Here is a 57671-nt window from a genome sequence, read left to right on the forward strand (position 1 = left end):
TGCTGATCCTGCCGCGCGGCCGCAGCCAGGAAGTCAAGAAGCTGATTGAGGCAATGAAGGCGTAGCAACGCCTTTGCCGCGTCGGCAACAGCGCGTCACAGCCAGTGATCAAATTGCCTTCATTATCGGCGGCTTGCATATTACATATCAGGTTATATAACGCATTATGTAAATCGATGGAGGAAGCATGGCAGGCGACATCATCGTTGAACGGGAACATCTGTTTCTCGGCAGCCGGCTGAAGCGGCTGGCAGAACGGATGCAGGGCGACGTAGCGCGCGTCGTGGCGGCAAGCGGGTTGCCGATCCAGCCGGGCCAATATCCGCTGCTCGCGACGCTCGATCTCCACGGCCCGCTGACGGTGAGCGAGATGGTCGAGGCGCTCGGCGTGAGCCAGCCCGGCGTTACCCGCAACCTTTCGCGGCTCGTCGCTCTCGGCCTGGTCGAAACGACCCGCGCGCACCGCGATCAACGACAGAAGACGATGTCGCTCACCGAAGCGGGCAAGGCGGCAATAGCGCGCTCGAAGCGCGAGGTTTGGCCGCAGGTCGAGAATGCCGTGATCGATCTGTGTACCGGGCTCTCGGGAAGCCTGTTCGATCAGATCGCAGCGATCGAGCGAGCGCTCGAGCAGGCGCCGCTCGACCGGCGAACTATAGCCCGGCAGATGGGCGGGCTATCAATCCGCGAATTCTCCGACGATCTGGCCGGCGCTTTCCACGACATCAACGCCGAATGGATCGAGGCGATGTACCGGATGGAAGAGGCCGATCGCGACGTGCTGTGCAACCCGCGGGCACGCATCGTCGATGCAGGCGGCACCATCCTGTTCGTCGAGGCGGCCGATCTCGGATTGATCGGCACCTGCGCCTTGCGGAAGACCGGTGAAGCGCAGTTCGAGCTGACCAAGATGGGAGTCCGCGAAAGCGCACGCGGGCGCAAGGCCGGCGAATTCCTGCTCGCGGCGATCATCGAACGCGCCCGGGCGATGGGGGCGGAGAAGCTCTATCTGCTGTCCAACGCGAAGAGCGCGGCCGCCATCCATCTCTACGAAAAGCTCGGCTTCGTGCATGACGAGGGCGTGATGCGCGACCATGGCGCGCGCTACCAACGCTGCGATATCGCGATGCTGTACCGGCCGGATCTCGCCGGCCGGTCGCACGCGCTGGCTCAGCCCATCAGCGCCTCGGCCTGATCGAGCGTATCCTTGAAGGTCGCGACGATCGCCTGGTAGGGCGCGGGCCCCGCCATATCGAGCCCTGCGCGCTTCAGGATTTCGACTGGATAATCCGATCCGCCAGACTTCAGCACGGTCAGATAATTGTCTCGTTCCTTCGCGCCGCCCTTCAGGATCGAGCGCGCGAAATAGGACGCTGCCGAGATGCAGGTGGCGTATTGATAGACATAGAAGCTCGAATAGAAATGCGGGATATAGGCCCATTCAGCCGCATAGGCCGGGTCGATCGCGACCTTCGGGCCGTGATAGCGCGTGAGCAGGTCGAGATAGACCGCCGTCAGCTTCTCGCCCGACAAGCCCTCGCCCGCTTCGGCCTTGTCGTGCACGGCGAGCTCGAACTCGGCGAACATCGCCTGGCGATAGAAGGTGCCGCGGATCGCTTCGAGCTGCTGGCCGAGATAGAAGAGCTTCTCCTCCTTGGATTTTGCCTGCCTGACCATATAGGCGGCGAGGAGCTGCTCGTTGCAGGTCGAGGCGATCTCGGCGAGGAAGATCGGATAATCGGACTTGTCGTAGAGCTGGTTCTTGTTGGCGAGCAAGGTGTGCATCGCATGGCCCCATTCGTGCGCGAAGGTGGTCATGCCCTCATAATTCTCGCCGAGATTGAGCAGCAGATAGGGGTGGACGTCATAGGACGCCCCCGGGTTCATATAGGCGCCCGATTTCTTGCCGGGGCGCGGCAGCGGGTCCATCCATTTGCCCGCGGTCGCCTTGGCGAACATCGCGCCATATTCCGGGCCGAGCGGCTTCAGCGCCTCGATCACGATCGGGCGCATCTCGGGAACCGTCACTTTCTTGTCCAGCTGAACCAGCGGCGGATAGATGTCGTAATAGGCCATGTCGGGCAGCTTGAGCAGGCGCCGGCGAAGCTCGAAATAGCGATGCAACTCGGGCAGGCCCTGGTTGGTCTCGCTCACCAGCGTGCGATAGACCGCCTCGGGGACATTGTTTCCCGACAGGTACATGGCGAGCGAGGTCGGGTACTTCCGCGCCTTCTTGCGAAAGATGTCGGCCTTCACATGGCTGAGATAGGCGGCGCCGAGCGAGCTCTTGAACGCGCCATATTCAGCCCAGAACGTGTCGAACACGAGCTTGCGGTCGGCGCGGTTCGGGGCGTCGCGGTTGAGCGTATAGGCCTGATCGTCGAGCCGGACCTTCTTGCCGGTCGACAAGGTCACGGTCGGCCAGGGAATGTCGGACGCAACCAGTTGCTCGCGAATGTCGCGCGCGCCGGCAAAGGGCGCCGACGTGCCGGCCAGCAGGATCTCGCCCTCGGGCGACAGGGTATGTTCCGCCTGGCGGACGATATCGGCGAGATAGAAGTCGAACCGCGACTTGAGCACCTGGTTCGAGGCGACAAAAGCATCGATCTTGGCTGCGCCGAGCGCCAGCAGTTCCGGAGCGATCCACGATGTCGCCTCGCTGAGCGCCGTGTACATGTCGGTCGCCTGGGCCTGCTTCTCCTGGTTCGCGGCGACGCGAAGATCGGCATCGGCCTTCAGGCTGATATAGGTGAAGATGCGGCTGGCGGTGCGGCCGAGATCGGACTGAGCGACCAAAGCAGCCGCAAGCGTATCCGCGCTGCTGCCGAGCGTGCCCTTGTATTTCAGCAGGCCCGGGATGTCGGCCAGCATCTTCTTGCGGGCGGCATCCCAGGCCGCGTCGTCGGGATAGATGTCGCTCAGGTCCCATGCCGCTCCAGTGGTGGTTGCCGCGTCCTGCGCCCAGGCGGGCATGGCGGCGGCAAGCGTGGCGACAGTGGTGGCGGCAAGCGCCTCGCGGCGGGTGAGGCTGGTCATAGGAGTTCCCCCAATGGCGTGATGCGCGCATCTTGTCGCGCTTCGCCATCGAGCGAAAGGGGGTGTGTGACTATTCTAATGCACCGCCGTCTTCTGCGGTGGGGCTGCCGGGAGGATGATCCATGTCCCGTCGAGCATGATCACCCGTCCTCTCGCTGTGGGCGGCGCGGCGGCGCCGGGCAGCAGGACGTAGAGCCGTCGGGGATCCAGGTCGCCGGCCAGGAAACGGGCATGCTCTCCGGCAAGGCGCGCTGCCGTCCGCGTGTCGATGCGCGAGGTGGTGGAGACCCGCAAGGGCTTGCCGATCGAGACAGCGCGCCACGCGACTTCCTCGAACAGCTGCCGATCAAGCATCGGGTCGGCCGGCTCGAACGTGATGTCGTGCGCTGCCGCAATCGCCGGCTGCCACCGTGGATCGAGCGTGCGAACATAGAGACGGTGGCGATCCGCCTCCGCCGTCTGCGCGCGCACCACGCCAGCCATCGGCGCGATGTCGATCGCCTGGACGAGAAGCAGGATCGCAAGAACCGTGGCCGCTCGCTTCTTGCCCAGCCGGTACACGGCGAGGATGGCGATCAGCACCAGCGTGTAGGCGATCGGCCAGAACAGGCGGCCCGAAGCCCGCACCAGATCGAGGAGCGGGGCGAGGGCGCCCGGCAAAGGCAGGCGCGGCAGGCGGTGCCCGGCGATGTCGGGGAAGTTGCTGATCGCGAGCAGCAGCAGCACGGCGTAGGCCGGAAGCAGCCAGCGGAGTCGGCGCAGCACGTCGCCTTCGGATGGCGCAGGCGGGAACCGGCGCGCGATGACGAACGCCGCGCCGAGCAGCAGCAGGATGCCGACGCCGAGATATTGGAAACCTTCATAACCGCGCCCCTCGCGCTGGGGGATGGCCGGCAGGATTGTATGATATCCCGGGTTTGCCGGGTTCCACAGCGCGTCGAGCGGCATGGCGAAGGCGCCGTAGCTGTCTGTCACGACGAACGACCCGCCGCCACCGTGAAGCACGCCGAGCAAGGCCACCATGACCAGGACGACCACCGCGCCGCCGGCGATCCGGAGTCGCTCACGCCTGGCGGCCGCGCCGCGCACCGCGGCGAAGCCCTGGAACAGCGCGCTCGCCCAGATCGCGGCTACCATCAGCAGGAGATAGACATGGACCAGCGCCGCGATCGCGATCAGCGGCACCCACCAGCGAAGGCGCGTGGCGCGTTTCGGATCAGCGAAGATCCACAGGGCGCACAGGATCATCCAATGCGCGAACAGGTTCGGGTGGACATAGCGGTGGAACCAGGTCGGCAGCACGCACAACAAGGCAACGCCGCACCAGAGCGCGGCGAATCCGGGGGCATGGCGGCGCAGCAGCGCCCAGGCGAACAGCGCCTGGAGAAAGCAGCATGTCAGCAACCACGCGCCCAGGAGCTGCGTGTCGGCCGGCAACAGCGGCGCGAAGGGTTTGGCCAGCAGCCCCAATAGCGGATTGCTGTCCGTGAAGAGCAGGCTCGTCCCCTCGGGCGTGTTCAACAGGCTGGTGCGCGGCGACCAGCCGGCGGCCTGGTCGTGCAGCCAGGCGTGCATGCCAAGCGCGTTCTCGCCGAGATCGGCGCCGCGGAGCACCCAGCCGGCATTGCCGATATCGAGAATCGCCGGATGGAAGAGCGCAAGGAAGATTGCCGCCGGAATGAGGGCGAGAAGCAGGCAGTGGATTGCGCGGCGCATGAGGATCCGCTTCGCACGGCGGTGGCAAGGATATGGTTAACGTGCGCCGGGCGCGATGACTGATACGCCGTCGAGCCTGGTCACCCGGTTCGCAAGCGCCGGCGGCACCTCGCCGTCGAGCAGGACATAGAGCCGGCGCGAATCGACCTGCCCCATGGTGAAGGCGGCTGCGTCGTTTGCCAGGCGCCGCTTGACCGCGACCGGCTCGCGCGACGCGTAGAAATAGCGGACCGGCTTGCCGGCCACGATCGCCCGCCAGGTGACTTCCTCGAGAAGCGCGAGATCGCGATAGGGCTCGGGCGGCTCGAACTCGATCATGTCGGCGCGGGCGATCAGCGCATCCCAGCGCGGGTCGAGCGTGCGGCGATAGGGCCGCGTCGCGGCCGCGGCGCCGCCGCTTGCACGTGCCGAGGCGAACAGGGGCGCGAGGTCGACGATCTGGAGCAGCAGCGCGCCGCCAAGCACCAGCGTCCCGAACCGGATCCGCCCGACGGTGGCGATCGCCGCAAAGACGATGACATAATCGACCGGCCAGAACATGCGGCCTGCCGCCCGGATCGGATCGAGCAACCGCGGCATCGCCTCGGGCATCGGCAGCGTCGCCAGGATCTGCCCGCGCCAGATGAGATGCGGCATCAGCGCGATCAATGTCAGCACCGCAAAGGCCGGCACCAGCCAGACCAGCCGCCCGAGCGCCGCATCGTCCCCGCGCGCGGGGCGGTAGCGAAACCGGCAGACCAGCGCAGTGGCGGCGAGCGCGAGCAGCCCCGCGCCGAGATAGTTCATCCCCTCGAGCCTTTGCGAGCCATTGAGTGCAGTGGCCGGCAGCAGCGCCGAGTAATGGGGATCGTTCGGGTTCCAGAGGGCATCGAGCGCCATCGAAAAGCCGCCATAGCCCCCGGTCGCCATGACCGGCGACCCCGCCAGCCCGAGCAGAAGCGGCAGGACCAGAAGTGGCGCCACGACCAGCGCGACATCGCTGATCATCCGGACGCGCGCGCGCATGTCCGGCGCCAGCACGAACGCCCGCATCATTGCGCTCGCCCAGATCGCCGAGACCATCACCAGCAGATAGGGATGGATCAGCGTGGCGGTGACGATCACTGCCACCCACCAGCCGGCCTGGCGCGACCGTTTCGCGTCGATGAAGACCCACAGCGCCCACAGGATCAGCCATTGGGCGCAGAGATTCACATGGCCGAAGCGCGCCAGCAATACCGGCATCAGCGTCATCAGCGCTGCGCCGATCCAGGTGGCGAGCGGGTTTGGCGTGAAGCGGCGCAGCAGGGCAGCGGCAAAGCCGGTGTGAAGCAGGATGCATGCGAACAGCCACAGGCCGAATAGCTGGATGCCGACCGGCAACACTGCTGCAAAGGGGCGGAGCAGCAGTCCGAGCAGCGGGTTGCTGTCGGTCAGCGCGAGCGGCAGGCCTTCGGGCGCCATCAGCATCGGCGAATGGAGCGACGGCCAGGGTGGGGCCGCGCGCAGATAGGCGGCGAGGCCGATCGCGTTCTGGCCATGATCGTTTCCGTCGAGCAGCCACGCCACCCGGGTCGGATCGAGCACCGCCAGATTCATCCAGCTCGCGAAGATGGCGATGCTGATCGCGAGCCAGGGCAGAACCCAGAGCAGCAGGGCGCGCCTCGTCCTCGGGCCGAGAACGAGCGTCTTCGGCCCTTCGGGCGTCGCTATCGCCATTGGCTATCGGGTCAATCAGCGGCCGCGCGGATCAGATCAGGCCTTCATGCTTCATCGCCGTCTGCACCGCCGGGCGCGCCATCATCCGGGCCAGAAAGGCGGGCAGGGGCTCGGGGATCGTCACGCCATTCTTGCGCGCCCATAGCAGCATCACGAACAGATAGGCGTCGGCGACGCTCATGTCGGCGCCGAACAGATAGTCGCCCTGCAAGGTACCGGCGAGCCAGGTAAGGCGCTTGGTGATCATCTCGCCCGCCTTTGCCTTGTCCTCGTCGCTGGCGCCGGCAAAATAGGGTTTGTAATTCTTGTGGAGCTCAGACGAGATGAAGGCGAGCGCCTCGAGCAGGCGCGTGCGGCCCATCGCGCCGCCGGGTGCGAGTTGCGGCGCCTGCTCGGCGATCCAGCTCAGCATCGCGATGTTCTCGGTCACCATTTCGCCGTCGTCGAGACGGAGTGCCGGCACATAGCCCTTGGGATTGATCGCCCAGAAATCCTCGCCGGTCTCGGTCTTCTTGGCCTTCAGGTCGACCTTCTCGCAATCGAAGGAAAGGCCGGCTTCGTGCAGGGCGATATGGTCGGCGAGGCTGCAGGCGCCGGGGGAATAATAGAGCTTCATCGGCTGTCTCCTTGTCTCGCATTCCCTAGGTCAGCGCGCGGGGAAAACAAAGGGCCGGGGGATCGCTCCCCCGGCCCTTCGATGTTCCAGCCAGTCGGCTGGGCAGTTCCGGAATTCCGGCACGGGCAAAGCCCGCGCTTTCGTCGGACGGGTTCGGCGGCTTGCCGCCGACCCGCCGTCCGTCCTCGGGCGAGTCCTGATCCAGCTTGCGCTGGCTCAGGCCGCCCTCCGGATCAGAAGTCCATGCCGCCCATGCCGCCCATGCCGCCGCCGCCGCCCATGGGCATGGCAGGCTTGTCTTCCGGCAGCTCGGACACGGCCGCTTCGGTCGTGATGAGCAGGCCCGAGACCGAGGCCGCGTCCTGGAGGGCAGTGCGGACGACCTTGGTCGGGTCGATCACGCCGCTCTCGACGAGGTTCTCATACTGGTCGGTCTGCGCATTGAAGCCGAGCGTCGGGTCGTTGCCGTCGAGCAGCTTGCCCGAGATCACCGCACCGTCATGGCCCGCATTCGCCGCAATCTGGCGAACCGGCGCGTAGAGCGCCTTGCGGACGATATCGATGCCGCGGGTCTGGTCGTCGTTCGCGCCCTTCATGCCCTCGAGCGCCTTGGTGGCATAGAGGAGAGCCGTGCCGCCGCCGGGGACGATGCCCTCTTCGACAGCCGCGCGGGTCGCGTGGAGAGCGTCGTCGACGCGGTCCTTGCGCTCCTTGACCTCGACTTCGGTCGAACCGCCGACCTTGATCACGGCAACGCCGCCGGCGAGCTTGGCAAGACGCTCCTGGAGCTTCTCCTTGTCGTAATCGCTGGTGGTGTTCTCGATCTGCTGGCGGATCGCGTCGGTGCGGCCCTTGATCGCGTCATGGTCGCCAGCACCATCGACGATGGTGGTGTTGTCCTTGTCGATCGTGACGCGCTTGGCGGTGCCGAGCATGCCGATCGTGACGCTCTCGAGCTTGATGCCGAGATCCTCGGAGATCATCTCGCCCTTGGTCAGGATCGCGATGTCCTCGAGCATCGCCTTGCGGCGATCGCCGAAGCCAGGCGCCTTGACGGCTGCGACCTTGAGGCCGCCGCGCAGCTTGTTGACGACGAGCGTGGCGAGAGCCTCGCCCTCGATGTCCTCGGCGATGATCAGGAGCGGACGGCCCGACTGAACTACGGCTTCCAGGATCGGGAGCATCGCCTGCAGGTTCGAGAGCTTCTTCTCGTGGATCAGGATGTACGGATCGTTGAGTTCGACCGACATCTTCTCCGGGTTGGTGATGAAGTAGGGCGAGAGATAGCCGCGGTCGAACTGCATGCCTTCGACGACGTCGAGCTCGAACTCGAGGCCCTTGGCTTCCTCGACGGTGATCACGCCTTCCTTGCCGACGCGCTCCATCGCTTCAGCGATCTTCTCGCCGACGACGGTGTCGCCGTTTGCCGAGATGATGCCGACCTGGGCGATTTCCTTGGTGCCCGAGACGGGCTTGGAACGTGCCTTGAGGTCCTTGACGACTTCGATGACCGCGAGGTCGATGCCGCGCTTCAGGTCCATCGGGTTCATGCCGGCGGCCACCGACTTCATGCCCTCGCGCACGATCGCCTGGGCGAGAACGGTCGCGGTGGTGGTGCCGTCACCGGCGACGTCGTTGGTCTTCGAGGCCACTTCGCGCAGCATCTGCGCACCCATGTTCTCGAACTTGTCCTTGAGCTCGATCTCCTTGGCGACGGTAACGCCGTCCTTGGTGATGCGCGGCGCGCCGTAGGACTTGTCGATCACGACGTTGCGGCCCTTGGGGCCGAGCGTGACCTTCACTGCGTCGGCGAGAATGTCCACGCCACGCAGAATGCGCTCACGCGCGTCACGCGAAAACTTGACGTCTTTCGCTGCCATTTTGATGTTCCTCTATCTGTAAAAACGGAAAAGAAAGTTAGCCGACGATCCCAAGGATATCGGACTCTTTCATGATCAGCAGGTCTTCACCGTCGATCTTCACCTCGGTGCCGGACCATTTGCCGAACAGGATCTTGTCGCCGGCCTTGACGTCCAGCGGCGTGATCGTGCCGTCCTCGGCGCGAGCGCCCGAACCGGCAGCGACGACTTCGCCTTCCTGCGGCTTTTCCTTGGCGGTTTCCGGGATGATGATCCCGCCTGCAGTCTTCTCTTCCGCCTCTACCCGGCGAACGAGGACGCGGTCGTGCAACGGACGAAAGTTCATGCGCGCTTGTCCCTTCTGATGGTGTTCATGAAATCGTTGTTAGCACTCACGGGGAGTGAGTGCCAGCGCTGTGCATATGAGTTCGCGGTGGTGGTTCGTCAACCGGCAGCGCTGCGTATTTCGGGAAAAACGCCCGGGATGCGACGCCGGTACGGAAGTTTACTCGTGCAACCGCATGCTCTAGCGTCGCTCTCGTAACCGCATGAGCAGGGGACGTTTAAGTGAAGCTGGTTCGCGGCGCCTGGAAGATTCTCGTCGGCATCAAGGACGCGCTCGTCCTCATTGCCATGCTGCTGTTCTTCGGCCTGTTGTTCGGCGCCCTCTCGGCCAAGCCGAGCCCCGCCTCGATCCATGACGGGGCGTTGCTGCTCAGGCTCGACGGCCAGATCGTCGAGCAGCCCGAGGAGGCCGATCCCTTCGCGGCGCTCGGCGGCGGTGCCTCGGTCCACCAGTTTCGCCTGCGCGACCTGGTTCGCTCGCTCGAAAAGGCGAAGGGCGATTCCCGCGTGAAGGCGGTCGTGCTCGATCTCGACTCCTTCGGCGGCGGCTATCCGGCGGCGGTCGACGAGGTCGCCAACGCAATCCGCGCCGTGCGGGATAGCGGCAAGCCGGTGCTTGCCTATGCTACCTCCTATACCGATTCAGGCTATCGCCTCGCCGCCAATGCCAGCGAAGTGTGGATGAGCCCGATGGGCGGCACCCTGTTCATGGGCCCGGGCGGATCGCAGCTTTACTACAAGGGCCTGATCGACAAGCTCGGCGTCAACGCCCATGTCTACCGGGTCGGCAAGTACAAGTCCTATGTCGAGCCCTATACCCGCACCGAGGCTTCGCCCGAGGCGAAGGAAGAGGTCGTCAAGCTCTACAGCGTGATCTTCTCGCAGTGGCAGGAGGCGATCCACAGGGCGCGGCCCAAGGCCAGATTCGCCGATTTCCTGAGCAAGCCCGATCAGGTGATCGCCGCCGCACGGGGCGATATCGCCAAGGCCAATCTCGATGCGGGGCTGGTCGACAAGCTCGGCACGCGGCTCGATTTCGGCAAGCGCGTGGCGGAGATCGCCGGCTCCGACAGCAACAAGCCCGCGGGCACCTTCAGCTCGATCAAATATGAGACCTATGTCGACGCCAATCCGCTGCCGACCGACGGCGACGCGATCGGCGTGCTGACCATCGCCGGCGATATCGTCGACGGCAAGTCGAAGGGCGGCAATGTCGGCGCCGACACGGTCGACAAGGCATTGCTCCAGGGCCTCGCGAAGAAGAAGCTGAAGGCGCTGGTGGTGCGGATCGACTCGCCCGGCGGCTCGGCGCTCGCCTCGGAGGATATGCGCCGCGCGATCATGGAGGCGAAGGCGCAGAAGCTGCCGGTCGTCATCTCGATGGGCAGCCTGGCCGCCTCGGGCGGCTATTGGGTGTCGACCGCGGGCGATGTGATCTTCGCCCAGCCGACCACGATCACCGGGTCGATCGGCATTTTCGGCATCATCCCGACCTTCGAGAACACGCTGAAGAAGATCGGCATCACTACGGACGGGGTGAAGACAACGCCGCTCTCCGGCCAGCCCGATGTGGTGGGCGGTACCAACGCCCAGACCGACGCGATCTTCCAGGCGGGCATCGAGAACGGCTATCGCGAGTTCGTCACCCGGGTGTCGCAGGCGCGCAAGCTCAGCCCGGCGCGGGTCGACGAGATCGGCCAGGGTCGCGTCTGGGACGGCGGTACTGCCCACCAGATCGGGCTGATCGACCGGTTCGGCGGCCTGAAGGACGCGATCGACGAAGCGGCGCGCCGCGCAGGCCTCAAGCCCGAAAACGTTCATGCCGAATATCTCGAGAAGAAGCCCGGCTGGTTCGCCAAGCTGGTCGAGCGGCTCGGCCGGTCCGACGATGACGACGATTCAGTCGATCAGGGCAGCGACGCCTTCACCCGGATCGCGCTCGAGCGCCGTGCCATGTTCGCCCGCGCGCTGGGTGACGTGAAGCGGATCGGCACTGGCGCGGCGATCCAGGCGCGCTGCCTCGAATGCGATGCGCTGGGCGGCGGCATGGCCTCAAGGTCGGACGTCAAGTTGATGGACTTCATCCTGGCGCGCGCGGCCCAATGATCGCTATCCGTGCGGCCCGGCCCGAAGACGCGGCGGCGATCGCCGCCATCTATGCGCCCTATGTCGAAACCGGCACCGTCTCGTTCGAACTCGAGCCGCCCGATGCCCGGGCGATGCGGGCGCGGATGGCGGCATCCGAAGGGCTCTACCCCTGGCTGGTGGTGACCAATGGCGACGAGGCGGGCGGCGTGCTCGGCTATGCCTATGCGACCAAGTTCCGCGACCGGCCGGCCTATCGCTACATCGTCGAGACCTCGGTCTATCTCGCCAGCGGGACTCAGGGACAGGGCAATGGCCGCCAGCTCTACAAGGCGCTGGTTGACACGCTTCGCGCGCAGGGCTTCACCCATGCGATCGGCGCGATCGCGCTGCCCAACGACCATTCGATCCGGCTCCACGAATCGGTCGGCTTCCGTCGCACCGGCGTGTTGCGCGAGGTCGGCTACAAGCAGGGCCGCTGGATCGATGTCGGCTTCTGGCAATGCGTCCTCAACCCGGCGACCATCCCGCCGATGGAGCCGAGGCCGTTCAACGAGGTCGGCCTGATCCGCGATTAGGGCGCCTGGAGGCTGATCGAAGGCGAGTCGGGTCCAACAAAGACAAGGTTGCGCCGCTGTTCCTTGCTGTTGTCGCGAAAATCTTTTTTCGCGCGCTGTTATGTTGGAGTTTTGGCCGAAATTTATGGCCTGGTTTCAGATGGTTACGATCAATCCCGCTGTTATCGAATAACAGCGGGATATCAGCGGAATAACAGCGAGATTATCAGCGGGCGCGCCCGCTGTTCCGCCGCGGAACAGCAAGCGGTGATTTCCAACAGATCCACGCTGGGAAAGAGCCGGACAGGCGCCTGAGATAGCGTCCCGTCCGATCCCACCCTGCCATGCCCAGTGATCGTCTTGAATCGATGGGACACGTCACGCCCGGTGGGCGCGGACCATTTCCCTGCGATTCTGGCTGCGCTCGAGCGCATAGGTCATATCCAGCTGTTGTCGCATCCGCTGCACGCGCAGGCGGACCCGGTGCCATTTGTGCATATCGCTCCAACGGCCGTCATGTTCGGCTTCAGTGATATTGCGATCGATCGCTTCCCCGCATCCCTCGCCGATGATCATCTTCTCCCGCGCGAGGATCGCGATTTCGTCTTCCTCCCTGTCCATCTCGATCATCATCTGGCAATTCCAACGCACTTGTACATGTCAGGAAGACGAGTGCGGCGGCCCGATGTTCCGGCCATTCGTTCCTAACGCGATCCTAATGACGGGAAGCGTGCCGCAACCCGCCTGGATCGGCCTTGCCGGTTTCCGGCTTCATTCTTGGGCAAACCTGCTCTAATCCCCGCCCACTCATGACTGACGCCCCAGATACCGCCCGCGACTATCGCGATACCGTCTTCCTGCCGAAGACCGACTTTCCGATGAAGGCCGGCCTCGCCGCGAAGGAACCGGCGATTCTCGCGCATTGGGAAAAGCTCGGCCTGTACGATCGCCTGCGCGAGCAGCGCGCCGGGCGCGAGCGCTTCATCCTGCATGACGGGCCGCCCTACGCCAATGGCGACATCCATATGGGCCATGCGATGAACAAGGTGCTGAAGGACATCATCGTCCGCAGCCAGTCGCTGCTCGGCAAGGACGCGCCGTACGTACCCGGCTGGGATTGCCACGGCCTGCCGATCGAATGGCAGGTCGAGAAGCAGTATAAGGAAAAGAAGCTCGACAAGGATCAGGTGCCGGTCGACCAGTTCCGCGCCGAATGCCGCGCTTACGCCGAGAAATGGGTGGCGGTGCAGCGCGAGCAGTTCAAGCGGCTCGGCGTGATGGGCGATTGGGATGATCCCTATCTCACCATGAAGTTCGACGCCGAGGCGGCGATCGTCGGCGAGCTGCTGAAATTCGCCGAGAGCGGCCAGCTCTATCGCGGTGCCAAGCCGGTGATGTGGTCGCCGGTCGAGAAGACCGCCTTGGCCGAGGCCGAGGTCGAATATGAGGATGTGGTGTCGACCCAGATCGACGTCGCGTTCGAGATTACCGAGGCGCCCAATGCGCCTGAGCTGGTCGGCGCCTATGCGGTGATCTGGACAACCACGCCGTGGACGATCCCGGTGAACCAGGCGCTGAGCTATGGACCGGAGATCACCTATGTTCTCGGCGAACGGGAGGGTAAGACTTATCTGATCGCCGATGAGCTGATCGAGCAGTTCTACAAGCGCGTCGGTCCGTTGCGTCTTACTGGCTTCGGATTGCCTGGTTCCCGGCTTGCTGGCGCAGTCGCCCGCCACCCGATGCACCATCTCGGCGGCTTCTTCGCCAAGCCGCGCCCGTTCCTGCCCGGCGATTTCGTCACCACGGACGCGGGTACCGGCCTCGTCCATATGGCGCCGGACCATGGCGAGGACGATTTCCTGCTGTGTAAGGCTTATGGCATCGATCCGGTCTTCGCGGTCGATGGCGCCGGCATGTACCGGCCCGACTGGCTCTGGCTGGGCGGGCAGGGGAGCGTCATCAACAAGAAGTTCGTCGCCTCGGACGGGCCGATCTGCACTGATCTGCGCGATGTGGGGGCGCTGCTCGCGGCGAGCGACGACTTCGCGCATAGCTATCCGCATAGCTGGCGCTCAAAGGCCAAGGTGATCTTCCGGGCGACGCCGCAATGGTTCATCCCGATGGACCAGACCAAGCCGAACCATGCGGTTGCCGAGCCGATCGAGCTCGGCGTCGATGTCGGCTTCGCGCCGGTGCTCGGGCACGGCATCGGCAACGCGCCGACCCTGCGCGAAGTGGCGCTCGACGCGATCGAGCGGACGCGCTGGATCCCCGCGCGCAGCCAGAACCGAATCCGCGCGATGGTCGAGCAGCGTCCCGACTGGGTGATCTCGCGCCAGCGCGCCTGGGGCGTGCCGATCGCGCTTTACGTCGATCGCGCGACCGGCGAGTATCTCAACGATCCGGCGGTCAATGCGCGCATCGTCGATGCGTTCAAGGCAGGCGGGGCGGATGCCTGGTTCGCTGCCGACCATCAGGCTTTGCTCGGCGAGAAATACCGCGCCGAGGATTATGAGGTGATCACGGACATCCTCGATGTCTGGTTCGACAGCGGCTCGACTCACGCCTTCGTGATCGAGGCGCGCTATGGCGAGGGCACGCGGGCCAATCTCTATCTCGAAGGCTCGGACCAGCATCGCGGCTGGTTCCAGTCGTCGTTGCTGGAAAGCGCCGGCACCCGCGGCCGCGCGCCCTATGACGCTGTCCTGACCCATGGCTTCGCGCTCGACGGCCAGGGCCGGAAAATGTCGAAGAGCCTCGGCAATGTCGTCGATCCCTTGAAGATCATCCAGGAATCGGGCGCCGATATCCTGCGCATGTGGGTCGCGCAGACCGATTATTTCGAGGATGTGCGGATCGGCAAGGAGGTGCTGAACACCACCTCCGACGCCTATCGCAAGCTGCGCAACACCTTCCGTTATCTGCTCGGCGCGCTCGACGGGTTCGATGAAAGCGAGAAGGTCGATACGCGGCACATGCCCGAGCTCGAGCTTTATGTGCTTCATCTGCTCGGGCGGCTCGACGTCGAGCTGAAGGCGGCGACGGAGAATTACGAGTTCAACCGCTATCTCAGGCTGCTCACCGATTTCGCGGCCGAGGACCTGTCGTCCTTCTTCTTCGATATCCGCAAGGACAGCCTTTATTGCGATGCGCCGACCGACCCGAAGCGCCGCGCGTACCGCACGGTGCTTGACGTGCTGTTCCACGCTTTGGTCCGCTACGCGGCGCCGATCCTGTGCTTCACCGCCGAGGAAGTGTGGCAGGCGCGATTCCCGAGCGAGGACGGCTCGGTCCATTTCCTCGAATGGCCGGTATTGCCGCCGCTTCCGGGCGACGACGCCGTCGCGACGAGCTGGGCCGATATCCGCAGCCTGCGCGAGCAGGTGACCGAGGCGATCGAGCCGCTGCGCCGCGAGAAGATCGTGCGCTCGAGCCTCGAGGCCGAGGTGACCGTCCCGAAATCGGCCTTGCCCCCCGCGGCGCTGGCCGAGATTTTCATTGTCGCCAAGGTGACGACGGGCGATGCCGTCTCCGTCACGCGCACCGATTTCCACAAATGCGGCCGCTGCTGGCGCCTTCTGCCCGAAGTCGTGCAGGACGGTGGCCTGTGCGATCGCTGCACCGAGGTAGTTTCCTGATGAGAAGGCTTCCAATTGTCGGGTTCGTCACCGGCGCGCTGCTGTTCGCGGCTGATCAAGCGGCGAAATATGGCGTCACGCACGGCCTTGGCCTGAACGAGATGAGCGAGGGCCGGGTGGTCAACTCGATCTTCACGCTGCGTTTCGTCGCCAATCGCGGTGTGTCGCTCGGCTTGCTGCACGCCGATACGGTGGCGATGCGCTGGAGCCTTGTCGCGCTGACCGCGGCGATCGCTGCCGGCGTGCTCGTGTGGATGTTCCGCGAGCCGAACCGGCAGGACCAGATCGGGCTCGGCCTCGTGCTCGGCGGCGCGATCGGCAATATCCTCGATCGGGTGCGCTTCGGCTATGTCGTCGACTTCGCCGATCTGCACTTTGGCGAGTGGCGGCCCTTTTTGGTCTTCAATGTCGCTGACGCGGCGATTACGATAGGCGTGCTCATCCTGCTTGTGCGAGCGCTGCTAGTGCGCGACAAGCCCCGGGCAGGGCGTGCTTCAGTGGAGAATATGAATGCGTAAGTTGGTGTCGATCGCAACCGGGCTTGGCGTTGCCGCCCTGCTCTCGGGCTGCGCCCATGGTGGGGGCGCCAACCATGTGCGCCCGGACGAGTTCGCGGTCGGGCGGCAGGCGCCTTTGGTGATCCCGCCCGATTTCGCGCTGACCCCGCCCCAGCCCGGCGCGGCGCGCGCCAATGACGTGAGCCCGAACGCCCAGGCACTCGATGCCCTGTTCGGCGGCCCGGCCCAGCGCAGCGCGGGCGAGAGCGCGGTCGTGAGCGCCGCCGGCACCGACGTCGCTGATCCCGGCATCCGGTCCGATGCCGGTGATCCCGGCACCAATGTCGTCGACAAGGGATCGACCACCCGCGACATCGTCGCCGCCCCCGAAGGCGACGGCCAGGACGCCAAAACCACGGCACGGTGAGGGCGCAAGGCGGGCGGTAAGGCGTCCGCCTGCGCGCGCCGCCTCGCTTCGGGATTGCCGGGAGCAGTCCCTCACGGCAATTCTTCAATTGCGCTGCGGGCAAGCTCGGTGCCGGCTTCGCCGATCGCCCCGGCTACTGTCAGTCGCTGACGTGAAAAGGGGGCGGCAAAGCCGCCCCCTTCGCGTCGGGATTCGTCCGAGCGATCTCGCCGCCCGGTCCGGAAAGCCGCTTAGAAGCTGACCCCGATCGTGCCGACGACGCCGGCGTTGCTGATCTTGCCGTTGGTATAGGCATCACGGAAGTCGGCATCGGTATCGACATAGCTCACGCCGAAGGTGAGCGACTTCCATGTATAGGTCGCGCCGAGGCCCCAGTCGGTATATTCCGTGCTGCCGGTGGCATCAGTCGCAAGCCAGCTCGGCCCCCAGGTGTGGCCGATATGCGCCGTCAGGCCGACCGGCGTGTGCGGGATCGCTGCCGAGAAATCGCCCGCGAGATAGACATTGTCTTCCTTCGCGGAGCTGCCGGAGAAGAAACCCTGGTCCAGGGCGAGCGCCTTCTGCTTTGGCGCATAGTTGACGGTCGCCTTCGCAGTGACCGGGCCAAAGGTGTGCGAAATATCGAAATACGGCTCGAAGAAGTTCGAGCTCGACATGTCGCCGGGCAGGAATTTGGTCTTCGGATAGACATAATAGAGGACGCCGACATCGAATGTCGTGCCGTTCCAGGTCTTCTTGTACCCACCGATGATATCGACTTCCTGGTGGCCGGCCTGCGATGCGGTCACATAGCTGTCGACCGACGAGCCCCAGACCGAGACGTAGAGGCCGGACTCGTGGGTGAGCGTGATCGAACCCTGAATGGCGACATTCTTGTCGGTCTGCGACACGCCGCGGAACCGGTAGTCGGAAACCACCGTTGCGCTACCGTTGATGGTGATCGCCGGCGGCGGCGCCGTCGGGGCATCGTCGGCGAAAGCCGGCGTGGCAGCGGAGGCAAGCATCAGCGCGCTGAGGCTGATCATGGAAAAGCGCATGGGTGTCCCTTTCAAAATGAAAAATCGGGTCCCCACCTGCAGCCGGCGGACTGGACATCTGTTGGAAACGATGAGCTTCCCGTGTCGCTTATCCGTTCGGTAAACTAAGATTGCCGAAACGCGCTGCGCTGCACAACAAAATATTGCGGCGCGGATGACGGTTTGCCCAGCATGTTGCACCTGCGCAACAGTCCAGGTTAGCTACGGCCGGGGATCGGGTGAGGGCACGTCGCGGCGGATATGCACTTCGCGCTGCGGAAACGGGATCTCGATCCCATGTTCCTTGAACAGCCACCAGACCCGGTTGAGCACGTCCGAGCGGACGCTGCCCACCCCGCCTTCGGGGTCGCTGATCCAGGCGAGGATCTCGTGCTCGACGCCGCTCCCACCGAACGCCGTCAGCCAGACATTGGGCTTGGGGCTGTCAAGAACCCGCGGGCTGTCAGTGGCGGCGCGCAGCATCAGTTCCTGCGCGAGCTTCAGATCGCTGTCATAGCCGACCGCGAGCGGAATGCGCACGCGCACGTTGCGATCGGTATAGGACCAGTTCTCGACTTCGTTGGTCATCAGATTCTCGTTCGGAATCAGATGCTCCTTGCCGTCGCGCGTGAGCACCGAGACGGCGCGGACGCCGATCCGGTTGACCCAGCCGAAGCTCTCGCCGACGACGATCACATCGCCCGGCTTGATCGACCGGTCCATCAGCAGGATGATCCCCGCGATCAGATTGCCCACGGTTTTCTGCAGGCCGAAGCCGACCGCGAGCCCGAACGCCCCCGAGAACACGGCAAAAGCGGTGAGATCGATGTTGAGCAGGTCGATGCCGAAGAAGAAGGCAACCACGACGACGAGGATCGCAGCGAGCTTTTGCGCCAGCAATTTCTGCGTCGCATCAAGGCCGCGCGAGGCCGCTATCCAGTGCGCCGTCAGCCGGTTGATCAGCCTGACGCCGGCATAAAGCGCGATCGCCGTCACCACGATGGTGATCAGTGAGAGCAGCGAGAAACGGCGCTTGCCGATATCGAAGCCGATCCGCTCCAGCGTCTCCGAAATCGGTGCGAGCCCGCCGACAGCATGGCTGAACAGGGCGACGAACAGGATCGAGGCGACCGTCCATGCCATCCAGCGCGGAATGGCGAGGCCGCGCAGGATCGCGACGCTGGTCATCGCGGTCGCCGCGCCCAGCGCCAGCCCGATCGGGAAGCCGGCGAGGGGCGGCCACCGGGTTGCGTTGAGCAGGATCGCGAGCAGCAACGCGGCGGTGCCGTGGCGGATGATGCGATGCAGCCGCCCGCCGATCCCCTCGGCCTGGGTGCCGAGGCGGCGCTTCCATTCGGCTTCGGCGCGCGGCCCGAGGGTCCGGCCCGCGATCACGCCGATCAGCAGGATCGCGATCACCAGCCCGCCGGCGACGGCGATCTGGATCAGCATTGATCGGGGGATGGTCGTCAGCCCCTGCGCGTTCAGCCAGGCGACGACCGGGCTCACGCCACCGCGGCTCGGAAGCGACCGAGCCCGGCGGCAAGGTCGGCGATCAGGTCGTCCGGGTCCTCGATTCCGATCTGCAGGCGGACGATCAGGCCGATGTCGTGGCGTTTGGTGACGGTGCGATAGCGCGCCGGATCGACCGGCAGCGCGAGGCTCTCGAAGCCGCCCCAGCTATAACCGATGCCGAAATGCTCGAGCCCGTCGATCAGCGCCGCGCGTGCCGCTTCGGTGGCGCCGACAAGGGCGAAGGAGAAGAGACCGGTCGATCCCCTGAAGTCGCGCGCGAAGATGTCATGGCCGGGGCAATCGGGCAGCGCGGGGTGCAGCACCGCCGACACTTCGGGCTGCTCCTTCAGCCAGCGCGCGATCTTCAGCGCGCTCGACTGATGCTGGGCGAGGCGGATCGCGAGCGTCCTGAGGCCGCGCGCGCCGAGCCAGCAATCGTCCGGGCTGGCGATCTGGCCGAGCTGGAAACTCGTGTCGCGCAGCTTCGCGAAACGGCCCGGCGCTGCGGTCACCGAGCCGAGCATCACATCCGAATGGCCGACGATATATTTGGTGCAGGCGAGGATCGTCAGATCGACGCCGCGCCCGATCGCGGGGAAGAACAGGGGGGTCGCCCAGGTATTGTCGAGCAGGGTGACGACCCCGCGGGCCTTTGCCGCGGCGACGATCGCGGGGATATCCTGTACCTCGAAGGTCAGGCTACCCGGACTTTCCATGAAGATCGCAGCGGTGTTGTCGGCGATCATGTCCGCGATGCCGGCGCCGATCAGCGGATCGTAGAAGCGGGTGGCGATCCCCATGCGCTTGAGCAGCCCGGTCGCCATCGAGCGGGTCGGGTCATAGGCGCTGTCGGGAAGCAGCAGCTCGTCGCCCGGCGAGAGGACCGAGAGCAGGGCGGCGGCGATCGCCGCGACGCCCGAAGGGTAGAGGAAGGTCGCCTCGGCGCCCGGCTCCAGCTCGGTCAGGGCATCGGCGAGCGACCATTGAGTCGGCGTGCCGCGCCTGCCGTAGAACAGCCGGTGATGGGTGTCGCGCGCGCCGGCTGCGCGCAGCTCGGCGACTGACTCATAGAGAATCGTCGAGGCCCGCCAGACCGGCGGGTTGACGATCCCCTGAGTCCATTCCGCACGGCGGCCGGCCGAGACGACGCGGGTCGCATCGCCTTTCGGCTGGTCTCCGCTGCCGCTCACGCTGGGCCCATCGCCTTGGGCGTCGATCGATCGGCGCCCCATTCGGACCAGCTGCCGTCATAGAGCGCCGCCTCGTTGCCGAGCAGATGCGCGCCAAAGGCAAGGACCGCGGCGGTGATGCCCGAGCCGCAGGTGGTGACCAGAGGCTTGGCGAGATCGATCCCGGCGCCCTCGAACGCCGCCTTCAGCGCGTCGCCCCGCTTCCAGGTGCCGTCGGCGTTGAACAGCTCGCCATAAGGCAGGTTCTTCGATCCGGGGATATGGCCGGCGTGAGTCGCCGGCCGGGGATCGGGTTCCTCGCCGGTGAAGCGCGCGGCCGAGCGGGCGTCGAGCACCTGCTCGGCCCCGCTCTCCACATTCGCCTTCATCTGCTCGAGATTGCGCACGCCTTTGTCGTCAGCCCAGACGGTGAAGTGGCGGTGGCGGAGCGTCTCCTTGCCGCTTGCCGTCTCGCGGCCCTCGGCCAGCCATTTGGCGAGCCCGCCATCGAGGATCGCGACATCATGCGCGCCAAAGGTCCTGAGCATCCACCAGGCGCGCGCGGCGGTGTGAAAAGGCGAGCTGTCGTAAAGAACGACCCGGCTGCCGTCGCCGAGCCCGAGCGATTGCATCCGGCTCGCGAATTTTTCGGGGGAGGGCAGCATCGACGGTAGGTTGGTGCTGGTGTCGGCGAGTTCAGCCAGGTCCATGAATACGGCGCCGGGGATATGGGCGGCTTCATATTCGGCCGCTGGATCGCGCGGGTCGCCGGGAAGCAAATAGGTGGCGTCGACGATGCGCAGATCGTTCGCGCCCAGTTCGCCTGCGAGCCATTCAGTCGTTACCAGCGAGTCCATCTTGTGCTCCTTGATCAATACTCCCGTTCGCCCCGGTCTTTCGAAGCCCCGTCCTTCTCTCGAGAGGGAAGGCGGCCCGTCAATCTCCCGGGCGAACGGAGGGGAGTGTCCATTGTTCCCCTAGCCATAGCCAGGGCTGGCGTCGAGACGGTGTCGGAACCATTGCCCGCGCGTTTCAATTTCCCGCCGCACACCCTAGATAGTCGGTCATGACCCCCATGCATCTCGGCCAGGCAAGCGTGCTGCCCTCTTCACCCGACGAGGCGGTGCTCGACTATGTCCCCAATCCGCGCCCAGGCCGGCTCTATCTGGTCCGCTTCGCCGTGCCCGAATTCACCTCGCTCTGCCCGGTGACCGCGCAGCCCGATTTCGCGCATCTCGTCATCGATTATGCGCCAGGCGAGACAATCGTCGAATCGAAGTCGCTGAAGCTCTTCCTCGGCAGTTTCCGCAATCACCAGGCCTTTCACGAGGATTGCACGGTCGGGATCGGCGAACGCCTGTTGGGCGAGATGAAACCGGTCTGGCTCCGAATCGGCGGCTATTGGTATCCGCGCGGGGGCATCCCGATCGACGTCTTCTGGCAATCAGGGCCGCCGCCGGAGGGATTGTGGCTGCCGCCGCAGGACGTGCCGGGCTATCGCGGCCGGGGCTGAGTTTCTCCGCTCGACGCAAAGTTGATCGAGATCAGCGCGATTCTCTTGTTGCATTGCAGCATTGTTGCAACCATATTCAAACTTGGCCGTTCGTGGGAGGCAATTTCGGGGCTCCCAGCCCTGTTTCACATGAGGTTATGAGCGATGGTTCTTTCGGCAGAGGCTGTGACCCCGATCGATCATCTGGCGTTGATCGGCAATTTTTTGCCAAGAAAATGCGGCCTTGCAACATTTACTACTGACACCTTCACCGCGCTGAAGGGCCGGTTCCCGGATCTGAAGATCGACGTCTATGCGATGGACGATCGTCCCGGGCGCTATGATTATCCGCCCGAGGTGACGCTCAGCATCCCCGAGCAGGACCGACTCGCCTATACCAGCGCCGCGCGCGCAATCGAGGGCAGCGGGGCGCAGGCGATCTGGCTCCAGCATGAATATGGCATTTTCGGCGGCCCGGCGGGCGAGCATATTCTCGCGCTTCTCGACCGTGTCTCGATCCCGGTGATCGTCACGCTCCACACCGTCCTCGAAAAGCCGAGCGCCGATGAGCGCCGGGTGATGGAGGGCCTGCTTCGCCGTGCCGCCAAGGTCATCGTCATGGCCGAGCGCGGCCGCGAGATTCTCGAACGCGTCTATGGCGCGAGTTCGCGGATGATCGTGATGATCCCGCACGGCGTGCCCGATCGCGATTTCGTCGATCCAAACACCCTGAAGGCGCAGTTCGGCTGGGAAGGCCGCGAGACGCTGCTCACCTTCGGCTTGCTCGCCCCGAACAAGGGCATCGAGACGATGATCGAGGCCATGCCCGAGATCGTCGCTGCCCACCCGAACGTGCTGTATGCAGTGCTCGGCGCGACTCACCCCAATCTCGTCGCGCATGAAGGCGAGGCCTATCGCGAGCGGCTGAAGGCGCTCGCCGCCGAGCGCGGCGTGGCCGATCATGTCGAGTTCATCGACGCCTTTCTCGAACATAACGAGCTGATCGACTATCTCCAGGCGGCGGACATCTATGTCACGCCCTACACCAACCCAGCGCAGATCACCTCGGGGACGTTGTCCTACGCGGTCGGCGTCGGCAAGGCGGTGGTCTCAACCCCTTATGTCCATGCGACCGAGATCCTCGGCGACGGGCACGGCGTGCTGGTGGATTTCGGCGACAGCGCTGCCTTCGCGCGCGAAATCAACGCGCTGCTCGGCAGCGACCGCAACCGGATCAAGCTGTCCGAGCGTGCCTATGCGCGCGGCCGCACGATGATCTGGCCGCGCCTCGCCGAGCTCGCGATGCGCGAGATCGTCGAGATGGTCAGCGCCAAGCCGCGCCGCCTGATCGGCAGCAGCCTCTCCTTCGCGCCGCTGACCCCCGATTTCGCCGCCGTCGAGCGGATGAGCGATTCGACGGGCATGCTCCAGCATTCGATCTATTCGGTGCCCGATCGCCGCCATGGCTATTGCATCGACGACAATGCCCGCGCGCTGATGCTGGTCAGCCGGATGAAGGATCTGGGCGAAGAGGCGCGCGACAAATGGATGACGATCTACGCATCGTTCATCCAATATGCCTGGAATCCCGAGGCACGCCGCTTCCGCAACTTCATGAATTTCGACCGGACCTGGTGCGAGGAAACCGGCTCGGAGGATTCGAACGGCCGCACGCTCTGGGCGCTCGGCGTCACCGCGCGGGACACGCATTTGCGCAAGCATCGCGACTGGGCCGTGTCGATGTTCGATCTCACTGCCTCGCTCGCGTTCGATCTCGGCAGCCCGCGCGCCCAGGCGTTCGCGATGCTCGGCTCGGGGGCGATCCTCGAGGCCTATCCCGGCCATAACCTCGCGCGCACGATCCTGACTCGATTCTCGGAAGAGCTGGTCGTCCTCCTCGCCGAGGCGCGTCGTCCCGAATGGGAATGGTTCGAGATCGTCCTCGCTTATGACAATGCCCGCCTGCCCGAGGCGCTGATCCGCGCCGGTATGGCGCTGAAGCGGGATGACCTCGTCAAATGCGGCATCGCGACGCTCGACTGGATCGTCGCTCGCCAGACCTCGCCCGAGGGTCGCTTCCGCGCGGTCGGTACCGAGAGCTTCGGCCGTGCCTATGCCGAGCCCTTGCCCTTCGATCAGCAGCCGCTCGAGGCGCAGGCAACGATCGATGCCTGTGTGACTGCCTTCGAAGCGACCGGCGACAGTCGCTGGGTGGATGAGGCGACGCGCGCCTATCGCTGGTATCTCGGCCAGAATGATCTCGATCTGCCGCTCGCCACCGCGCAGGACGGCGGTTGTTTCGACGGGCTGATGCCGACGGGGCTCAATCGCAATCAGGGCGCCGAGTCGATTCTGGCGCTCCAATTGGCGTCTTGCGCCATTTCGGGGCTTTCAATCCGGGCCGAAAGCATGGCAGGACCGGACCGCGCCGTCGCGTAGCCTCGCTCGCGACGCCGCAAGGCGAATCCCCCGGGGGCGAGGCGAGCAAGCTTGATCGAACTGTTTCAACACGCGCTACGGCTGCATGCCGATCCCTCGCGGGTCGTTGTGCGTCCGTTCCATCTGGCATGGGCCGGCAACGGCGGCAGCCGCACCGAGCGGCTGGTTCGCGAGGTGATGGAGCTCGACTCCGCCGAAACCCGCCGCGAGCTGGAGGTCGTCCTCAAGGATTTCGAGGCGCGCCACTGGCAGACCCGGCGCGTGTTCATGACCCGCTATGACGAGATCGAGGACATGCTCGGGCTCGACGGCAGCGAAATCGGTGACGAAAAGCGGCAGCTGATCGGCGCCTATTTCTGCCACGAATACAGCTATGCCGCCGCCGCGCTGATGAACCCGAGCGCTACCCCGCATTTCGACCAATCGGGCATGCCGCCGGGCTCGCAGCGCATCCTGATGTCGCTCCGCGCCGTCGGCGAGGGACATATTTCGTCGGTCGCCTTCCGAGAAGGCATCATCACCGACAAGAACGAACTGAAACTCGCGCCCGAGCCGCCCTTCGCCACCGCGACCGACGCAGTCGGCCTTGACGAGGAGGAGCTGCCGGAGGGCCCGATCACCGTCTATCGCCACCGCGATTCGACGCTCTCGGGCACCGTCATCTTCCCGATCACCGCCGCGCAATCAAAGGGCCTCGAGGATCTCCGCCTCGTCCAGTTCACCCATGATGACGGCAGCATCGAATGGCTCGGCACCTATACCGCCTATAATGGCTCGACGATTCAGTCCGAGCTGCTGCGCACCCGTGATTTCCGCGCCTTCGACCTGGTGCCGATGTCGGGCCCCGCGTCGCGCAACAAGGGCATGGCGCTGTTTCCGCGCAAGGTCGGCGGCCAATATATGATGATGGGCCGGCAGGACGGCGAGAATCTGTTCCTGCTCAAGTCCGACAGCCTCACCCATTGGGAAGAGGGCGAGAAGCTGCTGCGGCCGATGTATCCCTGGGAGCTGGTCCAGATCGGCAATTGCGGGCCGCCGATCGAGATCGATGAGGGCTGGCTGATGCTGACTCACGGCGTCGGCGCGATGCGCAAATATGCGATCGGCGCCGTGCTGCTCGACAAGGAGGATCCCTCGCGCGTGCTCGGCCGCACCCATGAGCCGATCCTCGCCGCTGTCGATCAGGACCGCGAAGGCTATGTGCCCAATGTCGTCTATTCCTGCGGCGCGATCCGCCACGGCGACAAATTGTTCGTGCCGTACGGCGTGGCGGACAGTTCGGTCGCCTTCGCGTTCATCGAGATCAAGGCGCTGCTCGCGGCGATGTGAGTGCGTCTTGCCAATGGCAGGGTATCAGTCGAGCGCGGCGCGCAGCTCGCGCAAGGTGGCCATCAGCGTCATCGGTTCATGCGGTGCCGGCCTCAGCCCCAAGGTTTGATAGAATGTCTTCGCCTCGTCGGAGATGGCGTGGACGATCATGCCCCGGATCCCAAGGATGTCCGCGGCGTGGACGAGGCGCAGCGCCGCGTCTCGAAAGAGCGCCCGGCCGATACCGCGACCATGATGGCGCGCGTCGACCGCAAGCCTTCCGAGAATGGCCACCGGAATTGGATCGGGCATGTTGCGTCGAAACCGGCCATGCACATCGGCGGCGGCAATGCCGCCCGACGCGATGGCGTAATAGCCAATGACCTCCGCATTGTCGCACAACACATAAGTGCGCGATGCGCCTTCGGCCTGGTTGGCGCGAGCACGGCGCTTCAGCCAATCATCCAGGGAGGCGACTCCGCACGCAAAGGATTCGACCGCGTGGAGATCCGCGAGCGGTGTCGGCGCTTGCAGTGTCACCTCATTCCCAGGGCGCCGGCGTCTGCATGGTTCGACGCAGTGCTGCGCTCGGCTGTGGCGGCGCATCGAGCAGCGCTACGAACTCGGCATAGCTTTCCGCACTGACGCGAAGGAGGGTGCGGTCGAGCAGGGCCTCTTCCGCCGCGCGCCGCGCTGCGTCGAGCACGAAATCAGTACGGCTTTTGCCAAGCAGCTCAGCGGCGCGATCGATCATGCCACGCATCTCCGGCTTGATGCGCAGGTTAAGCGTGTCCCGCTTTGCGGTGCTGGTACTGGATATCGTCATGCTGGTCTCCGGCGACCTCCCTAGCATGACGTAACGTCACTGTCATTACAATTGAGTCGGGACAATTATCACCGCACCATGGCCTTGGTGCGGCTGTAGAGCAGCCAGATGAGCCCGGCGAAGACGATCGGCGCTGCAATCAGCCCGATCGTCGCGAACTTCTCGCCGACGACCGCCAGCGGCGCATCGATCGGCGGAATCGGCGAGCCGCGATTATACCAGGCGACGATCGCCGCGAAGGCGACTCCGAACAGGCTTTCGCCGACGATCAGCCCGGTTGCCGTCAGCACGCCCATCCGCTCGGCGAAACCGGGGTTCGGCGTGCGCGCGGCCCATTTGTCGTAGAAATGGCCGATCAGCGCGCCGACCGGGATCAGAAAAGTGAGCGACATCGGCAGGTAGATGCCCATGCCGACGCCGAGCGGCGGCAGCCGCATCTTGCCGGTGCGGCCGAGCAGCTCGTCGATCACGATCATCACGACGCCGATCCCCGCGCCGAAGCCGAGCAATGTCCAGTCGAGATCGCCGCCCAGCACGCCCTTGGCCAGCGTGGAGATCAGTGCCGCCTGCGGCGCCGACAAGGCGTTCGGCCCGGCATTCGGCATACCGACAAAGCCGAGGCTGTCCTTCAGCACGTTGAGCACCACCGGGATCACCAGCGAGCCGAAGATCACCCCGAGCACCAGCGCGAACTGCTGCTTCCACGGCGTCGCGCCCACCAGCTGCCCGGTCTTCAGGTCCTGGAGGTTGTCGTTCGAGATGGTCGCGACCGAAAAGACGATCGCGGTGGTGAACAGCGCATAGGCAATCAGCGCATTGGTGCGCGCAACGTCAGTGCTGTGACCGTAGATCGCGACGAGCAGCAGCGACGCACCCAGCACGGCAAGGATGCCGACGCCCGACACCGGACTGTTCGACGCGCCGATAAGCCCGGCCATATAGCCGCATACCGCGGCGATCACGATGCCGATGATGAGGATATAGAGGATGGTGCCCGCGATCACCGTAAAGCCATGGTCGTGGATCGGCCCGCCCGCGGAGAAGCTCCACAGCAGCCAGGCCATGGGCGGCAAGGTCGCGAGGATCGACAGGCCGACAATGCCGATCGGGAGATCGCGCTCGGTCAGTTCGAGGATCGATCCGCCCTGGCGCGCGCGCGAGGCTGCCATTGCCGACCGGATTCCGCCGAAGATCGGGCCGAGGATCTTGAGCAATGTCCACACCGCCGCCACGCCGATGGTGCCGGCGCCGACAAGGCGCACCTTGAGGCGGAAGGTCGAAGAGACGATCGCGCTGACATCATCGCCCGCCAGGCCGTGCGTGAACCACGGCATCAGCCCGGTCCAGGCGATGAGCAGCCCGACGAACATCGCTGCGCCGACAGAAAGGCCGACGAGATGGCCGACGCCGATCAGCGCCATCGAAAAGCTGGTCGACATGCCGCTCGCGCTGCTGCCGATCCGGAAATTCTTCGCTGCCTCGCCGGCGACCAGCTTCATGGCGGCGAGCAGCGCGAACCCGGCCGAGATCAGCGATCCGAACACGATCACCCGCAGCCCCTTGGCATTCTCCACATCGCCGTCAGCGCCGGCGCCGACCTTGAGCACTTCGGCGGCGGCCACGCCCTCGGGATAAGGCAGGTCCGATCCGGTCACGAGCGCCCGGCGCAGCGGCACCGAGAACATCACGCCGAGTACGCCGCCAACGGCGCAGACCGCTGCGGTCGTCCAATAGGGAAAGCCGGTCCACCAGCCGACCAGGATGAGGCCGGGCAGCACGAAGATGATCGCCGCCAGCGTGCCCGCCGCCGAAGCAATGGTCTGGACGATATTGTTTTCGAGGATATTGGCATTCTTGAAGAAGCGCAGGATCGCCATCGAGATCACCGCGGCGGGGATCGAGGTCGCGAAGGTCAGCCCGACCTTCAATCCCAGATAGACGTTCGCCGCGGTGAACAGGATGGTGATGAGCCCGCCGAGGATGATGCCCCGGATGGTGAGCTCGGCGAGAGGGCGGGCGGGGGCGGTGGCCGTTGAGGAAGCTTGCATCCCCTATCGTGGCATATCCGATAGCTGCGGGAAAGGCTGCCCGCCCGGACCGACCGATGCCGATCCGGGCAGCCACCCTCAGCCCGCAGCCGCGATTGCCGCCGCGATCTCCGCGCTCTTGGCGGCGCGCAGGTCACCGCAATGGCGGATCGATTCGATGGTGCGCTCGAAAGTGAGCACGCCGGCGCCCGCCGCGCGGACCTTGGGGCCGAGCAGGCTGTTGATCCGGTCGGCCCGATCTGCGCCGCACTGGAAGGCGAGTGCCTGGGGCAGGCGGCTGGTGATGAAGATGCCGTTCCCGCCGGCGAGCAGCGTGTCGTAATTGGCGAGGATCCATTCGCCGGTGAAGTCGGCAGTGCCCTCGGAGGTGGCGAGGCCGAAGATCAGCCCGATCTTGTCGAAGGGGCGAAGCCGCTTGTCGTTCAGGCCGAGCAGATATTGCGCGACGTCGGTCCGACCGCTCCCGGCCGCAGCGCCGAGTGCCGACTGGCGCAGGGTCGGATCCTCGCTCGCCAGCCCGATTTCGACCAGCTTCTTGGCCGCGGGCAGCCCGCCTTTCGTCACCACGACTCCAAGCCCGACGCCGAGATAGGCCTGGTCGAGCGCCTGCTTGTCACCGGCGAGATATTTCTCCGCCGCCGCTTCGAGGGTCGCGCTGACCGCTGCGTCATGCCCTTCCCCGACGACGAAGCCGACAAGGTTCTGGCGTAACTTCTGCTTGTCGGGCGCGTCGCCTAGATGCGCGCCAGCAGCGGGATTGAAGCCGATAGCGGCCAGGCGCGGCGCATAGATCGAGTCCATCAGCCCGCGATAGGCGGCATCCGATTCAGGGCCGATCAGGCCGCGCAGCTTGAGGCCCGCCAGCCGGGACCCGCCATCGACGGCGGCGTCGGAATCAGGATTGGCGGCAAGGGTCCTGGCTGCGGTGACGAGCCAGCGCGCTGGCGCGTTGCCCGCCCGGAAGGCGGCCCACAGGCTGTCGTCGGCGGCAAGCGCCTCGCCTGGCGACAGGGTGGCAAAGGTGCCGATCAGCTTCTGCCAGTCGGCAGCTTCGAGGTTGAAGCGATAATAGCCGGTGCCGCCAACATTGGGCATGATCACGCCCCCTCCGGTCGCGCTGAGCGTGGTGACCGGCTTGTCGAGCAACGTGCAGCTCTTCGCCGCATCGACGCGCAGGCAGAACGGGATCGTCCACTGCTCGGGCGCCGGGTGGCTGCCGAGAAAGGCGTAGCGTGACTGGGTCGCGACGAGCTTGCCGCCCTGGCGGGCGATGTTGACGACCGGCACGCCCTGCTGATCGACGAAGCTCTTCATCGCGGTCAGCACGCGCGGGTCGCCAGCGCCGTCGGCCAGCGACTGGAAGAACTGCTCCGAGGTCGCGTTACCATAAGCATGGCGCTTCAGGTGAAGGCGCACGCCCGCCTTGAACTTCTCGTCGCCGAGATAGGCGGCGATCATCGCGATGACATGCCCGCCCTTGCCATAAGTGATATTGTCGAAGGCGCTGTCGATCTGGCTGTTCTCGGTGATCGGCTGGTGGATCGGCCGCCCCACCTCGAGCGCGTCGGTGTTCATCGCGCGGAAGCCCTCGTCGAGCGCGCCGACGCCGATATTGAGCTCGGGCCGCCATTCATTGCCGATCCGGTAGCCCATCCAGTTCGCGAAGCTTTCGTTGAGCCAGATATCGTCCCACCAGGCCGGGGAGACGAGATCGCCGAACCACTGGTGCGAGAGTTCGTGCGCCACGACCATCCCGAATTCCTGGCGCTGGCCGGTCGGCGCGCCGTTGTCGAGCAGGATGATGCCGTCACCATAGGTATCCGCCCCGGCATTCTCCATCGCGCCCGGCATGACCGGCGAGGCGATCTGGTCGAGCTTGGGGAAGGGGAAGGGCTCGCCGAAATATTTCTCGAGCAGGCTGACGATCCGTGGTGTCTCGGCCATTACATAATCGAGTTTGCCCGCCTGGGCCTGGGTCGCGAACACGCCGAGCGGGAGAGGAGAAGCGCGCTCGGGCGTCGGCGGCACCGCGCCGGTCTGATTGAGGAATGGGCCGGTGATGAGCGCGACGAGATAGGTCGGCAGCGGCCTGGTCGCGGCGAACTGGTGCTTTTCGAGCGCGCCGGCCTTGGTGACACCCGCCTCGGGCGCGTTGCTGGCCGCCTTGTAGCCTGGGATCGTGGTGATCGAGATGGTGAAGGGCGTCTTGAAACCGGGTTCGTCGAAGCCGGGATAAGCGGCGCGCGCGTCGATCGATTCGAACTGCGTCCAGCTATACCAGATGTCGCCGACCTTGATGTGGTAGAGGCCCGAGGCATCATCGCCGAACGCGCCGTCATAATCGAAGACGAGGGTGGCAGCGCCGCCGGGGAGCGGCGTGGCGAAATCGAGCCGCACGACGCCGGTCTTGTCGACCTGGGTCCAGGTCGCGGCGATCGTCTTGCCGCCGACCAGCGCCACTGCCTTGCTGACATTCAGGTTGCGGCCATGGAGGTAGAGGCTTTTCGTCGCTGCCTTCACATTGATGTCGATCTCGTCATGCCCCGAGAAACGCGGCTGATCGGGCAGGATGGTGAAATCGAGCCGATAGGCGACCGGCGTGGCCGCATCGGAAAGCTTGCCTTTGGGTGCCGCCGGATCGGCCATCGTCGCGGCGGCGGCAGGCGGTGGCGCTGCCTGGGCGAAAGCGGTGGTGGACAGGAGCGACAGGCAGGTCGCGGCAAAGGCAGCGCGCATCGATTTTCCCCTCAAGGTGTATTATCTGGCTAACACGACTATTCTGGTCAGGCAAGCGAGCGCCGGGGTGGGAGCGCGACCCGCCTGCAAGCGCGCATTTGAAGATCAATGGGGCACCGGCAACGCACCAGCCGGCTGAGTGAGGTCGGCCCAGGCCGGCCCGAGCGCCCTCAATTCAGCTTCGGCCTGGTGCCGTCAGGGAAGCGCACGACCATGGCCCGTCCGTCATAGGCAATTGTCCGAACGGCGGGAGCGGCTGAGCCCATACCGGCCGGGTTGACGACACTGATGTCGAGCGTCCGCCGCTTGACCATGGCGGGAAAGGACCCGCGCCGCGGCCCCACCGTCAGCGTTCGCGTCGCATCGTTCCAGCTGAGATCGTAGCGCGCCGACTGACCCCGCTCATAGGCATAGGTCTCGTTATCGTCCTCATAGAGGGTGAACTTGCCGTCAGCGCCCGGATAGATGCGGATCTCATAGGGCGCAGCCGGCTGCTCGGTCGCATATTGAACGACCGGCCCCATCGGGACGATCGCCCCGGCGCGGACATAGAGCGGCACTATATCGAGCGGCGTCTCCCGCGCGACGGTGTCGCCGCCGCGATAGCGCTGGTTCGTCCAGAAATCATACCAGTCGGTCCCGGCGGGCAAATAGGTGCGCATCGTCAGGTCGCGCGGCGCGTTCATCACGGCTGCATCGCGCTTCAGCTCGGCCGGGGTGCGCCAGACGAACCGGAACACCCGGCCGCCCTCGGGATGATAGAATTCGAGCCGAACCGGCAGGTGCTGACCCTTCTTCAGCGTGCGCCGCACCGATCGATAGCGGGTCGCTGCGCGGTTCCATTCGTCGATCACCTTCTCGCCGCCGAGATAGAGGCGCATCCCGTCATTACAGGTCAGCCCGATCTCATAGTCGCCGTCCTCGGGCGCGATCAGATCGCCCTCCCAGCGCGCTGAAAAATGGCTGAGCGAGGTCAGCCCGGGCGGAAGCTCGGCGAGCGGCGGATCGGGCCAGGTGTGATCGATCTTCTCGTCGAGCGCTGTGCCGCCCGGCGTCTCGAAATTCTCGCCGGCGAAATAGTGCACCGTCAGCCCCGGCGTACCGTCGGCGGTGCGCAGCTGCTCGGTCGGCACCGTCGTCGGGGCTGAGGGGAGGATATTGTACATCGCATGCGTCACCGGGTGAACGAGCAGCGACGATCCGAACATGAAGCTGTCATTGATATCATGGGTTGCCGGGTCGTCAGGAAAATCCATCGGCAGCGCCCGCATCAGCGTATAGCGGTCGGACGTCACTTTCGCGCTCAGGCTGTAGATATAGGGCAGCAGGCGGTAGCGCAGATGCACGCTGTCCAGCAGCGATTGATAGACCTGCGGATCGAGCGTCTTGAACAGATAAGGCTCGCGCTCGACGCTGGTGCCGTGAACCCGCATGATCGGGTTGAACGCGGCATATTGGAACCAGCGCGCGAACAGCTCGCGCCATGCCGGGTTCTTCTCGCCGCCCGGAAAATCGGTGACGAAGAAGCCGCCCGTGTCCTGGGTCCAATAAGGATTGCCGGTGATGGTGACGTCGAGGCCGCCCGGTATCTGCTGCGCGAAGGTTTTCCAGCTCGCATAGATGTCGCCCGACCATGAGGCGGCGGCGGTACGCTGCGCCCCGGCCCAGGCCGAACGGGTGAGCGTGAAGACGCGCTTGTCGCTGGTCGCGCGCTGCCCCTTATAGGTTCCTTCGGTGGTCAGCAGCGAATAGGGATTCAGATAGCGGGTGAAGTCCCCCATCGCGTTGCTGCCCAGCGCCTTGGTGTCGCGTATATTGTCGACCGGGTTCCACATTGCCGAACTGACCTCGACTTCGGTCCCGTCCATCCAGAGCGCGTCGACGCCTTTGTCGAGCAGGCCCGATTTGATGTATTTGAAATAGATCTCGCGCCCCTTGGGGCTGTAGGCGTCGTACACGCGCGCATGCTTCGAGATCCAGTGGAGCGGCGCGAAGCGGAGATTATAGCGATCGAGTTCGTGCGCCAGCGCCGTGTCGTTGCCGATCGATGGCCAGATCGAGACCATCAGCTTCATATTCAGGTCGTGGATCGTCCGGCTCATGCCGGCAGGATCGGGAAAGCGCGTCGGATCCCAGGTCATGCCCGACCAGCTTCCGTCCTTGTCGCTGCCCCAATATTGCCAGTCCTGGACGATGTAATCGAGCGGGAAGCCCTCCTTGCGGAAGGTCCGCGCGACGTCGAGGATGCGCTGCTGGGTGGGATAGCGCTCCTTGCTCATGAACAGGCCGAACGCCTGTTTGGGATACATCGGTGCGTCGCCGGTCAGCCAGCGATAGGCGCCGACCACCTTGTCCATCGTGTCGCCGGCCATGAAATAATAATCGACCCCGCCCGGCGCGCTCTCCGCCCAGAGTCGCGCGCCCTCGGCATCGTCCTTGAAGCGCATCTGTGAATAGGTGTCCCACAACACGCCATAGCGCTCGGTCGAGACCATTACCGGGATGATGATGCCGACATTGGTCTGGACGAGCAGCACTTCCTTGTTGCGCCGATTGACCTCGTCGTCGCCGGTGAAGCCGAAGCCGTAAATGCCTTCGCCCGGCTTCAGCGTGAAGCGGTTCTCGACCTCATAGGTCGGCGCATTCGAAATCACGCGCTTGTCGATCGATTGCGGCGCATCGGCCTTTTCGCGCGTCAGCAGCCGCCCGGACGAGTCATAATAGGCCAGCGCGCCGCTGCGCGTGTCTATCGCGATGCGCAGCTTCCGGCCGACCAGCTCGAGCGTGCCGGGCGCCTCGCGCAGGGTGAACGGCACCGCTTCGGGTGCGCGGATCACGACAAGGCTGCGCGCGGTCCAGTAGGAAGCACCGAGATTGGCGTTCACACGCACGACGGTTGGTGCGTAGAAGATCACTGACTTGGTCACGCCGTTCAGCCTGAACTGAACGCCGCTGCGCAGCCGCCTGAAGTGAAACGCCGCATCGCTCGCCGGCACCAGCGCGCGCAGCTGGCCGATCGGGTCGAGGCCGGTAGGCGGGGCCGTGGGCTGGGCCAGCGATGGGACCGCTACCATGACGGCCGCAGCCGTCACCATCCACCATGCCTTCATGCCATCCCCCATTTTGTCGCCGCGGGTTTAGCGCTCGAAACGCCGATAGTCACCGGGGCCGGGTACGCCATTGGCGACCAGGATCCGCTCTTATAGGCGACGATCCCCGAAAGCGGCTATTTTCGGTGAACACCATAAATCGCGAGAAACGCCTCGAGAGAGGCGTCGGCATGCTGTACGAGTTCGGCCTCCGAGCGCCGGATACCGCCAGTAAACATGGCTTCATTCATCGGAATCCACAGAAGCATCCCGAAAAAATGACTGGCTGCAATTTGCGGGTCGGGCGTCTTCATCAAGCCTCGGCTTGTAAGCTCCTGGAAGCAGGTTGCCATCGAGACGAGCATGCGTTCAAAGCCGTTTCTGTACCAGCTGCGGCCAAGCTGCGGCATTCGATCGGCGTTGGAAATGATCAAGCGCCGCAGCCTCAACAATTCCTCATCCATGAACATCTTCATGAGAAGTCGGGAGAGCTGGCGTAAGCCGCCCTTAATAAATTCCGCTTCGGAGAGTAATGTCGTGACGGACTCAACGATGTCGTTGGCGTAAACTGCCGTTGACTTTACTACCTCCCCAAAGAGATTCTCCTTGTCTGTGAAATGCTTGTAGATCGTCTGCTTGGAAACCCCCGCCCTCGTGGCAATTTCTTCCATGCTGGTTCCATCATATCCCTTGCCGACGAACGCTGCGGTGGCCGCGCGCAGAATCTCGCGCTCCACGCGGGCCGATCGGGTCTCACCGTCAATTTTCATATCGCCTCCCGGGTTCGGTACTAGACGGTTCCGTTCTTCAGTGATAGTCATACTGGACGGTACTAGACCGACTAGTACCCACTCAAAAGAAGCGAGCCGTGACCGATGTCCAAGATGATCTTCGTGAACCTCCCCGTGCGCGATCTGCAGTCGGCGACCAAATTCTACCTCGCGATCGGCGGCACGCTGAATCCGCAGTTTTCGAATGACGAGGCCAGCTCAATCATGTTCTCCGACTCGATCGGGGTCATGTTGCTTACCCATGCGCATTACGCCCGGTTTACGGCCCGGCCGATCGGGGATCCCAGGCGCGAGAGCAACATGCTGGTCGCGCTCACCGTCGACAGCAAGGATGCGGTCAATGCGGTGATCGACAAGGGTGTGGCGGCAGGTGGCCGGGCTGATCCCAATCCCGCGCAGGATCTCGGTTTCATGTTCAATCGCCACATCGAAGACCCGGACGGCAACGTGTGGGAGTTCCTGTGGATGGACCCCTCCGCGATGCAATAGCGCAGTGGCGTAACCCCGCAGTCACGACGCTCGAATCAGTGATCGCGCTGACGCCCGCCAGCATGTTCACGCGCAATCCTCGGGGACGGCTGCTTCTCCCCGATGGCCCATTCCCTCCAACGACCCAGTCGCCGGTCTTGTCGAAACGCAGGTGCGACGATCCTCTTTTCCCCGGGTGGTCGTGGGCATGCGTCGGGAGGGGCACGCTTTCGCGTGCCCTTTCCGAGCTATGCGCTCCGAGGCTTCACATCGCGAAACCGCACCAGAAGGCGGCGCTGCTCGTCCCATAGCGCCAGCCGCCAGCACCCGAAGCTCTCGCGCAGCGTGATCCGTCTGGCGATGCCATGCAATTCCGGAGCGGTATCGACACAGGCCTGCAGGCGGTAGTTCGGAATGCGGCTGCACAAGTGATGAACATGGTGCAGGCCGATATTCCCGCTGAACCATTGCAGGACAGGCGGGAGCTTGAAATAGGAGCTGCCGCGGAGCGCGGCCGTGTGGAAATTCCACGCGTTATCCTGCTCCCAATAGGTCCCTTCGAACTGATGCTGGACGTAGAACAGCCAGCTTCCGAACCAGGACGCGATGATGATCACCGGCAAATAGGTCGCGAGCACCGGGGCGATGCCGAACAACGCCATGGGAAGACCGAAGGCGATGACCAGGGTAACGTCAAGCGACAGGATGCTGCGACGGGCGTCGCGGTCCCGAAACGCCGGCCCTGTCGGCAATCGCTGAAGCAGGATGAAATAGATCGGCGCGCCCAGCAGGACCATGACGACGGGATTGCGATAGAGGCGATAGCCGAGCTTTTTCAACGGGGACAGGGCCGCATATTCGGCGATCGTCAATGTATCGACATCGCCCCGGCCGCGTCGCTCGAGATTGCCGGTGGACGCATGATGCACCGCATGGGCCTGCTTCCAGCTGCCATAGGGGGTGAGGGTAAGGACACCAAGGGCACGGCCGAGGAAATCATTGGCGGCGCGTGACTTGAAGAAGGAACCGTGACCGCAGTCGTGCTGGATGATGAAGAGCCGGACGAGTAGCCCGGCTGTCGGGACCGCGAGCAGGAGCGTGAGCCAATATGTGCTATGCGATGCCATCGCCATGATCACCAGCGATGCGAAGAACGGCGCGGCGGTCGTGATCAGCTGAAACAGGCTTCGCTTCGCATCGGCGCCATAGGTCTTGAACCGACGCGACAGGACTTGACCCAGCGCCTGGGCGTCGGAGGCCGCGTGGTTTTGGCGGCTGTCCGTGCCGCAATGCCCGGTTTCCTGTTCGGGGGCGCAAGAGCCTTGGTCGGCGGCTGGCTCCTGCGGGGTTTCGGTGGGTATCAACGTCAATCAATGCCTGCTTTCGGTGTCCTGCGTCGGCCCCTGCCACAGCGTATATCGCTCGGGCAGGCCGAACCCAAATGAGGCATTTTTTCTCGTTCTGGTGGAAAAAGAAGAATTGCGGCACCCGTGGTGCCCGCCTCCACCATCTCGGGTGGAGCCGGGATGGAATGACTGAAATGGCCGCACGGGAGGACAATTACAAGGGCGCCGGCAATGTCGCGGGATGGGGATGTCCAGCCTCGGTCGGGCGCGGCGCCGGGCGATACAGGCCGCCGCCTCGATCAAGCTATTGTGAATGGCCGCTTTGGAACGCTGGCTCTCGATTGCGACAGGCGGTTTTGGCCGGGTCCGCGCTGCCGCTCGTCGTTCGCGGAATTGGTGCGTTGAGCACCGTTGAACGGAGAGAGGGCGGGAGTTTCCGGAACCCGACCCCCTCTCTCCTTCATTGTCGATACGCCGCTCAGAACGCGTAGCTGACGGATACCTTGTAGGACCGCCCGAAAATCGGACGCAGGTCGGGAAGCGCAGCGCCCGGCCCGGCAAGGAAGCGCGGGTTTCCTTCCGTCAGACCATGCGAGTCGGTGAGATTATCGCCGGAGATCTGCAGAGTGTAGCCCTTTACCTTCGCGCGCAGGCCGGCGCTCAGCGTGGCGTAAGCGGGCAGCAGCTGCGTGTTGGCGAGATCGCTGTACCGCTTCCCGATCGCTTCATAGGTTCCGTACAGGGTCATGTCGGTATCGTCCGAGAAGCGGGCGGTATAGGTGGGGGTGACTCGAACCTGGTAGGATGGAATGCGTTGCGCCTTCTTGCCGTCGAAGTCAGCAATGCCCGGTGTATCGGTCTTCGCATCTTCGAGCACGGCATTGCCGGTCAGCCCGAAACCGCTCGAGTGCCGGTACGAGGCGTCGAACTCGATCCCCTTGGTCTTCGAGCCCGCGATCTGCGGCGGCACGCCGACATCATTATACACCGCGCCCACGACCTTGTCGTAGAAGCCGGTCACTGACGCCTCGAAGCCACCGCCGCGATATTTCACGCCGCCTTCATAGGACCGCACGCTCCAGTTCAGGTCAAGCCGCGGGCCGGTATTGCCGAGCTGCGACCGCACATCGTCGAAGGACGGCGAGTGATAGCCCTGCGAAATGCGCGCATAGATGTCGAAATTGTGCATCGCGCGATAGTTGATGCCGACCGTCCACGGTGTCGCTTCACGGCTGATCTTGGCGTGGTTCGGCGTGCCGTTGCCGGTAATATCGAAGGTGATGTTGGTCCATTGATGCCGAATGCCGGCGTCGATGCGCAGCGCGTCGGTAATATCGAACGAATCCGACAGATAGATCGCGTTCACGGTCGCGCTGCCGCGATCGGAAATGTCGAAAGCGGAGAGCGTGCCGTTGTTCAGATCGACCAGGTCGCCGGAACCGCCCACCCGCATCCAGCGAGTGTTCCCGAGGCTCCAGACGTCATCCGAGGTGAAGTGCGAAAAATAATAGCCCAGGTTCAGCGTGTTGGGGCCGCTCTTGAAGTTGAGTACCGCTTCGTTCGAGACATTCTGAAGCTTCTTCTCGACCACCCAGGAACCGAACTGCTGGACATAATCGGTCGACGCCAGCGTTTCGCCGGTATTGATCGTGTGAACGAGCGTCTGGCCTGGGTTGCCGGATGTCGCGAGCGCGGTGGCGACGGTCACTGCGCCGGCACCGGCGGGCACGAGGCCGGTGGTCTGCAGCGTGCCGCTGGTGAAGCCGAACCGGTCGGTGAAGGATAACCCGCCGCCAAAGTCGTAGTCGAGGCTGGCGCCCGTAACCACGCCCTTCCAGCCGCGGCCCTTGCCCAGATCGACCCGCTCGGTCGCGCCGCTTCCGGCGGCGCCGGGGGTGATGATCGTCGCGTAGCGGTTATATTGGTTGAGCTGATTGTAGCGGCCGAGATCGATACCGGGCACGTCGGTCGCGAACGGCAGGAACCATTCGCCGTGATCGTCGGTGTAGCGCGCGAACACATTGATCTTGCCGCCCATAAATTTCTTGGTGACGTTCGCGGTGATCTGCTGGCCTTTTTCGGTGTCGAATCCGGCCCGGCGGACGCTGTCGCCGCGCGAGACATAGCCGCCGACCATATAATAGAGATCGTCCGCCAGTTTCCCGCTGAGATAGCCATCGGCGCGCCAGGCGCTGTAATCGGTGATCGAGGCGCCGATGCTGCCATGGGTCTGATCCTGCCCTTCGCGCAGGCGAAGATTGGTCGTCAGGCCGGGCTGGCCGTCCGCATAGAGCGATTGGGGGCCGCCATTCACCCCTTCGACGCTTGATAGGGTATCGTCGATGCGGACCATGCCGGTCTGGTCCATGAACGACAGGCTGCTCGAGCCATAGACCGGAATCCCGTTGAACTGCATCGTGACGAAGGGCGCATCGCCGGTGCTGGGAATGCCGCGCACGAAGATGTTGGACGTGCCGACACCGCCCGAGCTTTCCACCCAGACGCCGGGGATCGATTTGAGCGCATCGCCTGCGCTTTTAGGCGCCTGAAGCTTCAGGTCGGCGGGCGAAATCGTGGTGATCGAGTATCCGGCCTCGAGCTTGTTGATGCCGCTGCCGGCCGGGCGGCCGGTGACGACGATGTCGGGCATGTCAGCTGCGTCCTGGGGGGCGGGTTCGGCCGTAGCCGATGGCGGCGACGGCTGCGCTTCCTGCGCGGCGGCGGTGTTGGCCAGGGCAATCGCCAGCGCGAACCCCGACACAGCCATGAAATTGCGAGTGCCCGAAACTGTCATTTTGCCTCTCCTGCCGCCGCCTTCCTTCTTGGGAAGCGCCTACGGACCGGGACTTACACAGCTATGAATTGCATTTCAATGAATTGTTGCAGCTCCGCTGTTCCACATTAAATATAATGATATCAATTGGATAAGCCGAAAAAAGCGCGCTACTGGTGTAGCAAAAATGCTACAGTCCCGGCAGCAAGATTCCTCCCGGGCACGATAATTCGGCCGCGCGCCGAAAAGCACGCGCCCATCGGCGCCGGCATGCAGGAAGCGCGTCACCCAGGAGGTGCATATTGCACCGGGGATCGCGAACCGCCTATTTTGAACCGAGCGGCGGAAACGCTAGGTCATCGACAATTGTCGGAAACTGGTTTCAACGTTTCATCACTGCTGACGGATTGAGGAGCTTTGTTTTGGGCCGACGCGCCATGCCTATAAACATGGGAGACATTGCGCGCCTCGCGAACGTGTCGAAGCCGACGGTGTCCCGCGTTCTCAACAACAGTCCGCTCGTCAATGAAGAGACCCGCGAGCGGGTCCTGCGCGTCGCACGTGAAAATGGCTATGCGATCAACCGTAACGCCCAGAAGCTGCGGCAGGTGCGCAACGACACGGTCGCCGTGGTCCTCGATTTCGGCTCGCACCGCGCCGGCAGAATCGCTGACCCGTTCATTTTCGAATTGCTGGCGGGGGTGTCGGAGTCGCTGTCGATCCGCAACCAGGATCTGCTGCTGTCTCCGCCCAGCCTGACCGATGTGCAAAGCCATCTCGACCTGATCAGCTCGCGCGTCGCCGACGGCTTCATCTTCCTCGGGCAAGGGGAGCGTGAGCCGATGCTGCGCGATCTGGCGCGCGCCGGCACGCCCTTTGTGGTCTGGGGTGGAGTCGATCCCAAAGCGCCTTATTGCTCGGTGGGTAGCGACAATCGGCTGGGCGGGCAGCTGGCCGGCGAATTGTTCGTGCAACGCGGCGCCAAGCGCTGGCTGTTCGTCGGCAACATCCGGCATTCCGAAATCCGGATGCGCTTTGACGGGCTGCGCGCGGTCGCCGCCAGGCATGCCGATGTCAGTGTCGATCACCTCGACGTCGAACACATGGCCTATGCACCGACCTACCAGCAGATGGGGACGTGGCTGCGCGACAATCCGCCGCCCGATGCCGTCTTCGCCTTTTCCGATACTGCTGCGATCGCGATCGTCTCCGCCTTTCGCGAACTGGGGCTCGAGGCGCCGAACGACTATTCGCTGTGCGGCTACAACAACATCCCGCCTGCCGCGGATTTCACCCCCGCGCTGACCACGATCGAGCAGGAGACGCATCTCGCCGGGGCGATCCTGGTGGAAAAGCTGATGCAGATTCTCGACGGCGGCAAACCAAAGTCGAGCATGCTGCCGACCCGGCTGATCGTCCGCCAGACCTGAGCGGCAATCTCTACGACGAGAGCCGCAGCACCCGATCGAGATCGACTTGCGCGGTTGTCTCGAACACCAGATCGGCTTCGGCGAGAATGTCGCTCGCCCCGATCCCGACAGCGACCATGCCGGCAGCCTTGATCGCCGAGACCCCCGCCGCGGCGTCCTCGAACCCGACGCAATCGACCGGCGAGGCGCCGAGCGCGCTCGCACAGGCGAGGAAAATATCCGGCGCGGGCTTCGACCTGGCGATCTTGCCCGCGTCGGCCACGAAATCGACGGCGCCGCTCAGGCCCGCACGCTCCAGTACCATCGTCGCATTCCGGCTGGCGGAGGCGATACCGAGCAGGAGGCCGGCCGTCCGTGCGCGCGACAGCAGCGATAGGGCGCCGGGCAGCACATCGGCCCGGGTCATCGTCGCGAGTGCATCGAGATAATAGCCGTTCTTGCGGGCAGCGAGTTCCTCCCTCGCCGCCACGTCCAGCCGAAGCCCGCCAAGCGCCAGGATATGGTCGAGCGATCCCATGCGATCGACCCCCTTGAGCGCTTCGTTGTCATGCTCGCTGAACACGATGCCCAGTTCGTCGGCGATCTGTTTCCAGGCGACGAAGTGCAGCCGGGCGCTGTCAACCAGCACCCCGTCCAGATCGAAGATCGCAGCGCGAAAGGCCATGGTCAAATCGCCCGCAAAGGCTGCGCTTGCGCGGGCGACGCTAAATCCTCGCCGCCGACCCTGATCCGGACGCTGCGCCCATCGCGGACCGAAACAGTGGCCGACCGGCCCGACACCGCAACATCCACCTGCGCGCCACGAAAGGCGATGGTGAAGCGATAGTCGGAGAGACCCGGTATCTCCACTGGGTCGAAGCAAAGCACATCGCCATCGACGCGCATGCCGGCAAATCCCATCACTAGCGTCGTCCAGCTTCCCGCCAGTGCCGCCATGTGCAGCCCGTGATCGGTATTGCCGAACAGGTCGGCCAGATCGGTCAGCGCCGCGACCCGCCAGTAATGCGCTGCCCTGGCCCCGTCGCCCGCATGCGCCGCGGCGGTGGCGAAGGCGCTGGCCGACAGCGTCGAATCATGGACCGTCGTCGCTTCATAGGTCTCGAGCATGCGTTGCCGCATCGGCGCGACGAACGCCTCCGGCATCAGCGCCAGCGCCAGCACCGCATCCGCCTGCTTCGAGACGCGACGGCGATAGATGGCGAGCGGATGGAAGTGCAGCAGCAGCGGATAGGATTGCGGCGGCGTCTCGTCGAACGGCCAGGGCGCCAGCCGGAAATAGGCGTCGTCCTGGGCGTAAACCTGCCGCTCTTCATCGAACGGCAGGAACATGGCGTCCGCTGCCCGGACCATGCGATCGGCCTCTGCCGCGTCGATCAACCTTGCGGCGAGGCCCTCGCGCGCGGCTAAGCGCAAATGCCGTGCGGCCATCAGATTGGTGTAGAGGTTGTTGTTGACGATCGCCGAATATTCATCGGGTCCGGTTACGCGATTGATGACGAAACCATCGTCCCGGCCGGCATCGTGAAACCCGATCTCGAGCCAGATCCGGGCCGTCTCCACGAGCATCTCCGCCCCATGGCCGTCGAGGATTGAGCGGTCCCCGGTCGCCGCCAGATAGGTCTCGAGCGCATAGGCGATATCGGCGTTGATATGATATTGCGCAGGTCCCGCGGGAAAGAAGGACGAACATTCGTGCCCGCCGATCGTGCGCCAGGGATAGAGCGCGCCGCGCATCTGTCCCATCGCCCGCGCATTGTCGCGCGCGGCATCGAGCCCCGAAATCCGCCATTCAAGCATTGCCCGCGCGATCGCCGGGTTGGTGAACGCGAAAACCGGCATGACGTACAGGTCCGCGTCCCAGAAGACATGGCCTTCATAGCCTTCGCCGGTTTGCCCCTTGGCGCCGATCGAGGTCTTGCCGTCGCGGCCGACCGCCATTGCCAGTTCGGCGAGCGCGTAGCGGATCGCGAGCTCGGCATTGGGCTGGCCGGGAAAGGCGACATCGCTCACCGACCAGAAATGCGCGAACCAGTCGGCCTGTTCGGCAAGCAGCGCGTCATAGCCCTGCTCGCGCGCGGCACGCAGGATTTCGGGCAAATTGTCGAGCGCCCCCCGGTCGCGAGAGGCGCGATAGCCCGACACGAAATCGACCTGGACCCGCCCGTCGATCGTCCGGCGCCCGATTTCCTGCATCGCGCAGGCTACCAGGAAGCCGCTCTTGTCCAGGCTGTCTGTGCGCGCGGCGCTGCCCGGCGCTGTGCTGACCTGCAGTTCCACCCAGGGGCTGTCCGCCATGACCGGCGCGACGCGGGGATCGTAAACGGCGCCTTCGGGCGGCGCGCCGGCGGCGCCGCCGCTTCCCGGCGGCGGCGTCACCAGCGCCATTGCCGTCACGTCTGCCGCTTCGGGGAAGGCGACCCGAGTCAGCACCAGGCCGTCGTGCGCCATCGAGACGAACTGTTCGATCACGATCTCGATGCCGCCGCTGGTCACCCTCTCGGTTCGGACGCACCGCCTGAGGTCGAGCTCGACGCCCGACGCAGGGCCGGTCGGCTGGCCGTCAAGCGAGATTGCCGGCCGCGTCGCGTCGGCGACCGCCAGCCGGAGATCGCTTTCCCGGGCAAAGCCGTGCGCCGCCTCATGATAGGCGATCGGCACGCGTTCGTAGACGCCGTTCAGATAGACGCGAGGCGCGCCGGCGGCCTCGCCCGGGCCGCGCACGCCGACAAAGCCGTTGCCGATCGAAAACAGCGCCGGAACATGGCCCAGCTGTGGCGGCTGCCCTTCCGCGGCCAGGCACCAGGCGTCGCGTGCAAAGGGCACGACGTCAAAGCTTGCTTCGGGTAATGACCGCCCCACGTAAATCCTCTCTCCCGAGCAGGCGATCGCTCGCCTGATTTGCTTATGATATGCATTTCATAATAAGAGGCGGTCAAGAAAATAAGCCGGGCAGTCGGTCCCGGCAGGGGAGGACCATGAACAGAACCCGGATGATCGTCGCGCTGGCACTGACCTACGCGGTCTTCGCCGTGCTGCTGAACAGCGTCGGCACGGTGATCCTGCAGTCGATCGAATCCTTTCAGGTCTCCAAGGTCGCGGCAAGTTCGCTCGAGGGGTTCAAGGATCTGTCGATCGCGGCGACCAGCTTCCTGCTCGCGGCCCAGCTCCCGCGTTTCGGATTGCGGCGCGCGATGATCGCGGCGCTCGGCCTCGTCGCGATTGCCTGCCTCGCGATGCCGCTCGCCCCAGGCTTCTGGACCACGCGCTTGATGTTCCTGGCGGTCGGGGTCGCCTTTGGCGTGACGAAGGTATCGGTTTACAGCTTTGTCGGCCTGTTGACGGAAGACAGCGCGCGCCATGCGTCGCTGCTCAACCTGATCGAGGGCGTCTTCATGCTCGGTGTGCTCAGCGGCTACTGGATCTTCGCTGCCTTCATAGACCCGGCAAATCCGGCAGGCCCGCAATGGCTGCACGTCTATTATGTGCTGGCCGCCGCCAGTCTGGTGGCGCTGGTGCTGCTGGCCGTTACCCCGTTCGACGAGAGCCTGGTGGACGAACCGTCGGCCGCATCCGGGCCCGCGCCCGGCGCCGGGCAGAAATTCGCCGAAATGGTCGCGCTTGCCTGGCGGCCGCTGACACTGAGCTTCATCGCGGCGATCTTCTGCTACGTCCTTGTCGAGCAGGGAATCGGGTCATGGTTGCCGACGTTCAACCGCGAGCTGCTTGGCCTTTCAGCGCCGATGAGCGTGCAGGCAGCCTCGATCTTCGCGATATGCCTGGCGGCAAGCCGGCTCGGCGCCGGGGTGATCGTGCGGCGAACCGGCTGGTTCCCGCTAGTGTGCGGCTGTCTAGCGGCAATGGCGATTCTCGTCGTCGCGGTGCTGCCGCTGGCGGCCGCGCATCATGGTCAGGTGACGCGCTGGGCCGGAGCGCCGATCGCCGCCTTCCTCCTGCCGATGATCGGGCTGGCGATGGCGCCGATCTATCCGGCCCTCAATTCAGCGATCCTGTCGTCGATGGCGCCCCGGGAACAGCCGGCGATGGTCGGGCTGATCGTCGTCTTCTCGGCGCTCGGCGGGACGACCGGCTCTTTCATTGTCGGCCACATCTTCGCTGCGTTTCAGGGAACGATCGCCTTCTACGTCCTGCTCCTGCCGATCGCCGCCCTCGCGGCGGCGGCAACGATGGTCCGGCGTAGGACGATGCGATAGCCAGTCTGGCGGCTTGGTCGCGCAAGCCGGCGCGCCCGACGCGCCGCCCGAGCGCCCCTAATCGAACCCGTTATCCAGAAATTGCTCGGCCACCGCGCAGTGCATCGCCACGCCGCGGGCCATCACCTCTTCCTCGATCGTCATCTTCGTGTTGTGGAGTGGCGGGTTGGCACCCGGTTCGGTGCCGGCACGCGCGACGCCGATGAACGACATGGCGCCGGGGATCTCGCGCAGCACATAGGAGAAATCCTCGCCGCCCATGATCGGCGCGGCCATGGTGCGCCATGCCGAGTCGCCGCCCAGCTTTTCGGCAACGCCCCGCATCAGGGCGAGCGCGCGGGGATCGTTCATCGTCACCGGATAACCGTCATCGATCACCACCTCGGCGGTGCAGCCATGGGCGAGGGCGATCAGCTCGGCGATCCGGGTGAGGCCCTCGCGCGCCTTGCTCCGGGTCTCGCCGGAGAGCGTGCGTAGCGTGCCCTTCAGCTTCACCTCGTCAGGGACGATGTTGTAGGCGGAGCCGGCGTTGATCTGGGTGATCGACAGCACGGCGGGATCAGTGACCGGAATCTGGCGCGCGACGAAGGTGCTGAGCGCGGTGACGATCTCGCAGGCGGCAGGAATCGGGTCGATCCCGTCGTGCGGCATCGCTGCGTGTCCGCCCTTGCCGCGTATCGTGATGTTGAGCGCGTCGGTCGAGGCGAGCAGCGCGCCCGGGCGGCTGCAGATCATGCCGGCCGGCGCATTGGGCATGATGTGAAGCGCGAAGGCGGCCTCGGGGCGCGGCTCGTCGAGCAGGCCATCCTCGATCATGAAGCGCGCGCCGTGATAGCCTTCCTCACCTGGCTGAAACATGAAGACGACCGATCCCGACAGGCTCTCGCGGCGGGCGCAGAGCGCTCGGGCGGCTCCGACCAGCATCGCGCTGTGCGCATCATGCCCGCAGGCATGCATCGCGCCGGGCACCTGCGACGCGAAGTCGAGGCCAGTCTCCTCCTGCATCGGGAGCGCGTCCATGTCGCCCCGCAGCAGCACGGTACGGCCATTGTCGCGCCCACCGCGCAGGATCGCGACGAATCCGGTGGTTGATGTGCTGTCGCGATAGTCGAGCGGCAGGCCGGCCAGCGCTGCCTTGATCTTCCCGGTGGTGCGCGGACAGTGGAGGCCGATCTCGGGGTCGGCATGGATGGCCCGTCGGAGCTCGACCACATCGGCAAGCTCGGCTTCGCCGGCAGCGCCCCAGTCAGTGATGAGATCGAGTGTGCTGTCCATGCTTCAGTCCCTTGGAATCGGAAGTCTCTCCTACACTGTCAGGCTTTGCATTGTCGAAGGGGGACCCTGGAACCTCAGCCATACCAGTTCGAGACCTGCCCACTTCTGCTTTCCCCGCGAAGGCCGGGGCCCGGTTGGGGGACGCTTGCGACGACGCGGATCGCCCGTTCTCTGCTGTTTCCCAACCGGGCCCCGGCCTTCGCCGGGGAAGATGGAAAATACCTGTGTTCCAACGGCATGGCGACCTATCGCCCCTTGAACAACCCGCCCAACACGCCGCGCACCAACCCGCCGACAATCCCCGCCCCGCCGCCGCGCGAAGAGCCGAACACAGCCTTGGTGACTTCGTTCGCCACTTGACGCCCCACCGCCGAGGAGGCGGAGCGCGTCGCGGAGGTGATCGCGCGGTTCCAGGGCGAATTGGCGGCGGCGCGCGCTTCGGCTGCCTGTTGCTGCGCCGCGAGCCGAGCCTGGCGATCAGCCTCGCGCTGGTCGGCGAGTCGCTGGCGCTCGGCGTCCTTGGCGGCGCGCGCATCCTCCTTGGCCTGCGCGGCGGCTGCCTTGTCGGCCTCGGTCTTCGCGGCGGCCTCGGCCGCGGCTGCGCTTGCCTCCTGCGATTTGGCGGCAAGCAGCTCCTCGGCGGATTCGCGGTCGATCAGCGTGTCGTATTTCGTGCCGATCGGATCGGTATCGATCATCACCTTGCGCTCGGCCGGCGTAACCGGTCCGACCCGCGAGCGCGGCGGCTTGATCAGCGTGCGCTCGACCGGCGCGGGCGCACCGTCGGGCTGGAGCAGCGAGACAAGGGCCTCGCCGACCTTCAATTCGGTGATCGCGGTGGCGACATCGACGCCGGGGTTGGCGCGGAAGGTGTCGGCGGCGGACTTCACTGCCTGCTGGTCGCGCGGGGTGAAGGCGTGGAGCGCATGCTGCACCCGGTTGCCGAGCTGCCCCGCCACCGTATCGGGAATGTCGATCGGGTTCTGGGTGATGAAATAGATGCCGACGCCCTTGGAGCGGATCAGGCGGACCACCTGCTCGATCTTCTCGAGCAGCGCCTTGGGCGCCGCGTCGAACAGCAGATGCGCCTCGTCGAAGAAGAAGACGAGCACCGGCTTGTCGGGATCGCCGACCTCGGGGAGATGCTCGAACAGCTCGCTCATCAGCCAGAGCAGGAAGGTCGAATAAAGCTTCGGGCTCGCCATCAATTTGTCGGCGGCGAGGATGTTGACGATACCGCGGCCCTTGTCGTCGAGCCCGATGAAATCGGCCATGGCGAGTGCCGGTTCGCCGAAGAAATGCTCGCCGCCCTGGCTGCGGAGCTGGAGCAGCGAGCGCTGGATCGTGCCGATGCTCTGCTTTGTGATGTTGCCATAGGTGGTGGTGAGCTCGTCGGCACGTTCGCCGCAGCTCACCAGCATCGCCTGGAGATCGTCGAGGTCGAGCAGCAGCATGCCGTCCTTGTCGGCGACGGTGAAGGCAATGGTCAGCACGCCTTCCTGCACTTCGTTCAGGTCCATCAGACGGGAGAGGAGGAGCGGGCCCATCTCGCTGACGGTGGTGCGGATCGGATGGCCCTGCTCGCCGTACAGATCCCAGAATTGTACGGGATTGTCGGCATAGGACCAGTCGTCATAGCCGATCTCCTTCGCCCGGGCGGCGAAGATCTCGTGCATTTTCGAGGTTGGGGATCCGGCCATTGCGAGGCCTGACAGGTCGCCCTTCACATCGGCGACGAAGCAGGGGACGCCGGCGGCGGAGAAGCCGTCGATGATGCCCTGGATGGTGACTGTCTTGCCGGTGCCCGTCGCGCCAGCGATCAGGCCGTGGCGATTGGCGCGTTTCAGTTCGAGCTGCTGGCGCAGGCCGGCCGCGTTCGCGCCGATGAAGATGCTTGTGTCCGCCATTTTCCGCTCCCGAAGAAAGGGTCGCTATCGCGCGGATCGCCGGCCGACGAAAGATGGCGGGCCAAATTCCTCCCCAAGCGCGCTTGGGGAGGATTGGAAAGATCAGCCCTTGATCTTGATCGGTATGAAGCGGCCCGGCGTCTTGCCGCGCTGGACGAACAGCACGATCTGCTCGCGCCCCGCAGCCTTTGCTTGGCTGATCTGGGCGGCGAGGTCAGCTGAGGTGCGGACCGGCACGCGGTTCGCCGTGATGATCACGTCGCCGCGCTGCAGGCCCTTGCTCGCCGAGTCGCTCGACGGGTCGACCGCCGCGACGACGACTCCCTGAACGGTCGCGTCGATGCCCAGGCTCCGGGCGATGCCCGGGGTCAGCGGCTGGACCGACAGGCCGATCGCGCTCGCGCTCGCCTGCTGGCCGGTCTGCGGGGTGGCATCGGGAATGCCGTCCTGGTCGTCGTCGCCGCCAAGCGTTGCCGCAAGCTCATCCTCGGACGGGCGGGTGCCGATGGTGGCGGTGATCGTCTGGCGCTTGCCATCGCGGATGATCTCGATCGGCGCACGCGTGCCCGGCGCCAGGTTGGCGACGAGATAGCTGAGCGTCTGGTCGGGGGTGACATCCTTGCCGGCAACACGGACGACGACGTCGCCCTGCTTCAGGCCGGCCTTCTCGGCGCCCTGGCCAGGTTCGATCCGCGAGATCAGTTCGCCCTGGTTCAAGGGCAGGCCCCAGGCCTTGGCGATATCCTCGTTGACCGCCTGGATGCCGATGCCGAGATAGCCGCGCTTGATCGCCGCGCCCTTCCGCAACGTTTCGATGATCGGCTTGGCCTCTTCCGCCGGAATCGCGAATCCGATGCCGACATTGCCGCCCGACGGTGATAGGATCTGCGAGTTGATGCCGATGACGTTGCCGTTCAGATCGAACATCGGGCCGCCGGAATTGCCCTGGTTGATCGAGGCGTCGGTCTGGATGAAGCGGTCATAGGCGCCGCCCTGACCAGTGACGCGGTGCAGTGCCGAGACGATGCCGGCGGTCACGGTCGAACCGAGGCCGAACGGGTTGCCGATCGCGACCACCCAGTCGCCGACCCGGGCGCGAGTCGAATCGCCGAACTTCACGAAGGGCAGGCCGGTCGCGTCGATCTTGAGGAGTGCGAGATCCGAGGACTGGTCGCGGCCGATCAGCTTGGCGGTATATTCCTTGCGATTGATCAGCGTGACCTTGATCGACTCGACCGTCGCGCCCTTGGCGCCGGCCGCGATCACATGATTGTTGGTGACGACATAGCCGTCAGGCGAGATGATGAAGCCCGAGCCGAGCGACTGCGCCTCGCGCGTGATCGGCTGGCCGGTGCCGCCGCCCTGGTCGCCGCCGTTGAACTGGCCGAACAGATCGCCGAACGGCGTACCCGCAAACGGATTCTGCTGCTGCTGCACCGTCACGCGCTGAGTCGTCGAGATATTGACGACCGCCGGCTGGAGCGTCGCGACCATATCGGCAAAGCTCATCGGCGCGCCGGCCTTGGGCGCGGCGGCGGCGATGACGCCTGGCTCGTTCTGGGCGGTCTGGCCGGCCGGTGGCTGGTCGAGCGTCATGGCCGCGGCTGCGCCGCTGAGAAGCAGGGCACCGGTGATGGCGTAAGCGTAGCGCACTAGTGAAATTTCCTCTCGTCTGCCGATCGCGACACCCTTAGCTGATACGGATGATTGCTGAACGGCGATTGAATATGAACGGTTTGAAAGCCCCTTGTCAGCGTTTGCCCTGGAATTGCTTCAGATAGGCATTGTCCGGAGAAAGAATGATCGATGTCGATCCGGCCGTAGGGTTCGCACTGTCGACGCCGAATGTGCGGCGATAGGACTGCATAGACCGGTAGAAATCGTAGAAATCCGGGTCCTGATTGAAGCTGGTCGCATAAATGCTTGCTGCCTGGGCCTCGGCATCGGCTTGAATGATCTGCGCTTCCTTCTTGCCCTCAGCCCTGATGGTCAGCGCCTGCTGCTTGCGCTGGGTTTTCATCCGGTTGAGCGCGCTCTCCAGCGGGCTGCCTTCGGGCAGATCGGCATGCTTGATCCGGACGTCGACGATCTCGACGCCATATTGCGTGGCGAGCTTCTGAAGACGCGTCTGGATGTTCTCCATTACCTTGTCCCGCTCGGGCGTGAGTAGGGTCTTGAACGGCTGGTTGCCGAGTTCGTTGCGAATCGACGTGCCAAGAAGCTGTACAAGGGCCTCGGTCACCCCGGTTTCGCTGCGTGCCGTCACCACCATGCGCAGCGGATCGACGACCCGGAACCGGGCATAGGCATCGACGATCAGCGGGAGCTGGTCGGAGGAGAGCACCTGTTGGTTCTCATATTCGGCATCGAGCACGCGCTTGTCGACCCAGACGACCCGGTCGATGAACGGCACGCGGGCAATCAGGCCGGCGCCGGTATGGCCGAATTGCTCGTTCGGCTTGTACGCGTTGATCGGTTGGCCGACCGGCTGCTCGAAGCGCAGGATCACCGCCTGCTTCGTCTCCGGGACGATCACGAAGGTGCTCGCAAGCAGGATCAGGACAAGCAGCGAGATGATGCCGATGGTGATCGGGTTGCGGAAGAATGAGCCGTTCATTTCGCGCCTCCGTTTACCACGACATCGGCGTCGGGAAGTTTCCGGCCCGGCGACAGCGGCAGATAGGGCAATACCCCGGGGGTCTCCACGATCGTCTTGTCGGTCTTGGCCAGGACGGCTTCCATCGTCTCGTAATAGATGCGCCGCCGGGTGACCTCGGGCGCCAGCTTGTACTGGCTATAGACCTTGTCGAACTGAGCTGCCTCGCCCTGCGCGCCGGCAATCAACTGCTGCGCGGCGCCCTGGGCATTGTTCTTCGCGGCGACCGCGTCCTGCTGCGCCGCGGTCACGTCCTTGAAGGCATCGTTGACTGCCTGGGGAGGAATCGCCTGCTTGATCGCGACGCCCTGGACGAGGATGCCGGATTTATACTCGTTCAGGATACGCTGCATGCGATCCTGGACTTCGGCTTCGATCCTTGATCGGCCCGCGCCCATCGCCTGATCGAGATTCATATTGGCGACGACTTCGCGCATCGCGCTCTCGGCGGTCGCGCGAACCGTGTTGGTCGGGTCGGCGATCTGGAAGACATAGTCTTCCGGATTGTTGATGTTCCAACGCACCGAGAAAGCCAGGTCGAGAATATTCTGATCGTTGGTCAGCATCAGATTGGGGCCGCCGGGCTCGGGGAAATTCTCCGTGCGGATATTCTGAACATCGACCTTGGTGACTGATGCGATCGGCGACGGCGGGGTTATCCGGAAGCCCGGATCGAGCGTCCCCGCATAGCGGCCGAAATAAGTGACGACGCCGCGCTGCTGCGGCGCGATCGGATGGAAGCTGGTGAAGACCACCCAGAGCAGGATGATCGATGCGATGCCGATCAGCCACAGCGCGCGCGCGCTCGGCGCGCCGGGGATAGGGGGCCGCCCGCCACCGCCGCCGCCGCCCCCACCGCCGCGGGCGCGGCGCAGGAATTCATCGAGCGCGCTCGGGCCAGCGCTGCGGGGGCGCCCGGCCGGGGGTATCGACCATGGGTTGCGCGGGCCTTCCTTGCCCCCGCCCGAACCGTCACCCGAACCGCTGCCGCCCTTGTCGCCGCCGCCGCCCCAGGGGCCCTTCGGATTGTCGGAATGGAGGATTGCGAAGCGCTGAAGCCAGCCCTGTAGGATCGTCATTCCACCCTTATAGGGTCGCTGCCCTACGAAAAACAGTGGCAAGCGTCGGAGACGGTCCTATCTGCGGACTGATGACCGATACCAGCCTGATCGACGCAGCCCTCATGCCTATTGCAGGCACCCGCGCCACCACCCGGATCGAGGGCGATCGGGCGAGCATCATCCTCGACGTGACGGGTCTCGACGCCCGGGCGCGCGACGCGATCGAGCGTGAGGTCAAGGCGGCGGCCGAGGGCGTCGCGGGAATCGCCACGGTGCGGATCGCGCTGACGAGCCAGCGCACCAAAAAGACCCTGATCGCGGTTGCCAGCGGCAAGGGCGGAGTCGGCAAGTCGACTGTCTCGGCCAATCTCGCGATCGGGCTTCAGGCGCTCGGGCGGCGTGTCGGGCTGGTCGATGCCGATATCTATGGGCCTTCACAGCCAAAGCTGATGGGCGTCGAAGGCTCGCGGCCGACCGCGAAGGACAAGCTGCTCGAGCCGGTGGCGACGCCTTATGGCGTGCCGCTCCTCTCGATGGGCCAGCTCGTCGCCGCCGATCAGGCGATCGCCTGGCGCGGGCCGATGGCGGCGGGCGCGCTCGGCCAGCTGATCGATGCCGACTGGGCAGCGCAGGACACGCTGGTGATCGATCTCCCGCCGGGCACGGGAGACGTCCAGCTGACGATGATCCAGAAGCACAAGCCGGCCGGCGCGGTGATCGTCTCCACCCCGCAGGACCTCGCCCTGATCGACGCCAGGCGCGCGATCGACCTGTTCGCCAAGGCCGGCGTGCCGATCATCGGCCTCGTCGAGAATATGGCGGGCTATGCGTGTCCGCATTGCGGCGAGGTATCGGATCCGTTCGGGCGCGGCGGTGCCGAAGCCGCTGCGGCCGAGCTCGGGATTGCTTTCCTCGGGCGAATCCCACTCGACATCGCGATCCGTTCGGCGTCCGATGCCGGCACGCCGCCCGCCGCGCGGAACGGGCCCGAGGCGCTGGCGTTCACCGCGATCGCACAGCGCGTATTCCACTGGATAGAACAGGGAGGATAATATGCCACTCACCAGCGATGCGGAGATCAAGACCCTGCTCGAGGAGACCCGGACGATCGCGATGGTCGGCGCCTCGGACCGGCCCGACCGGCCGTCCTATCGGGTGATGCAGACCTTGCAGGCGCATGGCTACCGCGTGATTCCGGTCAACCCGCAGATTACCGGCGAACATGTCCATGGCGAGTTCGTGTTCCGCGAACTCGCGCAGCTCGGCGATCCGATCGACATGGTCGATATCTTCCGCAACTCGGCTGCGGCGGGCGAAGCAGTCGACCAGGCAATCGCCGCCGGCGCGAAATCGGTGTGGATGCAGCTCGGCGTGATCAACGAGGAAGCAGCCGCGCGCGCCGAGGCCGCCGGGCTGAAAGTGGTGATGGACCGCTGCCCGGCAATCGAGCTACCAAGGCTCGGCGTGGGTAAGGTCAGCGGCTGAACGGGTTTCCCGGGGGAGACGAAGCGATGTTGGGTCTGCTGCTGATCATCGCCGGGCAATCAGCCGATGTCGACGCAGCGCTCGCTCATTATCACGCCGTGACCGCGGTCGGGCCGCGCTGCGGCGCCGCCGCGAACCCCAGTGACGTCGTCGTCTGCGCGCGCCGCGGCGCCGATCGCTATCGGGTGCCGCTGATCGAATATGATGCGGGCAACCCCAAAAATCAGGGCGTTCCGGCCGAACGCGAGCGGATGCTCGCGCGCACGTCGAACTGCCGGGAGAAGTCGGTCTTTCTGGTCGGGTGCGGCTCGGTCGGGGTCGGCACCAGGGCGACATTCGGCCCGGACGGCATTCAGGGCGCGCGTGTCCGCCCGCTGGCGGACTGATCGCGCAACCTATTGATTGCCTGGCGGTTGCTCTCCCGGATGATGTAACAGGGAAACAGTCCGATGCTCGCGATCACCATTTTGCTGCTGGGGGCGGCACCGGCCACGCACCATGTCCGCGCCGCCCATCCGACGCCGGTGGTTCATCATGGCCATGTGGTCCGCAAGCCGCGCCGGTCTTTGGCCTTGACCTCGAAGAAGCTCCAGGTGGTGGCTGTTCGATCGACTCCGACGCGATCGCCCTATCGCCTGCCGCTCGGCCTGCCGGCCGAGCCGATGGCGAAGGACATCGCGCTCAACGAGGACGGCACGCGCTGCGCGCTGATCGGCCAGACGATCTGCAAGCGCCCGACTCGCACAATCGTGCGGATGGGTGAGGATTCGCCGATCACGCTCCCGGTCGAAGCGCCGCACTGAGACGGGTCACGCGAGAATGTGCATCCACATCGGCTGACCGGCCAGGCTCTGCGATCCACGCAGCTTCTCGAGCGCCTGTGCGACTGAGCGTTCGGGCCCCTCATGGGTAACGATCGCGACGAGCACGGTGCCGTCAGCCATGGCGCCGCGCTGCATCAGGCTCTCGATCGACACGCCGGCGTCGCGCATCGCCGCCGCGATCTCGGCCAGGACGCCTACCTTGTCGGCGACCGTGAAGCGCACATAGGCGCGGCCGCGACGCTCGCCGGTGTCGGCGGGTGTCGGAGTCGCAAGAGCATCGACCGGCATCGCATAGGCCGGACCGAACTCGCCGCGCGCGATGTCGATCAGGTCGGCGACCACCGCCGAGGCGGTCGGGCCATCGCCCGCGCCCGCGCCCTGGAACAGCAGCCGGCCGACGAAATTGCCCTCGGCCACCACCGCGTTGGTCGCGCCGGTGACGTGCGCGAGCGGATGGCTGGTCGGCACGAGATGCGGATGGACCCGCTGGAACAGGCCGCCGGCATTGTCCTCGGCGATGCCGAGCAGGCGGATTCGATAGCCGAGCGCCGCCGCTTCGGCGATGTCGGCGGCGAGCAGGTGGCGGATGCCGTCGGTCGCGACATCGGCAAAGGCGGGTCGGGTGCCGAAGGCTAGGCTGGCGAGGATCGACAGCTTGTGCGCTGCATCGACCCCGTCGATGTCGAAGCTCGGATCAGCCTCGGCGAAGCCGAGCGCCTGCGCCTCGGCGAGCACCTCGGCGAAGTCGCGGCCTTCTTCCTCCATCTTGGTCAGGATGAAATTGCAGGTGCCGTTGAGGATACCGTAAACCCGCGCGATCTCGTTCGCCGCAGCGCCCTCGCGCAGCCCCTTGATGACCGGGATGCCGCCCGCGACCGCAGCCTCGAATTTGAGCGCCACCTTGGCCGCTTCGGCCGCCCGGGCGAGCTCGAGGCCGTGATGCGCGAGCATCGCCTTGTTGGCGGTGACGAGGCTCTTGCCGTTGGCGAGCGTGGCGCGGGCCAGCGCAAGCGCGGGCCCGTCCGAGCCGCCGACCAGCTCGACGACGACATCGGCGTCCTCGTGATGGGCAAGCGCATTGGTGTCGTCGACCCACTCGAACCGGCTTATATCCACGCCGCGATCCTTGGCGCGGTCACGCGCCGAGATCGCGACGATCTCGATCGGACGGCCTGCCCGCCGGGCGATCAGCGCGCCGTTCGCGCCGATCAGCCGGATCACGCCGCCGCCGACGGTACCGAGCCCGGCAAGGGCAACGCGGAGAGGTTTGGTCATTCGAATTCCACCTTCGTCACCCCGGACTTGTTCCGGGGTCCATCGATCGGCGAGCGCGCAAGGCTCATTGTCTCGCGCCGTCGCCATGGCTGCGCTAGCGGAGGAAGGGATGCCGGAACAAGTCCGGCATGACGGAATCTATTTCTTCACCAGTCCGATTTCGACGAGCCGCTCATGGAGATAGTCATGCGCGGTGATCGGCACCGGATAGCGGTTGGGGTTTTCCGCGGTGATGCACCCCGGCAACGTCTCGATCAGGAAATCGGGCGCCGGATGGAGGAAGAAGGGCATCGAATAGCGCGAATGGCCGCGCCGCTCGGGCGGCGGGTTGACCACGCGGTGAGTCGTCGAGGGCAGGACATGGTTGGTCAGGCGCTGGAGCATGTCGCCGACATTGACGACCATCGCGCCGTCCGGCGGGCGGATCGCGAGCCACTTGCCGTCCCGGTCGAGCAGTTCGAGCCCAGCTTCCTCGGCGCCGAGCAGCAGGGTGATGAGGTTGATATCCTCATGCGCGCCGGCGCGGACGCCCTCGGCATCGGCCGGGATTGGCGGATAGTGAAGGAGGCGCAGGATGGAGTTGCCGTCCTCCACGGCATGATCGAACCAGTTGGGCGCGAGCTTCAGGTGGCGCGCGATCGCCGAGAGCAGGCGGTCGCCGGCACGATCGAACGCCTCGAACAATTCGAGGAAAACCGATTGGAACCCCTCGGGCCGGGTCGGCCAGATATTCGCCGGCATGTCGGCGGCGAAGCGATGGCCGGCCGGCAGCTCACGGCCGACATGCCAGAATTCCTTCAGGTCGACATGCTTAGCATCCTTGGCGATCTCCGTCTTGAACGGGGTGTAACCGCGCTGGCCGCCGCCCGCCGGGGTGAAATAGCTGCGCTTTTCCTCCTCGGACAGCCCGAACAACGCAGCGGTTTCGGCCCAGGCGCGATCGATCAGGTCCTGCGGCACGCCGTGATCGGCGATGACCGCGAAGCCGAAGCGTTCGAACGAGCCGCCAAGCGCTGCGGCAAAGGCCTCGGGGTCAGCCGCCTCGTCCTTCAGCGATAAGGCCGGCACCTGGGCGGCGGGGGTATCGAGCATCGGCTTGTTCCGTACGCATGTTTCCACAAGCACTGAAGCATAGACCCCGCCGCCCACCGCGTACAAGGTTCAGCTGACGGTGATCGTGCCCTTCGACTTGTCGGCGCCGTCGGGTGCGAGATCGAGTTTGAACGGCTTCTTCTCGTTGGTGGTGCCGGTCAGGCCGCTGCCGCTGGCTGAAAGGGTGAAGCCCGCGGCGCTCAGCTTCTGCATGTACCAGTCGCGAACGGTGGCGGGCGCCGCCGGGCTGGCGAAGCTGATCCGCACGGTGCCGCTGTCGTCGTCCTTGCCCGGCTTGCCGCCGTCATGCGCGTCGATGTTCATCGCCGAGATGGTCGAGCCGGGATAGAGATGCACCCCGTTCATGTCGAAGTCGCTCGCGCCCAGATGCAGCTTGGGCAGGTTGATCTTGCCGGAGAAGCCCGGCGTGTCGATCGACAGGGCGCCCGAATTGCCGTTGAGGTCAGCGACGACATTGCCGTCGCTGTCGGTTGAGTTGATCGAGATGGAGGTGCCGCCCTTCGAACCGTCACAGGCGCTGAGCGTGGCGGCGAGGACAACAGCGGCGGCCAGGGGGCGAAGCATCCACATCTCCATGGTGAATTAGATGTGTAATACACTAGGGGTCGAGCCTCGCCGGGTCAAGCTTTTCCACGGTGCCGGGGGGTGACCTTTGATTCCGCATCTGCGAAGGGCACCGCGATGACCGTGCAGCCCCGTCTCGAATCTGCCAACAAGGCGCCGTTCGGTTTTCACGAGTTCGTGTTGCTGGTCGCCTCTCTCATGGCGCTCGGCGCGATCGGTGTCGACACCATGCTTCCGGCGCTACCTGCGATCGGCGCGCAGCTCCATGTCGCGACTGAAAATGAGCGGCAATTCGTGATCTCGGTCTATCTGATCGGGCTTGGCGCCGGTCAGTTGCTTCACGGCCCGCTGGCCGACCGTTTCGGGCGCCGCCCGGT

Annotated in this window: 46 protein-coding genes (1 of these 46 running past the window's edge); 17 read left to right on the top strand and 29 right to left on the bottom strand. The window is 65.0% G+C overall.

Going from position 1 to position 57671, the window contains the following annotated elements:
- The first annotated feature begins 187 nt into the window (after window positions 1-187).
- Entirely contained in the window at window positions 188-1195 is a 1008-nt protein-coding gene (locus ABD050_RS11295) for a bifunctional helix-turn-helix transcriptional regulator/GNAT family N-acetyltransferase (RefSeq protein WP_343889438.1), read from the top strand.
- Here ABD050_RS11295 and pepF read toward each other — a convergent pair.
- From pepF to groES, 6 genes are all read right to left on the bottom strand, one after another.
- Window positions 1171-3036, bottom strand: coding sequence for an oligoendopeptidase F (gene pepF / locus ABD050_RS11300; protein WP_343889439.1), 1866 nt, complete (start codon window positions 3034-3036; stop codon window positions 1171-1173). The genes ABD050_RS11295 and pepF overlap by 25 nt on opposite strands.
- A gap of 75 nt (window positions 3037-3111) precedes the next feature.
- Window positions 3112-4752, bottom strand: a complete 1641-nt coding sequence (locus ABD050_RS11305; protein ID WP_343889440.1) for a DUF6311 domain-containing protein — start codon at window positions 4750-4752, stop codon at window positions 3112-3114.
- 36 nt (window positions 4753-4788) lie between these two features.
- Window positions 4789-6450 carry a DUF6311 domain-containing protein gene (locus ABD050_RS11310; RefSeq protein WP_343889441.1) on the bottom strand — a complete coding sequence of 554 codons (1662 nt, stop codon included), beginning with the start codon at window positions 6448-6450 and terminating at the stop codon, window positions 4789-4791.
- Window positions 6451-6481: 31 nt separating this feature from the next.
- Window positions 6482-7066 carry a glutathione S-transferase N-terminal domain-containing protein gene (locus ABD050_RS11315; protein ID WP_343889442.1) on the bottom strand — a complete coding sequence of 195 codons (585 nt, stop codon included), beginning with the start codon at window positions 7064-7066 and terminating at the stop codon, window positions 6482-6484.
- A gap of 233 nt (window positions 7067-7299) precedes the next feature.
- Window positions 7300-8946 (bottom strand): chaperonin GroEL, encoded by a 1647-nt coding sequence (groL, locus tag ABD050_RS11320; protein WP_343889443.1) that lies wholly within the window; start codon window positions 8944-8946, stop codon window positions 7300-7302.
- A gap of 37 nt (window positions 8947-8983) precedes the next feature.
- The gene (groES, locus tag ABD050_RS11325) at window positions 8984-9271 is read right to left on the bottom strand and encodes a co-chaperone GroES (RefSeq protein ID WP_343889444.1); all 288 of its coding nucleotides are present in this window, start codon (window positions 9269-9271) and stop codon (window positions 8984-8986) included.
- A gap of 221 nt (window positions 9272-9492) precedes the next feature.
- Between groES and sppA the strand changes: the two genes are divergently transcribed.
- On the top strand, window positions 9493-11376 hold the full coding sequence (gene sppA, locus ABD050_RS11330) for a signal peptide peptidase SppA (RefSeq protein ID WP_343889445.1): 1884 nt from the start codon (window positions 9493-9495) through the stop codon (window positions 11374-11376).
- Complete coding sequence (locus ABD050_RS11335; RefSeq protein WP_343889446.1) at window positions 11373-11933, top strand: GNAT family N-acetyltransferase; 561 nt, start codon at window positions 11373-11375, stop codon at window positions 11931-11933. Before sppA ends, ABD050_RS11335 begins: the two co-directional genes overlap by 4 nt.
- A gap of 357 nt (window positions 11934-12290) precedes the next feature.
- Here ABD050_RS11335 and ABD050_RS11340 read toward each other — a convergent pair whose 3' ends face one another.
- On the bottom strand, window positions 12291-12545 hold the full coding sequence (locus tag ABD050_RS11340) for a hypothetical protein (protein WP_343889447.1): 255 nt from the start codon (window positions 12543-12545) through the stop codon (window positions 12291-12293).
- A 176-nt stretch (window positions 12546-12721) separates the two neighbouring features.
- Between ABD050_RS11340 and ileS the strand changes: the two genes are divergently transcribed.
- From ileS to ABD050_RS11355, 3 genes are read left to right on the top strand one after another with little or no spacing between them, the layout of a single operon-like run.
- A complete protein-coding gene (gene ileS, locus ABD050_RS11345; RefSeq protein WP_343889448.1) occupies window positions 12722-15553 on the top strand; it encodes an isoleucine--tRNA ligase in 2832 nt (943 codons plus the stop codon).
- Window positions 15553-16071, top strand: coding sequence for a signal peptidase II (gene lspA / locus ABD050_RS11350; protein ID WP_343889449.1), 519 nt, complete (start codon window positions 15553-15555; stop codon window positions 16069-16071). Before ileS ends, lspA begins: the two co-directional genes overlap by 1 nt.
- On the top strand, window positions 16064-16477 hold the full coding sequence (locus ABD050_RS11355) for a DUF3035 domain-containing protein (RefSeq protein WP_343889450.1): 414 nt from the start codon (window positions 16064-16066) through the stop codon (window positions 16475-16477). The genes lspA and ABD050_RS11355 overlap by 8 nt, the downstream gene beginning before the upstream one ends.
- Window positions 16478-16707: 230 nt before the next feature.
- On the opposite strand, the gene ABD050_RS11360 is transcribed toward ABD050_RS11355, so the two are convergent.
- The 4 genes from ABD050_RS11360 to sseA all read right to left on the bottom strand — a co-directional run bounded on the left by ABD050_RS11360 (window position 16708) and on the right by sseA (window position 21034).
- A complete protein-coding gene (locus ABD050_RS11360; RefSeq protein WP_343889451.1) occupies window positions 16708-17514 on the bottom strand; it encodes a TorF family putative porin in 807 nt (268 codons plus the stop codon).
- A 201-nt stretch (window positions 17515-17715) separates the two neighbouring features.
- Window positions 17716-18945, bottom strand: a complete 1230-nt coding sequence (locus ABD050_RS11365; RefSeq protein ID WP_425542448.1) for a mechanosensitive ion channel family protein — start codon at window positions 18943-18945, stop codon at window positions 17716-17718.
- A gap of 53 nt (window positions 18946-18998) precedes the next feature.
- A complete protein-coding gene (metC, locus tag ABD050_RS11370) occupies window positions 18999-20240 on the bottom strand; it encodes a cystathionine beta-lyase (protein ID WP_343889453.1) in 1242 nt (413 codons plus the stop codon).
- A complete protein-coding gene (gene sseA, locus ABD050_RS11375) occupies window positions 20195-21034 on the bottom strand; it encodes a 3-mercaptopyruvate sulfurtransferase (protein ID WP_343889454.1) in 840 nt (279 codons plus the stop codon). The genes metC and sseA overlap by 46 nt, the downstream gene beginning before the upstream one ends.
- Before the next feature lie 209 nt (window positions 21035-21243).
- On the opposite strand from sseA, the gene queF reads away from it, so the two are divergent.
- The 3 genes from queF (at window position 21244) to ABD050_RS11390 (ending at window position 25437) form a co-directional block, all read left to right on the top strand.
- Window positions 21244-21690 (top strand): preQ(1) synthase, encoded by a 447-nt coding sequence (queF, locus tag ABD050_RS11380; protein ID WP_343889455.1) that lies wholly within the window; start codon window positions 21244-21246, stop codon window positions 21688-21690.
- A 144-nt stretch (window positions 21691-21834) separates the two neighbouring features.
- A complete protein-coding gene (locus ABD050_RS11385; protein WP_343889456.1) occupies window positions 21835-24108 on the top strand; it encodes a glycosyltransferase family 4 protein in 2274 nt (757 codons plus the stop codon).
- Window positions 24109-24159: 51 nt separating this feature from the next.
- The gene (locus tag ABD050_RS11390; RefSeq protein ID WP_343889457.1) at window positions 24160-25437 is read left to right on the top strand and encodes a glycoside hydrolase family 130 protein; all 1278 of its coding nucleotides are present in this window, start codon (window positions 24160-24162) and stop codon (window positions 25435-25437) included.
- Between the two features lie 24 nt (window positions 25438-25461).
- On the opposite strand, the gene ABD050_RS11395 is transcribed toward ABD050_RS11390, so the two are convergent.
- The 6 genes from ABD050_RS11395 to ABD050_RS11420 form a co-directional block, all read right to left on the bottom strand.
- The gene (locus tag ABD050_RS11395; RefSeq protein WP_343889458.1) at window positions 25462-25956 is read right to left on the bottom strand and encodes a GNAT family N-acetyltransferase; all 495 of its coding nucleotides are present in this window, start codon (window positions 25954-25956) and stop codon (window positions 25462-25464) included.
- Window position 25957: 1 nt separating this feature from the next.
- Window positions 25958-26242, bottom strand: a complete 285-nt coding sequence (locus tag ABD050_RS11400) for a type II toxin-antitoxin system TacA family antitoxin (protein WP_343889459.1) — start codon at window positions 26240-26242, stop codon at window positions 25958-25960.
- Between the two features lie 68 nt (window positions 26243-26310).
- Window positions 26311-28290: an OPT family oligopeptide transporter gene (locus tag ABD050_RS11405; RefSeq protein ID WP_343889460.1), complete on the bottom strand. Its 1980-nt coding sequence runs from the start codon at window positions 28288-28290 to the stop codon at window positions 26311-26313.
- Between the two features lie 78 nt (window positions 28291-28368).
- The gene (locus ABD050_RS11410; RefSeq protein ID WP_343889461.1) at window positions 28369-31026 is read right to left on the bottom strand and encodes a M1 family metallopeptidase; all 2658 of its coding nucleotides are present in this window, start codon (window positions 31024-31026) and stop codon (window positions 28369-28371) included.
- Between the two features lie 170 nt (window positions 31027-31196).
- Window positions 31197-34136, bottom strand: a complete 2940-nt coding sequence (locus ABD050_RS11415) for a glycoside hydrolase family 31 protein (RefSeq protein WP_343889462.1) — start codon at window positions 34134-34136, stop codon at window positions 31197-31199.
- 116 nt (window positions 34137-34252) lie between these two features.
- Window positions 34253-34936 (bottom strand): TetR/AcrR family transcriptional regulator, encoded by a 684-nt coding sequence (locus tag ABD050_RS11420; RefSeq protein ID WP_343889463.1) that lies wholly within the window; start codon window positions 34934-34936, stop codon window positions 34253-34255.
- A 63-nt stretch (window positions 34937-34999) separates the two neighbouring features.
- Between ABD050_RS11420 and ABD050_RS11425 the strand changes: the two genes are divergently transcribed.
- Entirely contained in the window at window positions 35000-35395 is a 396-nt protein-coding gene (locus tag ABD050_RS11425) for a VOC family protein (RefSeq protein WP_343889464.1), read from the top strand.
- Window positions 35396-35622: 227 nt separating this feature from the next.
- Here ABD050_RS11425 and ABD050_RS11430 read toward each other — a convergent pair whose 3' ends face one another.
- Window positions 35623-36744 carry a fatty acid desaturase gene (locus ABD050_RS11430; RefSeq protein ID WP_343889465.1) on the bottom strand — a complete coding sequence of 374 codons (1122 nt, stop codon included), beginning with the start codon at window positions 36742-36744 and terminating at the stop codon, window positions 35623-35625.
- 454 nt (window positions 36745-37198) lie between these two features.
- The gene (locus ABD050_RS11435) at window positions 37199-39514 is read right to left on the bottom strand and encodes a TonB-dependent receptor (protein WP_343889466.1); all 2316 of its coding nucleotides are present in this window, start codon (window positions 39512-39514) and stop codon (window positions 37199-37201) included.
- Between the two features lie 416 nt (window positions 39515-39930).
- Here ABD050_RS11435 and ABD050_RS11440 point away from each other — a divergent pair, with 416 nt between their 5' ends.
- Entirely contained in the window at window positions 39931-40923 is a 993-nt protein-coding gene (locus ABD050_RS11440) for a LacI family DNA-binding transcriptional regulator (RefSeq protein ID WP_343889467.1), read from the top strand.
- Window positions 40924-40933: 10 nt separating this feature from the next.
- Here the strand turns inward: ABD050_RS11440 and pgmB are convergent, their stop codons facing one another.
- Together pgmB and ABD050_RS11450 are read right to left on the bottom strand one after the other, a co-directional pair.
- Entirely contained in the window at window positions 40934-41587 is a 654-nt protein-coding gene (pgmB, locus tag ABD050_RS11445) for a beta-phosphoglucomutase (protein ID WP_343889468.1), read from the bottom strand.
- Window positions 41588-41589: 2 nt separating this feature from the next.
- The gene (locus tag ABD050_RS11450; RefSeq protein WP_343889469.1) at window positions 41590-43782 is read right to left on the bottom strand and encodes a glycoside hydrolase family 65 protein; all 2193 of its coding nucleotides are present in this window, start codon (window positions 43780-43782) and stop codon (window positions 41590-41592) included.
- A gap of 116 nt (window positions 43783-43898) precedes the next feature.
- On the opposite strand from ABD050_RS11450, the gene ABD050_RS11455 reads away from it, so the two are divergent.
- Window positions 43899-45134: an MFS transporter gene (locus ABD050_RS11455; protein WP_343889470.1), complete on the top strand. Its 1236-nt coding sequence runs from the start codon at window positions 43899-43901 to the stop codon at window positions 45132-45134.
- A gap of 57 nt (window positions 45135-45191) precedes the next feature.
- On the opposite strand, the gene ABD050_RS11460 is transcribed toward ABD050_RS11455, so the two are convergent.
- From ABD050_RS11460 to hflK, 5 genes are all read right to left on the bottom strand, one after another.
- Window positions 45192-46409, bottom strand: coding sequence for a M20 metallopeptidase family protein (locus ABD050_RS11460; RefSeq protein ID WP_343889471.1), 1218 nt, complete (start codon window positions 46407-46409; stop codon window positions 45192-45194).
- A 245-nt stretch (window positions 46410-46654) separates the two neighbouring features.
- The gene (locus ABD050_RS11465; protein WP_343889472.1) at window positions 46655-48316 is read right to left on the bottom strand and encodes a helicase HerA-like domain-containing protein; all 1662 of its coding nucleotides are present in this window, start codon (window positions 48314-48316) and stop codon (window positions 46655-46657) included.
- Between the two features lie 102 nt (window positions 48317-48418).
- Window positions 48419-49969 (bottom strand): Do family serine endopeptidase, encoded by a 1551-nt coding sequence (locus tag ABD050_RS11470; RefSeq protein WP_343889473.1) that lies wholly within the window; start codon window positions 49967-49969, stop codon window positions 48419-48421.
- 97 nt (window positions 49970-50066) lie between these two features.
- Window positions 50067-50933 carry a protease modulator HflC gene (gene hflC / locus ABD050_RS11475; protein ID WP_343889474.1) on the bottom strand — a complete coding sequence of 289 codons (867 nt, stop codon included), beginning with the start codon at window positions 50931-50933 and terminating at the stop codon, window positions 50067-50069.
- Window positions 50930-52051: a protease modulator HflK gene (gene hflK / locus ABD050_RS11480; protein WP_343889475.1), complete on the bottom strand. Its 1122-nt coding sequence runs from the start codon at window positions 52049-52051 to the stop codon at window positions 50930-50932. The genes hflC and hflK overlap by 4 nt, the downstream gene beginning before the upstream one ends.
- A 71-nt stretch (window positions 52052-52122) precedes the next feature.
- Between hflK and ABD050_RS11485 the strand changes: the two genes are divergently transcribed.
- The 4 genes from ABD050_RS11485 (at window position 52123) to ABD050_RS11500 (ending at window position 54321) form a co-directional block, all read left to right on the top strand.
- Window positions 52123-53085 carry an Mrp/NBP35 family ATP-binding protein gene (locus ABD050_RS11485; RefSeq protein WP_343889476.1) on the top strand — a complete coding sequence of 321 codons (963 nt, stop codon included), beginning with the start codon at window positions 52123-52125 and terminating at the stop codon, window positions 53083-53085.
- Window position 53086: 1 nt separating this feature from the next.
- Window positions 53087-53518: a CoA-binding protein gene (locus ABD050_RS11490; protein ID WP_343889477.1), complete on the top strand. Its 432-nt coding sequence runs from the start codon at window positions 53087-53089 to the stop codon at window positions 53516-53518.
- A gap of 26 nt (window positions 53519-53544) precedes the next feature.
- The gene (locus ABD050_RS11495; RefSeq protein WP_343889478.1) at window positions 53545-53904 is read left to right on the top strand and encodes a hypothetical protein; all 360 of its coding nucleotides are present in this window, start codon (window positions 53545-53547) and stop codon (window positions 53902-53904) included.
- 63 nt (window positions 53905-53967) lie between these two features.
- Entirely contained in the window at window positions 53968-54321 is a 354-nt protein-coding gene (locus tag ABD050_RS11500) for a hypothetical protein (protein ID WP_343889479.1), read from the top strand.
- Window positions 54322-54327: 6 nt separating this feature from the next.
- On the opposite strand, the gene ABD050_RS11505 is transcribed toward ABD050_RS11500, so the two are convergent.
- The 3 genes from ABD050_RS11505 to ABD050_RS11515 all read right to left on the bottom strand — a co-directional run bounded on the left by ABD050_RS11505 (window position 54328) and on the right by ABD050_RS11515 (window position 57294).
- Window positions 54328-55617 carry a homoserine dehydrogenase gene (locus tag ABD050_RS11505; RefSeq protein WP_343889480.1) on the bottom strand — a complete coding sequence of 430 codons (1290 nt, stop codon included), beginning with the start codon at window positions 55615-55617 and terminating at the stop codon, window positions 54328-54330.
- A 138-nt stretch (window positions 55618-55755) separates the two neighbouring features.
- Window positions 55756-56709 (bottom strand): isopenicillin N synthase family dioxygenase, encoded by a 954-nt coding sequence (locus ABD050_RS11510; protein ID WP_343889481.1) that lies wholly within the window; start codon window positions 56707-56709, stop codon window positions 55756-55758.
- A gap of 69 nt (window positions 56710-56778) precedes the next feature.
- A complete protein-coding gene (locus ABD050_RS11515) occupies window positions 56779-57294 on the bottom strand; it encodes a hypothetical protein (protein ID WP_343889482.1) in 516 nt (171 codons plus the stop codon).
- 117 nt (window positions 57295-57411) lie between these two features.
- On the opposite strand from ABD050_RS11515, the gene ABD050_RS11520 reads away from it, so the two are divergent.
- On the top strand, window positions 57412-57671 hold the 5' portion of the coding sequence (locus tag ABD050_RS11520; RefSeq protein ID WP_343889483.1) for a multidrug effflux MFS transporter. It continues 967 nt past the right edge of the window; only the first 260 of its 1227 coding nucleotides appear in the window; the start codon lies at window positions 57412-57414; its stop codon lies off the right edge, out of view.

The organism is Sphingomonas oligophenolica (assembly GCF_039522915.1).
In the GTDB taxonomy this organism is placed as follows: domain Bacteria; phylum Pseudomonadota; class Alphaproteobacteria; order Sphingomonadales; family Sphingomonadaceae; genus Sphingomonas; species Sphingomonas oligophenolica.

Bases quoted from the DNA above. Each gene is read 5' to 3' on its own strand.
- ABD050_RS11295 (WP_343889438.1), top strand. From the start codon at position 188: ATGGCAGGCGACATCATCGTTGAACGGGAACATCTGTTTCTCGGCAGC.
- pepF (WP_343889439.1), bottom strand. From the start codon at position 3,036: ATGACCAGCCTCACCCGCCGCGAGGCGCTTGCCGCCACCACTGTCGCC.
- ABD050_RS11305 (WP_343889440.1), bottom strand. From the start codon at position 4,752: ATGCGCCGCGCAATCCACTGCCTGCTTCTCGCCCTCATTCCGGCGGCA.
- ABD050_RS11310 (WP_343889441.1), bottom strand. From the start codon at position 6,450: ATGGCGATAGCGACGCCCGAAGGGCCGAAGACGCTCGTTCTCGGCCCG.
- ABD050_RS11315 (WP_343889442.1), bottom strand. From the start codon at position 7,066: ATGAAGCTCTATTATTCCCCCGGCGCCTGCAGCCTCGCCGACCATATC.
- groL (WP_343889443.1), bottom strand. From the start codon at position 8,946: ATGGCAGCGAAAGACGTCAAGTTTTCGCGTGACGCGCGTGAGCGCATT.
- groES (WP_343889444.1), bottom strand. From the start codon at position 9,271: ATGAACTTTCGTCCGTTGCACGACCGCGTCCTCGTTCGCCGGGTAGAG.
- ABD050_RS11335 (WP_343889446.1), top strand. From the start codon at position 11,373: ATGATCGCTATCCGTGCGGCCCGGCCCGAAGACGCGGCGGCGATCGCC.
- ABD050_RS11340 (WP_343889447.1), bottom strand. From the start codon at position 12,545: ATGATGATCGAGATGGACAGGGAGGAAGACGAAATCGCGATCCTCGCG.
- ileS (WP_343889448.1), top strand. From the start codon at position 12,722: ATGACTGACGCCCCAGATACCGCCCGCGACTATCGCGATACCGTCTTC.
- lspA (WP_343889449.1), top strand. From the start codon at position 15,553: ATGAGAAGGCTTCCAATTGTCGGGTTCGTCACCGGCGCGCTGCTGTTC.
- ABD050_RS11355 (WP_343889450.1), top strand. From the start codon at position 16,064: ATGCGTAAGTTGGTGTCGATCGCAACCGGGCTTGGCGTTGCCGCCCTG.
- ABD050_RS11360 (WP_343889451.1), bottom strand. From the start codon at position 17,514: ATGCGCTTTTCCATGATCAGCCTCAGCGCGCTGATGCTTGCCTCCGCT.
- ABD050_RS11365 (WP_425542448.1), bottom strand. From the start codon at position 18,945: ATGCTGATCCAGATCGCCGTCGCCGGCGGGCTGGTGATCGCGATCCTG.
- metC (WP_343889453.1), bottom strand. From the start codon at position 20,240: ATGGGGCGCCGATCGATCGACGCCCAAGGCGATGGGCCCAGCGTGAGC.
- sseA (WP_343889454.1), bottom strand. From the start codon at position 21,034: ATGGACTCGCTGGTAACGACTGAATGGCTCGCAGGCGAACTGGGCGCG.
- queF (WP_343889455.1), top strand. From the start codon at position 21,244: ATGACCCCCATGCATCTCGGCCAGGCAAGCGTGCTGCCCTCTTCACCC.
- ABD050_RS11385 (WP_343889456.1), top strand. From the start codon at position 21,835: ATGGTTCTTTCGGCAGAGGCTGTGACCCCGATCGATCATCTGGCGTTG.
- ABD050_RS11400 (WP_343889459.1), bottom strand. From the start codon at position 26,242: ATGACGATATCCAGTACCAGCACCGCAAAGCGGGACACGCTTAACCTG.
- ABD050_RS11405 (WP_343889460.1), bottom strand. From the start codon at position 28,290: ATGCAAGCTTCCTCAACGGCCACCGCCCCCGCCCGCCCTCTCGCCGAG.
- ABD050_RS11410 (WP_343889461.1), bottom strand. From the start codon at position 31,026: ATGCGCGCTGCCTTTGCCGCGACCTGCCTGTCGCTCCTGTCCACCACC.
- ABD050_RS11415 (WP_343889462.1), bottom strand. From the start codon at position 34,136: ATGAAGGCATGGTGGATGGTGACGGCTGCGGCCGTCATGGTAGCGGTC.
- ABD050_RS11420 (WP_343889463.1), bottom strand. From the start codon at position 34,936: ATGACTATCACTGAAGAACGGAACCGTCTAGTACCGAACCCGGGAGGC.
- ABD050_RS11425 (WP_343889464.1), top strand. From the start codon at position 35,000: ATGATCTTCGTGAACCTCCCCGTGCGCGATCTGCAGTCGGCGACCAAA.
- ABD050_RS11435 (WP_343889466.1), bottom strand. From the start codon at position 39,514: ATGACAGTTTCGGGCACTCGCAATTTCATGGCTGTGTCGGGGTTCGCG.
- ABD050_RS11440 (WP_343889467.1), top strand. From the start codon at position 39,931: ATGCCTATAAACATGGGAGACATTGCGCGCCTCGCGAACGTGTCGAAG.
- pgmB (WP_343889468.1), bottom strand. From the start codon at position 41,587: ATGGCCTTTCGCGCTGCGATCTTCGATCTGGACGGGGTGCTGGTTGAC.
- ABD050_RS11455 (WP_343889470.1), top strand. From the start codon at position 43,899: ATGAACAGAACCCGGATGATCGTCGCGCTGGCACTGACCTACGCGGTC.
- ABD050_RS11460 (WP_343889471.1), bottom strand. From the start codon at position 46,409: ATGGACAGCACACTCGATCTCATCACTGACTGGGGCGCTGCCGGCGAA.
- ABD050_RS11465 (WP_343889472.1), bottom strand. From the start codon at position 48,316: ATGGCGGACACAAGCATCTTCATCGGCGCGAACGCGGCCGGCCTGCGC.
- hflC (WP_343889474.1), bottom strand. From the start codon at position 50,933: ATGAACGGCTCATTCTTCCGCAACCCGATCACCATCGGCATCATCTCG.
- hflK (WP_343889475.1), bottom strand. From the start codon at position 52,051: ATGACGATCCTACAGGGCTGGCTTCAGCGCTTCGCAATCCTCCATTCC.
- ABD050_RS11485 (WP_343889476.1), top strand. From the start codon at position 52,123: ATGACCGATACCAGCCTGATCGACGCAGCCCTCATGCCTATTGCAGGC.
- ABD050_RS11490 (WP_343889477.1), top strand. From the start codon at position 53,087: ATGCCACTCACCAGCGATGCGGAGATCAAGACCCTGCTCGAGGAGACC.
- ABD050_RS11495 (WP_343889478.1), top strand. From the start codon at position 53,545: ATGTTGGGTCTGCTGCTGATCATCGCCGGGCAATCAGCCGATGTCGAC.
- ABD050_RS11500 (WP_343889479.1), top strand. From the start codon at position 53,968: ATGCTCGCGATCACCATTTTGCTGCTGGGGGCGGCACCGGCCACGCAC.
- ABD050_RS11505 (WP_343889480.1), bottom strand. From the start codon at position 55,617: ATGACCAAACCTCTCCGCGTTGCCCTTGCCGGGCTCGGTACCGTCGGC.
- ABD050_RS11510 (WP_343889481.1), bottom strand. From the start codon at position 56,709: ATGCTCGATACCCCCGCCGCCCAGGTGCCGGCCTTATCGCTGAAGGAC.
- ABD050_RS11515 (WP_343889482.1), bottom strand. From the start codon at position 57,294: ATGCTTCGCCCCCTGGCCGCCGCTGTTGTCCTCGCCGCCACGCTCAGC.